Annotated in this window: 53 protein-coding genes and 2 tRNA genes (2 of these 55 cut by a window edge); 20 read left to right on the forward strand and 35 right to left on the reverse strand. The window is 59.7% G+C overall.

The features are described from left to right. Positions 1–3,502, forward strand: the 3' portion of a protein-coding gene (locus ET34_RS0112230; RefSeq protein ID WP_031522440.1) for an AIDA repeat-containing protein. Its footprint begins 3,302 nt before the window's first position; 3,502 of the gene's 6,804 nt are visible here — the last part of the coding sequence; its start codon lies beyond the left edge, outside the window; it ends in the stop codon at positions 3,500–3,502. 215 nt (positions 3,503–3,717) lie between these two features. On the opposite strand, the gene ET34_RS0112235 is transcribed toward ET34_RS0112230, so the two are convergent. The 3 genes from ET34_RS0112235 to mdtK all read right to left on the reverse strand — a co-directional run bounded on the left by ET34_RS0112235 (position 3,718) and on the right by mdtK (position 5,407). After that, positions 3,718–3,794, reverse strand: a tRNA-Val gene (locus tag ET34_RS0112235). Between the two features lie 13 nt (positions 3,795–3,807). Next, a tRNA-Val gene (locus ET34_RS0112240) sits at positions 3,808–3,884 on the reverse strand. Between the two features lie 149 nt (positions 3,885–4,033). Continuing rightward, the gene (gene mdtK / locus ET34_RS0112245; protein ID WP_031522442.1) at positions 4,034–5,407 is read right to left on the reverse strand and encodes an MdtK family multidrug efflux MATE transporter; all 1,374 of its coding nucleotides are present in this window, start codon (positions 5,405–5,407) and stop codon (positions 4,034–4,036) included. A gap of 225 nt (positions 5,408–5,632) precedes the next feature. Here mdtK and ET34_RS0112250 point away from each other — a divergent pair, with 225 nt between their 5' ends. Continuing rightward, positions 5,633–6,286 carry a riboflavin synthase gene (locus tag ET34_RS0112250; RefSeq protein WP_031522444.1) on the forward strand — a complete coding sequence of 218 codons (654 nt, stop codon included), beginning with the start codon at positions 5,633–5,635 and terminating at the stop codon, positions 6,284–6,286. Between the two features lies 1 nt (position 6,287). On the opposite strand, the gene ET34_RS0112255 is transcribed toward ET34_RS0112250, so the two are convergent. The 5 genes from ET34_RS0112255 to punC all read right to left on the reverse strand — a co-directional run bounded on the left by ET34_RS0112255 (position 6,288) and on the right by punC (position 12,788). After that, on the reverse strand, positions 6,288–7,211 hold the full coding sequence (locus ET34_RS0112255) for a LacI family DNA-binding transcriptional regulator (protein WP_031522447.1): 924 nt from the start codon (positions 7,209–7,211) through the stop codon (positions 6,288–6,290). Positions 7,212–7,255: 44 nt separating this feature from the next. Then, a complete protein-coding gene (locus ET34_RS0112260) occupies positions 7,256–8,641 on the reverse strand; it encodes a glycoside hydrolase family 1 protein (protein WP_031522449.1) in 1,386 nt (461 codons plus the stop codon). A gap of 25 nt (positions 8,642–8,666) precedes the next feature. Further along, positions 8,667–9,980 (reverse strand): PTS sugar transporter subunit IIC, encoded by a 1,314-nt coding sequence (locus ET34_RS0112265; RefSeq protein ID WP_031522451.1) that lies wholly within the window; start codon positions 9,978–9,980, stop codon positions 8,667–8,669. A 166-nt stretch (positions 9,981–10,146) separates the two neighbouring features. Further along, positions 10,147–11,295 (reverse strand): cyclopropane fatty acyl phospholipid synthase, encoded by a 1,149-nt coding sequence (cfa, locus tag ET34_RS0112270; RefSeq protein ID WP_031522453.1) that lies wholly within the window; start codon positions 11,293–11,295, stop codon positions 10,147–10,149. A gap of 305 nt (positions 11,296–11,600) precedes the next feature. Continuing rightward, positions 11,601–12,788 carry a purine nucleoside transporter PunC gene (punC, locus tag ET34_RS0112275; RefSeq protein WP_031522455.1) on the reverse strand — a complete coding sequence of 396 codons (1,188 nt, stop codon included), beginning with the start codon at positions 12,786–12,788 and terminating at the stop codon, positions 11,601–11,603. A gap of 117 nt (positions 12,789–12,905) precedes the next feature. Here punC and punR point away from each other — a divergent pair, with 117 nt between their 5' ends. Continuing rightward, a complete protein-coding gene (gene punR / locus ET34_RS0112280; protein ID WP_031522457.1) occupies positions 12,906–13,817 on the forward strand; it encodes a DNA-binding transcriptional activator PunR in 912 nt (303 codons plus the stop codon). 16 nt (positions 13,818–13,833) lie between these two features. Here punR and purR read toward each other — a convergent pair whose 3' ends face one another. Beyond that, positions 13,834–14,859 carry an HTH-type transcriptional repressor PurR gene (gene purR, locus ET34_RS0112285; protein ID WP_031522459.1) on the reverse strand — a complete coding sequence of 342 codons (1,026 nt, stop codon included), beginning with the start codon at positions 14,857–14,859 and terminating at the stop codon, positions 13,834–13,836. Positions 14,860–15,155: 296 nt separating this feature from the next. On the opposite strand from purR, the gene cydH reads away from it, so the two are divergent. Then, entirely contained in the window at positions 15,156–15,245 is a 90-nt protein-coding gene (cydH, locus tag ET34_RS22565; RefSeq protein ID WP_035891304.1) for a cytochrome bd-I oxidase subunit CydH, read from the forward strand. Between the two features lie 234 nt (positions 15,246–15,479). Further along, entirely contained in the window at positions 15,480–16,646 is a 1,167-nt protein-coding gene (locus ET34_RS0112295) for an MFS transporter (protein WP_031522460.1), read from the forward strand. A 73-nt stretch (positions 16,647–16,719) separates the two neighbouring features. Here the strand turns inward: ET34_RS0112295 and ET34_RS0112300 are convergent, their stop codons facing one another. Next, positions 16,720–17,523, reverse strand: coding sequence for a C40 family peptidase (locus tag ET34_RS0112300; protein WP_031522462.1), 804 nt, complete (start codon positions 17,521–17,523; stop codon positions 16,720–16,722). Between the two features lie 313 nt (positions 17,524–17,836). On the opposite strand from ET34_RS0112300, the gene ET34_RS0112305 reads away from it, so the two are divergent. Next, positions 17,837–18,184, forward strand: coding sequence for a Grx4 family monothiol glutaredoxin (locus tag ET34_RS0112305; RefSeq protein WP_031522464.1), 348 nt, complete (start codon positions 17,837–17,839; stop codon positions 18,182–18,184). A gap of 40 nt (positions 18,185–18,224) precedes the next feature. Here the strand turns inward: ET34_RS0112305 and rnt are convergent, their stop codons facing one another. The 4 genes from rnt to ET34_RS0112325 all read right to left on the reverse strand — a co-directional run bounded on the left by rnt (position 18,225) and on the right by ET34_RS0112325 (position 21,286). Further along, positions 18,225–18,878, reverse strand: coding sequence for a ribonuclease T (rnt, locus tag ET34_RS0112310; RefSeq protein ID WP_031522466.1), 654 nt, complete (start codon positions 18,876–18,878; stop codon positions 18,225–18,227). 95 nt (positions 18,879–18,973) lie between these two features. Further along, the gene (gene gloA, locus ET34_RS0112315; protein WP_031522468.1) at positions 18,974–19,381 is read right to left on the reverse strand and encodes a lactoylglutathione lyase; all 408 of its coding nucleotides are present in this window, start codon (positions 19,379–19,381) and stop codon (positions 18,974–18,976) included. 157 nt (positions 19,382–19,538) lie between these two features. Further along, positions 19,539–20,636 carry an alkene reductase gene (nemA, locus tag ET34_RS0112320; RefSeq protein ID WP_031522469.1) on the reverse strand — a complete coding sequence of 366 codons (1,098 nt, stop codon included), beginning with the start codon at positions 20,634–20,636 and terminating at the stop codon, positions 19,539–19,541. Between the two features lie 53 nt (positions 20,637–20,689). After that, positions 20,690–21,286 carry a TetR/AcrR family transcriptional regulator gene (locus ET34_RS0112325; RefSeq protein ID WP_031522471.1) on the reverse strand — a complete coding sequence of 199 codons (597 nt, stop codon included), beginning with the start codon at positions 21,284–21,286 and terminating at the stop codon, positions 20,690–20,692. A gap of 119 nt (positions 21,287–21,405) precedes the next feature. Between ET34_RS0112325 and ET34_RS0112330 the strand changes: the two genes are divergently transcribed. From ET34_RS0112330 to sodC, 3 genes are all read left to right on the forward strand, one after another. Continuing rightward, positions 21,406–21,645, forward strand: coding sequence for a DUF1289 domain-containing protein (locus ET34_RS0112330; RefSeq protein WP_031522473.1), 240 nt, complete (start codon positions 21,406–21,408; stop codon positions 21,643–21,645). A gap of 55 nt (positions 21,646–21,700) precedes the next feature. Beyond that, positions 21,701–22,597: an aldo/keto reductase gene (locus tag ET34_RS0112335; protein ID WP_031522474.1), complete on the forward strand. Its 897-nt coding sequence runs from the start codon at positions 21,701–21,703 to the stop codon at positions 22,595–22,597. Between the two features lie 80 nt (positions 22,598–22,677). Continuing rightward, on the forward strand, positions 22,678–23,199 hold the full coding sequence (gene sodC / locus ET34_RS0112340) for a superoxide dismutase [Cu-Zn] SodC (protein WP_031522476.1): 522 nt from the start codon (positions 22,678–22,680) through the stop codon (positions 23,197–23,199). On the opposite strand, the gene ET34_RS0112345 is transcribed toward sodC, so the two are convergent. Genes ET34_RS0112345 through ET34_RS0112355 form a run of 3 tightly spaced genes read right to left on the reverse strand, consistent with a single transcriptional unit; the run spans position 23,192 to position 26,315 of the window. Then, complete coding sequence (locus ET34_RS0112345; protein WP_031522478.1) at positions 23,192–25,222, reverse strand: FUSC family protein; 2,031 nt, start codon at positions 25,220–25,222, stop codon at positions 23,192–23,194. The two genes, sodC and ET34_RS0112345, sit on opposite strands and share 8 nt — an antisense overlap. Before the next feature lie 7 nt (positions 25,223–25,229). After that, entirely contained in the window at positions 25,230–26,081 is an 852-nt protein-coding gene (locus ET34_RS0112350; protein ID WP_031522479.1) for an efflux RND transporter periplasmic adaptor subunit, read from the reverse strand. Then, entirely contained in the window at positions 26,082–26,315 is a 234-nt protein-coding gene (locus tag ET34_RS0112355) for a DUF1656 domain-containing protein (RefSeq protein WP_031522481.1), read from the reverse strand. A gap of 173 nt (positions 26,316–26,488) precedes the next feature. Between ET34_RS0112355 and slyA the strand changes: the two genes are divergently transcribed. After that, positions 26,489–26,929 (forward strand): transcriptional regulator SlyA, encoded by a 441-nt coding sequence (slyA, locus tag ET34_RS0112360; RefSeq protein WP_031522482.1) that lies wholly within the window; start codon positions 26,489–26,491, stop codon positions 26,927–26,929. A gap of 45 nt (positions 26,930–26,974) precedes the next feature. Here the strand turns inward: slyA and slyB are convergent, their stop codons facing one another. Next, on the reverse strand, positions 26,975–27,442 hold the full coding sequence (slyB, locus tag ET34_RS0112365; RefSeq protein ID WP_031522484.1) for an outer membrane lipoprotein SlyB: 468 nt from the start codon (positions 27,440–27,442) through the stop codon (positions 26,975–26,977). 272 nt (positions 27,443–27,714) lie between these two features. On the opposite strand from slyB, the gene anmK reads away from it, so the two are divergent. From anmK to pdxY, 5 genes are all read left to right on the forward strand, one after another. Continuing rightward, positions 27,715–28,839: an anhydro-N-acetylmuramic acid kinase gene (anmK, locus tag ET34_RS0112370; protein ID WP_031522486.1), complete on the forward strand. Its 1,125-nt coding sequence runs from the start codon at positions 27,715–27,717 to the stop codon at positions 28,837–28,839. A gap of 85 nt (positions 28,840–28,924) precedes the next feature. Next, positions 28,925–29,254, forward strand: a complete 330-nt coding sequence (mliC, locus tag ET34_RS0112375; protein ID WP_035891306.1) for a C-type lysozyme inhibitor — start codon at positions 28,925–28,927, stop codon at positions 29,252–29,254. 57 nt (positions 29,255–29,311) lie between these two features. After that, positions 29,312–29,968, forward strand: a complete 657-nt coding sequence (pdxH, locus tag ET34_RS0112380; RefSeq protein WP_031522489.1) for a pyridoxamine 5'-phosphate oxidase — start codon at positions 29,312–29,314, stop codon at positions 29,966–29,968. A gap of 135 nt (positions 29,969–30,103) precedes the next feature. Further along, positions 30,104–31,378 (forward strand): tyrosine--tRNA ligase, encoded by a 1,275-nt coding sequence (gene tyrS, locus ET34_RS0112385; RefSeq protein ID WP_031522491.1) that lies wholly within the window; start codon positions 30,104–30,106, stop codon positions 31,376–31,378. 75 nt (positions 31,379–31,453) lie between these two features. Beyond that, complete coding sequence (gene pdxY / locus ET34_RS0112390; RefSeq protein ID WP_031522493.1) at positions 31,454–32,314, forward strand: pyridoxal kinase PdxY; 861 nt, start codon at positions 31,454–31,456, stop codon at positions 32,312–32,314. Positions 32,315–32,362: 48 nt separating this feature from the next. Here pdxY and gstA read toward each other — a convergent pair whose 3' ends face one another. From gstA to ET34_RS0112450, 12 genes are all read right to left on the reverse strand, one after another. Beyond that, positions 32,363–32,965 (reverse strand): glutathione transferase GstA, encoded by a 603-nt coding sequence (gene gstA, locus ET34_RS0112395; protein WP_031522494.1) that lies wholly within the window; start codon positions 32,963–32,965, stop codon positions 32,363–32,365. 108 nt (positions 32,966–33,073) lie between these two features. Next, positions 33,074–34,576 (reverse strand): dipeptide/tripeptide permease DtpA, encoded by a 1,503-nt coding sequence (gene dtpA, locus ET34_RS0112400; protein ID WP_031522496.1) that lies wholly within the window; start codon positions 34,574–34,576, stop codon positions 33,074–33,076. A 638-nt stretch (positions 34,577–35,214) separates the two neighbouring features. Further along, on the reverse strand, positions 35,215–35,853 hold the full coding sequence (gene nth / locus ET34_RS0112405) for an endonuclease III (RefSeq protein ID WP_031522498.1): 639 nt from the start codon (positions 35,851–35,853) through the stop codon (positions 35,215–35,217). Further along, positions 35,850–36,539 carry an electron transport complex subunit E gene (locus ET34_RS0112410; RefSeq protein ID WP_031522499.1) on the reverse strand — a complete coding sequence of 230 codons (690 nt, stop codon included), beginning with the start codon at positions 36,537–36,539 and terminating at the stop codon, positions 35,850–35,852. Before ET34_RS0112410 ends, nth begins: the two co-directional genes overlap by 4 nt. A gap of 2 nt (positions 36,540–36,541) precedes the next feature. Then, on the reverse strand, positions 36,542–37,162 hold the full coding sequence (gene rsxG / locus ET34_RS0112415) for an electron transport complex subunit RsxG (protein WP_031522501.1): 621 nt from the start codon (positions 37,160–37,162) through the stop codon (positions 36,542–36,544). Between the two features lie 7 nt (positions 37,163–37,169). Beyond that, positions 37,170–38,222 carry an electron transport complex subunit RsxD gene (rsxD, locus tag ET34_RS0112420; RefSeq protein WP_031522503.1) on the reverse strand — a complete coding sequence of 351 codons (1,053 nt, stop codon included), beginning with the start codon at positions 38,220–38,222 and terminating at the stop codon, positions 37,170–37,172. Continuing rightward, positions 38,223–40,760 (reverse strand): electron transport complex subunit RsxC, encoded by a 2,538-nt coding sequence (gene rsxC / locus ET34_RS0112425; protein ID WP_031522504.1) that lies wholly within the window; start codon positions 40,758–40,760, stop codon positions 38,223–38,225. Beyond that, the gene (rsxB, locus tag ET34_RS0112430; RefSeq protein WP_031522506.1) at positions 40,753–41,331 is read right to left on the reverse strand and encodes an electron transport complex subunit RsxB; all 579 of its coding nucleotides are present in this window, start codon (positions 41,329–41,331) and stop codon (positions 40,753–40,755) included. The genes rsxC and rsxB overlap by 8 nt, the downstream gene beginning before the upstream one ends. Then, complete coding sequence (gene rsxA / locus ET34_RS0112435) at positions 41,331–41,912, reverse strand: electron transport complex subunit RsxA (protein WP_031522508.1); 582 nt, start codon at positions 41,910–41,912, stop codon at positions 41,331–41,333. The genes rsxB and rsxA overlap by 1 nt, the downstream gene beginning before the upstream one ends. A gap of 78 nt (positions 41,913–41,990) precedes the next feature. Continuing rightward, positions 41,991–42,431 carry a DUF2569 domain-containing protein gene (locus ET34_RS0112440; protein ID WP_031522509.1) on the reverse strand — a complete coding sequence of 147 codons (441 nt, stop codon included), beginning with the start codon at positions 42,429–42,431 and terminating at the stop codon, positions 41,991–41,993. A gap of 92 nt (positions 42,432–42,523) precedes the next feature. Further along, positions 42,524–42,739, reverse strand: a complete 216-nt coding sequence (gene ydgT, locus ET34_RS0112445; RefSeq protein ID WP_031522511.1) for a transcription modulator YdgT — start codon at positions 42,737–42,739, stop codon at positions 42,524–42,526. Between the two features lie 167 nt (positions 42,740–42,906). Beyond that, on the reverse strand, positions 42,907–44,307 hold the full coding sequence (locus ET34_RS0112450) for a glycoside hydrolase family 1 protein (RefSeq protein ID WP_031522513.1): 1,401 nt from the start codon (positions 44,305–44,307) through the stop codon (positions 42,907–42,909). Positions 44,308–44,519: 212 nt separating this feature from the next. On the opposite strand from ET34_RS0112450, the gene ET34_RS0112455 reads away from it, so the two are divergent. Together ET34_RS0112455 and ET34_RS0112460 are read left to right on the forward strand one after the other, a co-directional pair. Beyond that, positions 44,520–45,560, forward strand: coding sequence for an oxidoreductase (locus ET34_RS0112455; protein ID WP_031522515.1), 1,041 nt, complete (start codon positions 44,520–44,522; stop codon positions 45,558–45,560). Positions 45,561–45,707: 147 nt separating this feature from the next. Further along, positions 45,708–46,703, forward strand: coding sequence for a bile acid:sodium symporter family protein (locus ET34_RS0112460; protein WP_031522517.1), 996 nt, complete (start codon positions 45,708–45,710; stop codon positions 46,701–46,703). Positions 46,704–46,714: 11 nt separating this feature from the next. Here the strand turns inward: ET34_RS0112460 and add are convergent, their stop codons facing one another. The 3 genes from add to malX all read right to left on the reverse strand — a co-directional run bounded on the left by add (position 46,715) and on the right by malX (position 50,595). Beyond that, complete coding sequence (add, locus tag ET34_RS0112465) at positions 46,715–47,713, reverse strand: adenosine deaminase (RefSeq protein ID WP_031522523.1); 999 nt, start codon at positions 47,711–47,713, stop codon at positions 46,715–46,717. A 101-nt stretch (positions 47,714–47,814) separates the two neighbouring features. After that, positions 47,815–48,984 carry a MalY/PatB family protein gene (locus tag ET34_RS0112470; RefSeq protein WP_031522525.1) on the reverse strand — a complete coding sequence of 390 codons (1,170 nt, stop codon included), beginning with the start codon at positions 48,982–48,984 and terminating at the stop codon, positions 47,815–47,817. A gap of 18 nt (positions 48,985–49,002) precedes the next feature. Continuing rightward, complete coding sequence (malX, locus tag ET34_RS0112475; RefSeq protein ID WP_031522527.1) at positions 49,003–50,595, reverse strand: maltose/glucose-specific PTS transporter subunit IIBC; 1,593 nt, start codon at positions 50,593–50,595, stop codon at positions 49,003–49,005. A gap of 175 nt (positions 50,596–50,770) precedes the next feature. Here malX and ET34_RS0112480 point away from each other — a divergent pair, with 175 nt between their 5' ends. Beyond that, entirely contained in the window at positions 50,771–51,799 is a 1,029-nt protein-coding gene (locus ET34_RS0112480) for a Mal regulon transcriptional regulator MalI (RefSeq protein ID WP_031522529.1), read from the forward strand. Between the two features lie 108 nt (positions 51,800–51,907). Here ET34_RS0112480 and ET34_RS0112485 read toward each other — a convergent pair whose 3' ends face one another. Together ET34_RS0112485 and manA are read right to left on the reverse strand one after the other, a co-directional pair. Continuing rightward, on the reverse strand, positions 51,908–53,458 hold the full coding sequence (locus ET34_RS0112485; RefSeq protein WP_031522531.1) for a YdgA family protein: 1,551 nt from the start codon (positions 53,456–53,458) through the stop codon (positions 51,908–51,910). A gap of 102 nt (positions 53,459–53,560) precedes the next feature. Beyond that, positions 53,561–54,739 (reverse strand): mannose-6-phosphate isomerase, encoded by a 1,179-nt coding sequence (gene manA, locus ET34_RS0112490; RefSeq protein ID WP_031522533.1) that lies wholly within the window; start codon positions 54,737–54,739, stop codon positions 53,561–53,563. Between the two features lie 201 nt (positions 54,740–54,940). On the opposite strand from manA, the gene fumA reads away from it, so the two are divergent. Further along, entirely contained in the window at positions 54,941–56,587 is a 1,647-nt protein-coding gene (gene fumA / locus ET34_RS0112495) for a class I fumarate hydratase FumA (protein WP_031522535.1), read from the forward strand. Between the two features lie 143 nt (positions 56,588–56,730). Then, positions 56,731–57,061, forward strand: the start of a protein-coding gene (gene fumC, locus ET34_RS0112500; protein WP_031522537.1) for a class II fumarate hydratase. 1,067 nt of this gene lie beyond the right edge of the window; 331 of the gene's 1,398 nt are visible here — the first part of the coding sequence; it begins with the start codon at positions 56,731–56,733; its stop codon lies off the right edge, out of view.

A 57,061-nucleotide genomic window follows, 5' to 3' on the forward strand; every position in this document is an offset into this window, starting at 1 on the left:
CAACAACGGCGGTCAACAGATCGTCAACGTCGGCGGTCTGGCAGCCGGCTCCATCGTGAAAAACGGTGGTATCCAGCATATCTCGGCGGGTGGCGCAGCCTCTGACGGCACGGTGTTTGGCGGCGGTACCCAGCTGGTGGAAGGCTCGGCCTCTGGCACCAGCATCAGCGATGGCGGGGTGCAGCTGGTCACCAAGAGCGGTCAGGCCAGCGGCACGCTGATCAACAGCGGTGGCGTCCAGCGCGTACACGGTCAGTCGTTTGAAGCCGTGGTGAATAACGGCGGGCAGCAGATCGTTGACCCGTACGGCTGGTCGCGCCAGAGCGTGATCAACGCTGGCGGGACGCAGATCCTCAGCAACTCCGCGGTAGCGATCTCCACTGTACTCAACGGCGGTGAGCAGCACGTCAATAACGGCGCGAAATCCTTCGCCGCACGCCTGCTGGGCGGTACCCAGAATATCGGCAGCGGCGGTCAGGCCTTCGAAGCCCGTATCGAGAAGGGCGGTGTGCAGAACGTTAATTCCGGCGGCTATACCTATGGCGGCACCATCTCTACCGGTGGCCGACAAAACGTAGCTGCCGGCGGCGTCACCGACTTCACCTTCGTGGATGGTGGCCTGCAGGTGGTTGATGGCACCTCGATTGTCAGCATCGTGAAAAACGGCGGGCGTCAGGTCATCAATAAAAACGCCAATGCCGAAGTCTCGGTGGTTATCGACGGCGGTATTCAGGAGGTGTCCGGCACCACTACCGGGTCAGAGGTTACCCGCGCTGAACAGCGTATCTTCAGCGGCGGTACCGCCACGTCGACTATCCTGAGTGACGGTGCCATCCAGGGTATTTACGACGGTGCAGTAGTGACTGACACCCGCAACCGCAACAGTATCCAGAATCTGTACAGTGGCGGACGGGCGGAAAACACTCTGATGGATGACTTTGCGGTGCAGAATATCGCCGCAGGCGCCACGGCGGTGAATACCTCCCTGGGCAACGGCAGCAAGCAGAACGTGTACGGCAACGCGACGGATACCGAACTCTCCTCAGACGGCGTACAGAACGTCTATAACGGCGGTACTGCCACCCGCACCACGATCTACGAGCGTGGCATCCAGACTATCCACAACGGCGGCTCGTCCATTCTGGCGGTCATTCGTGCAGGCGGCATCCAGAACGTACTGAACGGCGGTACCGCCACCAGCACCACCATCAACGACGGCGGCACCCAGAACGTCAACAGCGGCGGGACGGTAATCTCCACCATCATCCGCGATGGCGGGATCCAGAACGTCAATGACGGCGCGATTGTTATCGACAACACCGTGGTTGGCGATCAGGTGGTGAATCAGGGCGGCACCGTCGCCTCGTCTACCGTCAGCGAAAACGGCGCTCAGAGCGTCACCTTCGGTGGCACCGCCATCTCCACCAGCGTCAGCAAAGGCGGCGCCCAGTTCGTGCGCGCCGGCGGCGTGGCGGATCTGACGGCGATTGAACGCGGCGGCATGCTGGCACTGGAAGACGGTGCAACGGCCACCAATATCAATCTCAGCAGCGGTGCGGCACTGATGGCAGGCACCGACACCACGCTCAACGGTACCAACGCGAACGGCAGCTTCTCGATTGCCGATAAGGTTGCGGAAAGCCTGCTGCTGGAGGGCGGCGGTCTGCTGTCGGTTGCCGCTGACGGTAGCGCCAACAACACCGTGGTCGGCGAGGACGGTATGCTGAGCGTCACCGAGGGCGGTACCCTGACCGGAGTCACCAAAGTCAACGACGGCGGTACCCTGGCCGGTAACGTAACCAACAGCGGCGAACTGCGCATCACCACCGAGGCCAGCGCCAACACCATCAACGCGGCCATCAACGGCAACGGGACGCTGTATAAAGAAGGCAGCAACACCCTGACCCTGAGCGGCGTGCTCAATCAGGCGGGTGGCACGTATCTGCAGAGCGGTACCCTGGTGTTCAGCGGGCTTGAGGCCGTGACCGACATCATCGCCCAGCTCGGCACCTCGCTGCAGCTGACCAATGGCACCACGCTCACCGGGATGATCGACCCGACCGACCTGACCGTCGATGCCGGTTCGAGCTGGTTGATGACCGATGACTCCCTGCTCAATAACCTGACGCTGGGCGGCTCGATTGATTATCAGGCACCGACCGGGGCGTTCGTCCCGAAAACCCTGACCGTGACTAACCTGGTGGGCAACGGCGGTACCATCACCCTGAATACCCTGTTCGACGGTGATACCGCCGTGAGCGACAGCCTGGTACTGGACGGCGGTACAGCGACCGGTAACACGCGGATCGCCATTCGCAGCCAGGGTGGCCTGGGTGCGCGTACCACCGGTGATGGTATCCAGGTCGTGAACGCCATCAACGGCGCGACCACCACCGACGATGCCTTCAGCCTCAACGGCAGCCTGCAGGCGGGTGCGTACAACTATACCCTGCAACAGGGCAGCGCTGATGAAAGCTGGTATCTGACCACCGCGGATGCAGGCAGCAGCGAGAGTGGCCCGCAGAACTACCGTTCGGCGATGTACCTCTACAGCTCGATCTATGCTCAGGCGATGGACTACGACAGTGCACTGCTTGGCTCGCTGGATGCCCGTCGCTATGCGGCGCGTACCGCAGCCGAAGGCGGTAGCAACATGTGGGCCCGTTTCCAGGCCGGTCAGCTGAGCCACGATCACGGCAGCGACGACCTGCGCAGCGGCAGCACGCCAGAGAGTAAAGGCGGGTATACCTTCCTGCAGATCGGTAGCGACCTGTGGCAGGGTTCTGCCTCGACGATGGAGTGGAGCGTTGGGGTGTACGGTGCGGCGGGGCTGTCAGCCATCGACGTACAGCGTAACAACAAGTCGAAAGCCGGTACGGTGCGTGACGACGCTTACAGCGGCGGTCTCTACCTCAACGGCGTGCATGAGAGCGGCTGGTGGATGGACGTGGTGGCCCAGGGTACACGCCACAACTTCGACACTAACCCGCGCGACGGCGACGGCCTGAAAACCCACGGCTGGGGCTACGTTGGCTCCTTTGAAACCGGTCTGCCGTTTGAGATCGGCGGTGGCCTGGTGCTGGAACCGCAGGTGCAGTACCAGTATCGCGGCGTAAACCTGAAAGATGGCGATGATGACGTAGCAGACGTGCAGTTCGGGGACGGTCACAGCCAGCAGGTACGTGCCGGTCTGCGTCTGGGCAACAACGCCACCCTGAAAGAGACAGGCAAACCGGTTCCGGTGAGCTGGTGGGTGCGTCCGTCCTTCATCCAGACCTTCGACTCGAAGGGCGATCTGAACGTCAGCGCGCCAGGCGTTGCCGGCAGTGAGGTATCGTTCAATCCGGATCAGGATGGCACCGCCGCGGCGCTGGATGTCGGTATCGACGGCCAGATCCGCGATAACGTCACCCTCGGGGTGCGCGCAGGCTACACCCAGACCATCGACGACGCCGGCACCGGCGGCTACGGCGGTCAGGTGACCCTGAAAATCGGCTTCTGATAGCCAGGCAGTAACCTAATAAAAGCCGCACCCAAGGGTGCGGCTTTTTTGTATCTGTTATCCCTGCATTCGCACCCGCGATGGGTTAACTCACGTTCAGAAAGGAACGGATGTCATACCGCGCGATGCGTTTTACCGGCAAAACGGCAACGTCGAATTTTGCAGCCTGAAAAGAAGAGGGGGATTATACGGAAACGCTAAGAGGTACTACAGAATGGTGCGTCCGAGTGGACTCGAACCACCGACCCCCACCATGTCAAGGTGGTGCTCTAACCAACTGAGCTACGGACGCACTGAGAAGAGAATGGTGCGTTCAATTGGACTCGAACCAACGACCCCCACCATGTCAAGGTGGTGCTCTAACCAACTGAGCTATGAACGCACTGACTGTCGCTGACAGCGGGGACGAATATTAGCGATCCCCCTGCCGCCTGGCAAGCGCTAAATGGCAATTTTCTCTCTGATTTCACGCGATTGCTGCGCATGTGCGCAAAATGGAGAGAAAGTAGCCGCCCGCAGGCGGCTTATGCCTTAGCGCGCGGCGCGTTGCAGAATGACGGCGTCCGGCTGGCGCTGCAAAAAGCGCATCCGCGTCATCATTAATACTGCCGCGGAGGTCAGGCCGATAATAAAGCCCATCCAGAAACCGGCCGGCCCCATCGGCTCCACCACCCAGTCGGTCAGCGCCAGAATATAGCCCGACGGCAGACCCAGTACCCAGTATGCGGTGAAGGTAATGTAGAAGATCCAGCGGGTGTCTTTGTAGCCGCGCAGAATGCCGCTGCCAATCACCTGGATGGAGTCGGAGAGCTGGTAGATTGCCGCCAGCAGCATCAGCTGCGAGGCCAGTGCCACCACCGCCGGATTGTCGTTATACAGCAGGGCGATCTGCTCGCGCAGGGTGACGGTAAACAGCGCCGTTACGCATGACATGCCGACGCCGACCATCAGCCCGGTACGCGCGGCGGTTTTCGCCAGCTCCGGCGAACCCTGACCCAGACGATAGCCAACCCTAATGGTGACCGCCATCGCCAGCGACAGCGGCAGGACGAACATCAGCGAGCTGAAGTTAAGCGCAATCTGGTGCCCCGCCACGTCAACAATCCCGAGCGGGGAGACCAGCAGGGCAACCACGGCAAACAGCGTCACTTCGAAGAACAGCGCCAGTGCGATGGGCAGGCCAAGCTGGGTCAGGCGTTTCAGCACTGCCCAGTCAGGTTTTTCGAAGCGCGACTCGGCGGTGATGTCGCGCATGGAGCGCGCGCGGCGCACCCACAGCGACATGCAGAGGTACATCACCCAGTAGACCGCCGCGGTGGCCACGCCGCAGCCGATGCCGCCCAGCTCCGGCATCCCGAGATGACCGTAAATAAAGATGTAGTTCAGCGGAATGTTAACCAGCAGGCCGATAAAGCCCATCACCATTCCCGGCTTGGTTTTCGCCAGCCCCTCGCACTGGTTGCGCGCCACCTGGAAGAAGAGGTAGCCCGGCGCGCCCCACAGCAGCGCCCGCAGGTAGCCGACGGCGATATCGGCCATTTTCGGGTCAATATCATGCATGGCGTGAATAATATGACCCGCGTTCCAGAGCACCACCATCACCAGCACCGAGACCAATGCCGCCAGCCAGTAGCCCTGGCGCACCTGATGCGCGACGCGATCGCGGCGGCCTGCGCCGTTGAGCTGCGCGATAGTCGGGGTGAGGGCCAGCAGCAGGCCGTGGGCGAAGAGGATCGCCGGCAGCCAGATAGAGGTGCCGATGGCGACCGCCGCCATGTCGGTGGCGCTGTAACCGCCGGCCAGCACGGTATCAACAAAGCCCATTGAGGACTGGGCAACCTGCGCGAGGATCACCGGAATAGCCAGAGCCAGTAACTGACGCGCTTCACTGGAGTACTTCTGCACGTGAACACCTGTATTGTTGTTATTTGCGAGACTAAAAAAGCCGCCATACGTGGCAGCAGGAAGAGAATGCGGGGAATTTCAGTCCATTGTAGCGGGAGTAATTCATTAAGCCAGTGAAATAGTGCACTTAAGGCGCTGCAGGCTGGCAAGGGGATTTTCCACCTGTTATTGTGCTGGGCATGGCGTTGCGGCGCGGGCCGCATAACGAATTGAGGAGTCAACATTATGTTTACGGGGATTGTGCAGGGCACAGCAAAAGTGGTGAACATCACTGAAAAACCTAACTTCCGCACCCACGTGGTGGAACTGCCGGAGGCGCTGCTGCCCGGTCTGGAAACCGGTGCCTCGGTGGCGCATAACGGCTGCTGCCTGACGGTGACCGAGATCGACGGGAACCGGGTCAGCTTCGACCTGATGAAAGAGACCCTGCGTGTCACCAACCTCGGCGAGCTGAACGAAGGCGACGTGGTGAATATCGAGCGTGCGGCAAAGTTCAATGATGAGATTGGCGGGCACCTGATGTCCGGGCACATCATGACCACTGCCGAGGTGGCGAAGATCTTAACCTCAGAAAACAACCGTCAGATCTGGTTTAAGCTCCAGCAGCCGGAGCTGATGAAGTACATTCTGCAGAAGGGGTATGTCGGCGTGGACGGCATCAGCCTGACGGTGGGGGAAACCACGGCAACGCGTTTCTGCGTACACCTGATCCCGGAAACCCTGCAGCGCACCACCCTCGGCAGTAAAAAGCTCGGGCATCGCGTTAACATCGAAATCGACCCCCAGACTCAGGCGGTGGTGGATACCGTGGAGCGCGTAATGGCGAGCCGTGAAGCAGCGCTGGCGGCCGCCGCTGTACAGGCTCAGCAAGAGTCCTGATTCAGTCGCACAGCAGGGTGCCGCGTACCCTGTTGTGCTCATCGTCCTGCCCGAGCACCAGCGCGACCGCCTTGCGGGCAATGCCCTCCAGCGAATAGCCGATTGCCGGGATGGCGCTCTGCCCCGGCAGACGCGTACTGCCATCGAGGCTGAACACCACCACCTGCTCCGGGACGCTGATCTGGTAATCGCGCAGCAGGGCGATTGCCTCCTGCGCCTGACTGTCGTCGGTGACCAGCAGGGCAGTAAACTTCACCCGACTGTTGATCAGTTTTTGAAGCGCGATGCGCGGTTCGCTTTCGCCCTCAATTACCCGCTGACGGTTGAAGGGAATAAGCTGGTTTTCTGCCGCTTCGCGATAGCCCTGCAGGGTTTCCCGTGCCGCATCCCCGCCGGGAAAGTTGATCAGCGCGATGTCGCGGCGCTTGTGACGACTCAGATACTCCACCGCGGTCTGCGCGGCAAACTGACGGTCGCAGGCCACGCTCTGGGCGTCCGGGGCGCTCAGGCAGTCGATAAAGATCACGTCCTCATGCAGCGGCGGCAGGGCGAAGCGCGCCCCAACCACCAGCAGGGCATCGCACAGCCCGCTCGACAACTCCTCCACCGCCCGCAGTACCGCCGGCGCATCGCTGGCAAAGCGCAGCAGCAGATGCTTGCGGTGCTGGCTAAGCTGTTTCTCCAGCGCCTGTAAATAGCCGGTGGACTGCTGAACGTGTTCGGTGGCGCAGATCACGCCGATGCAGTGCGTGGTCTGACTGGTCAGCGAGCGGGCGATGGCGTTGGGCTTGTAGTTCAGCGTCTCGGCGGCGCGTAACACCGCCTGACGGCTCGCTTCCTTCACGCCGCGACTGCCGCTCAGCACGCGCGAGACCGTGGCCTTGGAGACCTGCGCCAGACGCGCGACATCGTTAATGGTGGACATAATCATTTCCTGAAAACAGGCGGGCGCGCAAGCCCGCCGGGCACTCACTCAGTAAAGCCATTGCGTTCCGCGGTCTGGCTGAACCACTCCCCGCTGCGCTTGATGGTGCGCTGCTGGGTTTTAATATCAAGCGACACAAAGCCGTAGCGGTTTTTATACGCGTTGCACCATGACCAGTTATCGATAAAGGTCCACATATGGTAGCCGAGGCAGTTGCTGCCCTCGCTGATGCCCTTGTGCAGCCACTTCAGGTGCTCGCGTACAAAATCGATGCGGTACTGGTCCTCGATTTTGCCGTCTTTTTCAAAGCGCTGCTCGTTCTCCACACCCATACCGTTCTCGGAAATATAGCAGCGCGGATTGCCATAGTTTTCGCGCAGGTTGGTGAGGATGTCGTAGATGCCGCGCTCGTAGATCTCCCAGCCGCGATACGGGTTCATCTTGCGGCCCGGCATCTCATAGGCGCTGAAGAACCACTCCGGCATAAACGGGCTGGCCGGATTGACCACGCTGTCGCGGCACTTGATGCGGCGCGGCTGATAATAGTTCACGCCGAGCAGATCCACCACGCCATCGCGGATCAGCGCCGCGTCTTCCGGCTCGCTGACCGGCAGCATACCGTACTCGTTGAGCAGCGACACCAGATCTTCCGGGTAGCTGCCGCGCAGCACCGGGTCGAGGAAGCTGCGGTTGAAGAAAAGATCCGCAATGTGGGCGGCCTTGACGTCCGCCGGGTGCTGCGAGCGCGGGTAGGAGGGGGTAAGGTTGAGAATGATGCCGATTTCGCCCTCGGCCCCACATTCGCGCCAGGCTTTCACTGCCCGGGCATGCGCCAGAATGGTGTGGTACGCCACGGTAGCCGCACGTTTGAAGTCCACCACGTTGGGGTAGTGGAAGTCATACAGATAGCCGCCTTCCACCGGTACCACCGGTTCGTTGAAGGTGAACCAGGTTTTCACCCGATCGCCAAACAGCCCAAAGCAGGTGCGGGCGTAATGCTCATACGCCTCTACGACTTCGCGACTCTCCCAGCCGCCTTTATCCTGCATCGCCATCGGCATATCGAAGTGGAACAGGTTAATGAATGGCGTAATCCCCTGGGCCAGCAGTTCGTCAATCACCTGGTTATAGAATTCCACCGCCTTCGGGTTAACCTCGCCGCTGCCGTCGGGGATCAGCCGCGCCCAGGAGATCGAGGTGCGAAAGCTGTTGTGGTTAAGCTGCTTCAGCAGCGCGATATCCGCTTTCCAGTTCTGATAAAAGGTGGACGTCTGCGCCGGGCCGACGCCGTGGTGAAAGCGCTCGGGCTGGGCGTCGAACCAGTGATCCCACACCGTCGGGGTTTTACCATACGCGAGGCTCTCGCCCTCGGTCTGCGGCGCGGAGCTGGCGCTGCCCCACCAGAAATTTTTCGGAAATACGTAGTCCATTGCGTCCTCTCAGGGGTGACGGAGATTAATTTACGGTGACAGTGTCACTTTGCGCGTGATTGTTTTCTTCCTGTTTGAGCAGGGTGCGCTCGTAAGCTTTCAGGAACGGGTAATACATCAGGGCGGCCATCACCATACAAACCAGGCACATGATCACCGGGCTGATGGCCCAGTTGGCGGCCCAGGAGGCACCAATCGGCGCCGGCGTGGTCCACGGGGTGAGCGATACCACCTGCGCGACCCAGCCCATTTTGGTGGCGGTCCAGGCGAGGGTGGCGTTCACCATCGGGATCAGAATGAAGGGCAGGAACAGCACCGGGTTCATGATCACCGGGGCGCCGAACAGGATCGGCTCGTTGATGTTAAAGAAGCTCGGCACCACGCCCATTTTGCCGATGGTGCGCAGGTGGATCGCGCGGCTGCGCAGTAGCAGCAGGGCCAGCGGCAGGGTCGAGCCAACGCCGCCGATCAGCAGATAGTGGTCCCAGAAGCCCTGCAGGTAGACGTGAGGCAGTGCGCTTCCGGCGGCCAGCGCCGCCTGGTTGGCAGACAGGTTAGCCATCCAGAACGGGTTCATGATGCCGGTGACGATAAGCGCACCGTGAATGCCGGCGAACCACAGGATCTGGCAGATAAGGACCGAAATCAGCACCGCGGGCAGCGAGTCGGATGCCGCGACCAGCGGCGACAGCAGATGCATAATCGCTTCGGGAATAATCATCCCGGTGGTGGATTCGATCAGCAGATTCAGCGGGTGCAGGGTGGCAATAATCACCACTACCGGAATAAGGATCTCAAACGAGCGCGCCACCCCGGTCGGCACCTCTTTCGGCAGGCGAATAGTGATGTTGCGACGCTTCAGGAAGGCATACATCTCACTGGCGTAAATAGCCGCGATCAGCGCGGTAAAGATGCCCTGGCCGGAGAAGTACTGGGTGGAAATCTGGCCATCTTTGTAAGGTGCGGCAACCAGCAGGAACGCCATAAACGCCAGCAGGCCAGTCATGGTCGGGTCGAGCTTGTAATGCTTACCGAGGCTGGCACCGATCCCAACCGAGATAAAGAAGGTCATTACCCCCATGCTGAGGTTAAACGGCAGCATCAGCTGTTCACGATACTTCAGCGACAGATCGAGCCAGCCGCGGCAGAAGGCGTTCTGGGTATCGGGCGAGAAGGGCGGAAAGATAAAGACCAGTAAAAACGAACCGATGATCATAAACGGCAGGGCGGCGAGAAAACCATCCCTGATAGCTACCACGTGGCGCTGAGAACCCATGGCACCGGCCAGCGGGGTGATCTTATTTTCAATTACATGGACCATGCTCTGGTACAGGCTCATGACGGTTTTTCCTTGTAGGGGTCGTAGGCACGTCATGATTGTGAAACAAGATGGAAACCGGTTTCCAATTTATAATGAGTTAATTGTTAAGCAGATCACTCCCTGAAGAACGAAGAGCGGGAAACCGTGAGAGAGTTCACAAAACCCCCGGCAACGCCGGGGAAGGTTAGCGGGGGACGCGCAGGCCGTGCTCTACGCCGCGGCTGAAGACCACCTGCCACAGCTGGATATCACGGGCACGGAAGGCACCGGCACAGGCGTTGAGGTAATAGGTAAACATGCGGCGGAAGCGCTCGGAGTAGTTATCCGCAATCTCCGGCCAGGCGGCCTGAAAACGCGCATACCACGCCATCAGCGTTTTGTCATAGTCCGGCCCAAAGTTGTGCCAGTCTTCCATCACAAAGTGCTTTTCCGCCGCGTTGGCGATATGGCGCACCGAAGGCAGACAGCCGTTGGGGAAGATGTACTTATTGATCCACGGGTCAACGCTGTTGCTGGTAGTGCGGGAGCCGATGGTGTGCAGCAGGAACAGGCCGTCCGGCTTCAGGTTCCGGTCCACCACCTCAAAGTAGGTGGCGTAGTTTTTTGGCCCGACGTGCTCGAACATGCCTACCGAGACGATGCGGTCAAACTGTTCATCAAGATCGCGATAGTCCTGCAGGCGGATGTTGACGTCCAGGCCCTGACAGCGTTCCTGCGCCATTTTCTGCTGCTCGGCGGAGATGGTCACGCCGTGCACGCTGACGCCGTAGTGCCGCGCGGCATACTCCGCCAGCCCGCCCCAGCCGCAACCGATGTCCAGCAACGTCATGCCCGGCTCCAGCGCCAGCTTGTCGCAAATGAGCTTCAGTTTCGCCTGTTGTGCATCGACCAGGTTATCGGCAGTTTTCCAGTAGCCGCAGGAGTACTGCATCGCCGGGTCGAGCATGCGGCTGAAGAGATCGTTCCCGAGATCGTAGTGCTCTTTGCCCACCATCCACGCGCGCTTGCGGCTCTGGAGGTTAAAAACCCTGGCGCCGAGGATGCGCAGCGTATCTTTGAAATGATGCGGCAGCTGCTGCTCCAGCCCGGCGCGCAGTACGCGGGTAAAAAAGAGATCGAGGCGGTCGCAGTCCCACCAGCCGTCCATATAGCTTTCGCCGAGGCCGAGTGAGCCTTCCTGCAGCACGCGTTTAAAAAACTGGGGATTGTTTACCCTGATGTCGCCGGGCTGGCTGCCGTTGATTTCAATGCCGGCGCGGCCCAACAGTTCACTGACGATGCGGAACCATTCACTGTCCCGGACGCTGACTTCTTCTATACATGATGAACTCATAGCTTCTCCATCACCCACGTGTGATCAGAACCTTCAAAAAGCGTAGACGCATTTTAAGGATTGAGAGAATTATCACGGTTTGCACCGTGAGCCTGATTTCTGACGATGAACAGAGGAAGGGATGAAAACCCTTGCCAGAAGTGCCTTCCGTGGTGGGAGGGGAGCATCCTGATCCCCGTTTCTGCCTGTTTATTATGGTGTTACGGCTGGCAGCAACGAAAATCAGTATAGGCTCCGCCTGGGGTGGGTTCAAGTGAAAAAGGTAGCAGGCTAATCAGGCGATAACGAAATTATCGCCTGGGAAATTACCTGTCGAACGACGAGGCGGCGGTGCGTGCAGGATTGATGCTCGCCTGCATCGCCCAGCCCAGCACCACCAGCACAATCGTAGCCAGCATCACGCTGGTGGTGGCCAGCAGCGGCCAGGCGATCAGCGCCGACACTACCAGGCTTGCGAAGAAGCACAGGCCCAGCTGCAAAGTATTCTGCAGCGCGGCGGCGCGTCCGGTGGCCTGCGGGAAGGGCAGCAGAGCGGCGGCAACCACAATGGGGTAGATAGCGCCGTTCGCCATCGCCATCAGGCAGAACGGGATCAGCAGCAGCGTCAGCGACGAGCCATCCAGCACGCCAACGGCGAAGGTTGCCACCACGCTCAGGGCAAAAATCGCCAGCAGCCACGGCAGCATGCGCGCCCCGGACCACTTCTGCAGTGCGCTGCGGCAGCCGTACCCGCCAATCAGAAACGCGATGGTCTGCGGAACATAGCTCAGGCCGATGATGCCCGGACCATAACCCATTTCGCTGAGGATAAACGGTGAGCCGGTCAGCCAGGCGAAGAAGCTCGCCGAGCAGGCGGCATAGATCAGCACGTTACCGGTATAGACGCGGGAGCGCAGTAGGGAGATAAAGCGCAGCGGAGCGGCCTTTTCGCTGGTCGGATGGCGCGGCAGCGGTTTCAGGCGCAGGGCCGGGATCATCAGCGCGAGGGTGATGCCAAACAGCACCACGAAGATCGCCTGCCAGACGCTGTGGTTGAGGATAAAGCTCCCCAGCAGCGGGGCGAGTGCCGGTGACAGGCCGACCAGCGGCATGATGGTGGCAAAGATGCGCCGCGCGTTGGTCGGGTAATAATCGGTGACCAGCGCCTGCCAGATCACCGCCGCTGAGCAGACTCCGACCGCCTGAATGAAGCGCAGCACCAGCAGGCCGGTGGCGCTTTCGACCCAGACCATGCCGAGGCTGGCGAGAGCGAAAATTGCCAGACCCACCAGCAGCACCGGGCGACGGCCATAGCTGTCAGAGAGCGGCCCCCACAGCAGCTGCGCCAGGGCGAAACCGGCGAGGAACAGGCTCAGGCTGGCGCTGACGGCGGCAGGCGCAACCCCGAGATCCTGCTGAATGGCGGCAAACGCCGGCAGGTACATATCGGTTGCCAGAAAGCCGAGCACGCTCAGCCCGGCAAGCCAGATCAGAAATCCTTTTGATGGACGCATGAACTTTCTCTTTTATCAATCAGTGCAGGTAGACGGGGCGTGAGTGTAAGAAGTGCGTTCCGGCTTGTGAACCGTTAATATTTGTAGATTGCGTTCAAAAATTTTGCAGGCAAAAACATGTGGTCTGAATATTCGCTGGAAGTGGTGGATGCGGTGGCGCGCAACGGCAGCTTTAGCGCGGCAGCCAAAGAGCTGCATCGCGTGCCTTCTGCCGTCAGTTATACCGTGCGTCAGCTGGAGGAGTGGCTGGCGGTGCCGCTGTTTGCGCGCCGCCATCGTGATGTGGAGCTGACCCCCGCCGGGGCGTGGTTTTTGAAGGAGGGGCGCTCTGTTATCAAAAAAATGATGGTCACCCGCCAGCAGTGTCAGCAGATCGCCAACGGCTGGCGCGGCCAGCTGTCGATTGCGGTGGACAATATTGTCCGCCCGGAGCGCACCCGGCAGCTGGTGCTCGACTTCTATCGCCACTTCCCGGACGTGGAGCTGCTGGTCTCTCAGGAGGTGTTCAACGGCGTGTGGGATGCGCTGGCCGACGAGCGCGTCGAGCTGGCGATTGGCGCGACCCAGGCGATCCCGGTCGGCGGGCGCTACGCCTTTCGCGATATGGGGATGCTGAGCTGGCAGTGCGTGGTGGCTGCCAGTCATCCGCTTGCGCAACAGCAGGAGCCAGTGAGCGACGATCGGTTGCGCAACTGGCCATCGCTGGTGCTGGAGGATACCTCGCGCTCGCTGCCGAAGCGTATTACCTGGCTGCTCGATAACCAGCGCCGGCTGGTGGCACCGGACTGGGCCTCGGCAGAAGTCTGTCTCAGCGCCGGATTGTGCATTGGCATGGTGCCGTCGCATTTTGCCAGGCCCTGGCTGGACCGCGGCGAGTGGAAAGCGCTGACGCTGGAGAACCCGTTTCCGGATGCGGCCTGCTGCCTGACGTGGCGGCAGAACGATGCTTCACCGGCGCTGCAGTGGCTGCTGGATTATTTAGGGGACAGTGAAACGCTGAACCGGGAGTGGCTGCGGGAGCCTGAGTGACAGGCTCCCGGCAGGATTAGCGGCGGTAGTCGCGGAACGGACCGTCAGCGACGGAACGGCGTTCGATCAGGCGCGGATGCACCTCGATGGTCTGGGCCTCTTCGCGCTTGCTGGTGATCCTGTCCAGCAGCATGTTGAAGGCCGTCTCGCCCAGCGAATCCTTCGGCTGGTGGATAGTGGTCAGCGCCGGGCTGAAGAAACGCGCGTTTCGCACGTTGTCATAGCCAATCACGGAAATATCCTGCGGTACGCGCAGACCCATCTCATCCGCGGCGCAGATAGCGCCCATCGCCATGATGTCGCCGCCGCAGAACACCGCGGTGGGGCGGTGCGCCTGAGACAGGATCTGCTGCATTGCGCGATACCCGGATTCCGGCTCAAAATCGCCCTGCACGATCCAGGCCTCCGGCACCGCAATCTGCGCCTCTTTCATTGACTGCATAAAGCCTGCCAGACGGCCTGCGCCGGTGTTGCGCTCCAGCGGGCCGGGAATTACGCCGATGTCGCGGTGTCCGCGCTCAATCAGATAGCGCCCGGCCATGTATCCGCCCTTGAAGGCGTTATCGATAACCGAATCAGTAAAGTCGGCGCGCGCTTCGCCCCAGTCCATCACCACCATCGGGATGTGGCGATACTCTTCCAGCATGCCGATCAGCGAATCCGGATACTCAGAGCACATCACCAGCAGGCCATCGACGCGCTTCTGCGCCATCATCGACAGGTAAGCGCGCTGCTTCTCCTGGTTGTTGTAGGCGTTGCCGAGCAGCAGGGTATAGCCCTTGGCGAAGCAGTTTTTTTCCACCGCTTCGATGATTTCGGCGAAATACGCGGCTTCGCTGCTGGTCGCCAGCAGGCCAATCGATTTCGTATGGTTCACTTTCAGGCTGCGGGCGACCGCGCTGGGTGAATAGTGCAGCTCTTTAATCGCTGCCCACACCGCGTTGCGCGTCTCTTCCGCAACAAAACGCGTCTTGTTAATGACGTGTGAAACAGTTGTAGTAGAAACGTTTGCTTTTTTCGCGACGTCTTTAATTGTTGCCATGAAATATCACTCCAGACCACCCTCTAAACTCCTGAAATTTATCAAGGTAAACGTTTGCCTGTGTTAAGCCTCGGTTGCAACCATGTTGTGTTGCAAATGACCGGGAGAGTTACACCAAACGTCAGGAGGGAGTAGTGGCCGGTAAACAAAATAATTTAGCGACGAATTTTGGCCGATCCGCAGCAAAAGTGGAAGCGTTAATACGCATATCAAACTAAATCGCAGGGGATTTTTCGCACGAACTATGCAAAAATGATCAAGACCTGCTTTTTACAGGGATATTCTGGAGCCAAAAAATGAACAAAGATCTGAAATTTTCACTGCTGACGACCGTTATCACGCTGGGTTTGATCGTTTTCGGCGCGCTGACCGCCATTCTGCACTAAAAAATCGCCCCTGAAACGGGAGGGAAGCCGCTTCTCTCCCGTTTGCGCAACAACAGTGTGACCCTCCTCCCGTTTTACCCTCCGATAATTAACAATTCAGCAATAGTCTTTAGCATGTTTTGTCACTTCTGTTTTTGTTTACAAACTGTCATTCTTTCGCTCCCTGAATGATCACCGCTCCGGCGGTAACGGCCAGACCGGATTACACGGCGTCTGGCCCGGAGTAAAAATGCTATGAAAATCAACTTTCCGCTGCTTGCCCTGGCTATCGGCGCTTTTGGGATTGGTACCACAGAATTCTCACCGATGGGGCTGCTGCCGGTTATCGCCGACGGGGTTAACGTCTCCATTCCCGCCGCCGGGATGCTGATTAGCGCCTATGCGGTTGGGGTGATGATTGGCGCACCGCTGATGACGCTGCTGCTGTCGCATCGCGCACGCCGCAATGCCCTGATCTTCCTGATGGCTATCTTCACTCTCGGCAATGTGCTGTCTGCCATCGCCCCGGACTACACGACGCTGATGCTGTCGCGCATTCTCACCAGCCTCAACCACGGCGCGTTCTTCGGGCTGGGTTCCGTGGTGGCGGCAAGCGTGGTGCCGAAGCACAAACAGGCCAGCGCGGTAGCAACCATGTTTATGGGGCTGACCATCGCCAATATCGGTGGCGTTCCGGCCGCGACCTGGCTGGGTGCCACCATCGGCTGGCGCATGTCGTTCCTCGCCACCGCCGGGCTGGGCGTTATCGCCATGCTGAGCCTCTGGCTGTCGCTGCCGAAGGGCAGTGCCGGCGAGCGGCCTGACGTGCGTAAAGAGCTGTCGGTACTGCTGCGTCCGCAGGTGCTGAGTGCGCTGCTGACCACGGTACTGGGTGCCGGCGCCATGTTCACGCTCTACACCTATATTGCCCCGGTGCTGCATGACGTTACCGCCGCCACTCCGGCATTTATTACCGGCATGCTGGTGCTGATTGGCGTGGGCTTCTCCATCGGTAACTTCCTCGGCGGCAAGCTGGCTGACCGTTCGGTCAACGGCACGCTGAAAGGGTTTCTGCTGTTGCTGATCGTGATTATGGCGGCTATTCCGTGGCTGGCGCGCACCGAGCCTGGCGCAGCCATCAGCATGGTGGTGTGGGGCGCGGCTACTTTTGCGGTGGTGCCGCCGCTGCAGATGCGCGTAATGCGCGTCGCCAGCGAAGCACCGGGGCTGTCATCCTCGGTGAATATCGGGGCGTTCAACCTTGGTAATGCGCTGGGCGCGGCAGCGGGCGGGGCGGTGATCTCCGCAGGCCTGAGCTACAGCGTGGTGCCTGTGATGGGTGCCGCGATCGCCGCAGCGGGTCTGCTGCTGGTGCTTATCGCCTCGCGTAAACCCCAGGCGCAGGCCTGTCCGGCTGAATAACGCGTTGCGCATCACGCGCAGGCAATAAAAAAGGAGAAGGGGTAACCTTCTCCTTTTTTTATATCCGCTCGCTTCAGCGAATGGTTTTAGGGGTCATCACCCGGCGCGCGCCCACGTAGTGGCGCTTCCAGTAGTCTTCACTCAGGCTGGTGATCTGAATACCCTGGCCGCTGCTCGGGGACTGAATAAATTTGCCGTTGCCCATGTAAACGCCGACGTGATCGGCGGTGCCGCGACCCTGGGTGCGGAAGAACACCAGATCGCCGGTTTCAAGCGCGCCACGATCCACCGCGGCGGCATCGCGCAGGTGGTACATTTCGTTGGCGGTGCGCGGAATGCGGAACTTCACCAGATCTTTATAGGCATACCACACCAGGCCGCTGCAGTCGAAACCGGTACGCGGCGAGGTGCCGCCCCAGCGATAAGGTTTGCCAATCTGCTGCATCAGCTTCGACATCGCGGTTTTCTGCGCTTTCTGCACCCGCAGCTTGTGCGCATCGGCGATGGTGAGCCCTTTAGCGCTGCGTGATTTCAGACAGGCGCTGGCGTTACGGCTTTTGCGGCAGGCGGCGGAGGTGGTGCTGGCGACACGAGAAACGGTGCGGGTGGTGCGAGAAGCGGTTTTTGGCGAGGTGCTACGTTTCTTGAGTGCGGTGCGGGGTTTCTTATCGGCGGTGGGGCTTTTTTTACTTTTTTCGATGCGCTTTTTCGCCGGGGTGGATTTCTTTTTCGCTTTCGCGTTGGTCGCGGTACTGGTTTTTTGTACCTTCGCCGGACGCGCGTGCTCGGACGCCACCGCCAGCGGCGTTGCGACAAAGGAAAATGTTGTCAGTAATACAGCACAGAGCGTGACTGAGATGGTCTTAATACGCGCCACTGGCTAGTCCCTCTTTAGATGCAGGCAACAATGCGAGCCTATACTAGTGCAAAACCAGACGATTCTAATCGAAAAAAAGCGGGAAAGTTAATAGCCATTTCGTCTGATACGCGGTGTGTCGCACAATATGTTGCCTGCGCAGGCGCAACGAGATTTCGTGGGGCATCGGTAAGAAAAATGTTATTCTTCAGATATGTTTAACGACGGCGTATCCGTTCCGTGAATCACGGCCTGCAAAATGCTGTTTTCCGGGGGGACGGGTAGCCGCTACAATAACAGGCTATTGCCGTATCAAGCTTGAGGAAGTGAGACAATGAGCGACACCATCGAAAAAATTCAGCGCCAGATTACTGAGAACCCGATCCTGCTGTACATGAAAGGTTCCCCGAAACTGCCGAGCTGCGGCTTCTCTGCCCAGGCCGTACAGGCGCTTTCCGCCTGCGGCGAGCGCTTCGCCTACGTGGACATTCTGCAGAACCCGGACATCCGCGCCGAGCTGCCGAAATACGCGAACTGGCCGACCTTCCCGCAGCTGTGGGTTGACGGCGAGCTGGTTGGCGGCTGCGATATCATCATCGAAATGTATCAGCGTGGCGAACTGCAGCCGCTGATCAAAGAGACCGCGGCGAAGTACCAGTCCGCAGAGCCAGATGCAGAATAAGCGTCAGGTAAAAAAGAGGCGACCCGCGGGTCGCCTTTTTTTATGCTTCCGGTTCCGCCAGCGGCGCCAGCGGCCAGCCGCCGAGACGCTTCCAGCGGTTGACGATCTCGCAGAACAGCAGGGCAGTCTGCTCGGTATCGTACAGCGCCGAATGCGCCTGAGCGCTGTCGAACGAAATACCCGCCGCGATGCAGGCTTTCGCCAGCACCGTCTGACCCAGCGCCAGACCGCTCAGGGCGGCGGTGTCGAAGGTGACGAACGGATGGAACGGGTTGCGTTTGAGCGAGGCGCGCTCGGCGGCGGCCATCATAAAGCTGTGATCGAACGTGGCATTGTGCGCCACCATGATCGCCCGGTTACAGCCGCTGTCCTTCATGCCTTTGCGTACCGCTTTGAAGATAGCGTGCAGGGCATCATATTCGCTGACTGCACCGCGCAGCGGGTTGTGCGGATCGATGCCGTTGAACGCCAGCGCTTCCGGTTGCAGGACCGCGCCCTCGAACGGCTCGACGTGAAAATGGTGTTTCTCGTCAATGCTCAGCCAGCCTTGCTCGTCCATTTTCAGCGTGACGGCAGCAATTTCCAGCAGCGCGTCCGTTCTGGCATTGAATCCGGCGGTTTCCACGTCAATCACAACGGGATAAAAGCCACGGAAACGGTCACAGAGACCGGTAAGTTGAGCAGTGTCTGACATTAAGCGTCTCTTGGAGTCAAAAAAAAAGCAGCGCGCATTATGGCAAATTTCAGGAAGGGATGCAGTAATACGGGCGCGATTGCGCCCGTCGGAGATTAATTGCCGAGACCTTTACCGGCGTCTTTCGCCTCGATCAGCTCGATTTTGTAACCATCTGGATCTTCCACGAACGCGATGACGGTGGTACCGCCTTTCACCGGACCCGCTTCACGGGTGACGTTGCCGCCGTTCTGACGGATGCGCTCGCAGGCTTCCACGGCGTTATCGACTTCCAGCGCGATGTGACCGTAAGCGTTGCCCAGCTCATAGCTGTCCACGCCCCAGTTATAGGTCAGCTCAATTACCGCTTCTTCGCTTTCCGGGCCGTAACCCACGAAGGCCAGAGAGTATTTGTACTCTGTGTTTTCACTGGTACGCAGCAGTTTCATGCCCAGCACGTTGGTGTAAAACTCGATAGAACGCTGCAGGTCGCCGACACGTAACATGGTGTGAAGTAAGCGCATAATTTCCTCTTGGTGTAATCCCGCCCGCTGCCGTGACCAGTGCCGCGACAGCTAACGTCGTGTTATGCGGGCAGGGGATAGTGAGTTATTTTTTCAGGTGTTTTTAAGAAACACTGTTTTAGTATAGCGGCGGATCGCCGCCGCTATCAATGCAGGATCACAGGGTCGGGTAGTCGATGTAGCCTTCTGCGCCGCCGCCGTAGAAGGATTCCGGACGCTGCGGGTTGAGTTCCGCTTTTTTATGCAGGCGCTCTACCAGATCCGGGTTGGCGATGTAGTCGCGACCAAACGCCACGGCATCGATCAGCCCTTTTTCAATCAGCGCTTCGGCTTTCTCCGGGGTATAAGCTCCCGCACCGATGATCACACCGTCGAAACGCGCGCGCACTTTCTCGCGGAACGCCTCGGTGTAGGATTCACCGCCCGCCCAGTCCGGCTCGGACATGTGCAGATAGGCGATGCCACGCTTGTTCAGCTCTTCAATCAGGTACAGCGCATCGGCTTCTTCATTCGGGCCGTTATCGACGTTCTGGAAAGTACCGATCGGCGACACGCGGATACCGATGCGATCGGCGCTCCACTCTGCACACACGGCGTCGATCACTTCCAGCACCAGGCGAGCGCGGTTTTCAACGCTGCCGCCGTACTGGTCGGTACGCTGGTTGGAAGTCGGGGAGAGGAACTGGTGCAGCAAGTAGCCGTGCGCGCCGTGCAGCTCAACCATGTCGAAGCCGGCATCGCGGGCGTTGCCCACCGCCTGACGGAAATCATTCACGATCCCCGGAATTTCGCTGGTTTCCAGCGCGCGCGGGGTAGTGGTGTCGACGCGAATGGCGTTGCCGTTCTCATCGCGCAGCGAGGTGCGGGTTCCGGCGTTAATGGCCGACGGCGCGACCGGTGCCTGCTGGCCCGGCTGGATGCTGCTGTGGGAAATACGGCCCGTGTGCCAGAGCTGAACGGCGATGCGACCGCCTTCCTGATGCACGGCAGCGGTGATGTTTTTCCAGGCGGCAATCTGCTCGGCAGTGTGCAGGCCTGGCGCACCGGCGTAACCTTTCGCCTGGAAAGAGATCTGGGTGGCTTCGCTGATAATCAGACCAGAGCTGGCGCGCTGGCGGTAGTATTCGGTCATCAGCGGAGTAGGGATATCACCCGGCTCGATGCTGCGCAGACGCGTCAGCGGGGCCATAAATACGCGGTTCGGGGCTTCAATCGCACCCACTTTTAGCGGGGTAAACAGTTTTTCCTGGGACATCATGACTCCTGAGTAGACCGGTCGTCTAGTGAGTGAGTAAAAATAAGTGCCTGTCAGGCAGGCACCGCTAATAAAGACTGCATGTAGCGTAGCGTACTCTCCAGCGGCGTGGCGCTGCGCGAGATCTTCGCCTGCAGATTACCGCCCAGCCACAAGGCATACAGCGCCTGCGCCAGCGCGCGAGGGTCGTCCACGGCAGTAAGACTCTTCTCTGCTACGCCCTGCTCAATGGATTCTGCCAGCAGGGCGATGATTTGCGCGGCACCCTGGTCAAGGGCGATGCGCATATCTTCGGAAAGATCGCACACTTCGGCAGAGAGTTTTACCGTCAGGCAGCCACTGATCATGCCACACTGGCGGAACTGCTGCAGATTCTGCTCATACCAGCTCAGCAGGCGATCACGCTGCGTACCGGGGCTTTGCGTAAAGTGCTGGCGCAGCGTTGCCAGGTAGCAGGTGTAGTGTCGCTCCAGCATGCAGGCACCGAAGGCCTCTTTCGAGCGAAAATAGTGGTAGAACGATCCCTTCGGCACTTCGGCGGTTTTCAGCAGTTCGCTGAGCCCCATGCCGGTAAAGCCGCGATGCAGGCAGAGCCGCTCGCCGGTGGCAAGGAGGTGTTCGCGGGTATCGTGTTCAGTATCTCTGTTCATGCCGCACAGACTACTAGACCGAACGGTCTAGTGCAAGCCTCTCATGCTTATCAGGGCAGGCTTGCATCCTGCCGCCGGAGAGGCTTCAATTGTAGCAGGGGTGTTAACCAGGAGACGGCGTGGCTGAACAACTTGAGTTTTTCCCAATTCAGAGTCCCTGCCGGGGCATCTGTCAGGTCGATGAGCGCGGCTTCTGCAAAGGCTGCATGCGCAGCCGCGATGAGCGCTTTAACTGGCAGAGTCTGAGCGATACCCAGAAGCAGGAGGTGCTGCGCCTGTGCCGCCAGCGTCTGCTGCGCAAGCTGCGTGCCGGAAAAAACCAGCCGCCCGACGAAGAGCAGCAGCCCTCACTGTTTTAGCCGCGCATTCCTTTTATACTCACTGCCATTTTTCTACTTTACTAAGGATCTGTTTATGGTTGAGCGCATAACCCTGGCCCCGCAGGGACCGGAATTTTCGCGTCTGGTGATGGGCTACTGGCGGCTGATGGACTGGAAGATGTCCGCCCGGGAGCTGGCGACGTTTATTGAGCAGCATCTCGATCTCGGTATCACCACGGTCGATCACGCAGATATCTACGGTGGCTATCAGTGCGAGGCGGCGTTTGGCGAGGCGCTGCGCCTGGCCCCTCACCTGCGCAGCCGCATGGAGATCGTCACCAAATGCGGTATCGCCACCACCGCAAATCCCGCGCATCAGCTCGGGCACTACATCACCACCCGCGACCATATTCTTTCCAGCGCTGACGCCTCGCTGAAACATCTCGCCACCGACTATCTCGATCTGCTGCTGATCCACCGCCCGGACCCGCTGATGGATGCCGATGAGGTGGCTGAGGCGTTCACGACGCTGCACCAGAGCGGGAAAGTGCGCCACTTCGGCGTATCCAACTTCACGCCAGCGCAGTTTGCGCTGCTGCAGTCGCGCCTGCCGTTCACCCTGGCGACTAACCAAGTGGAGATCTCCCCGGTGCACCAGCCGCTGCTGCTCGACGGCACGCTGGATCAGCTTCAGCAGTTGCGCATTCGTCCGATGGCATGGTCGTGCCTCGGCGGCGGGCGTCTGTTCAATGATGAGTCTTTCCGGGCGCTGCGCGACGAGCTGCAGGCGGTGGCGCAGGAGATCGGGGCGCAGAGCATTGAGCAGGTGGTGTACGCCTGGATTATGATGCTGCCGTCGCGTCCGCTGCCGATTATCGGCTCCGGGAAAATCGAGCGCGTGCAGAGCGCGGTAGCGGCGCTGTCGCTGACCCTCACGCGCCAGCAGTGGTTCCGCATTCGCAAGGCGGCGCAGGGTTACGACGTTCCATAAGGCTGAAAATGGCCTCCTTCCCGGTGACAATCGCGCGTCTGGTATAGACTTAAAGCGAATTCGAACCCGAAGGAGGCAACATGAAGCGTTTGAGTCTGGCTATGTTGACACTGTGTGCCTGCGCCACTGCGCATGCCGCCAGTCAGGATGTGGAGTTGAATCTTGTCACCGACCAGGGCATTGGCCCATCGGTCGGCACGGTAAAAATCACCGAAACCGATAAAGGGCTGGAGTTTGCGCCCGACCTAAAAGCCCTGCCGCCCGGCGAGCACGGGTTCCATATTCACACCAATGGCACCTGCCAGCCGGCGATAAAAGCGGGCAAAGCCACGGCGGCGGAAGCGGCCGGGGGCCATTTCGATCCTCACAACACCGGTAAACATCTGGGGCCGGAAGGCGACGGCCATCTCGGCGATCTGCCGGTGCTGACGGTGAACAATGACGGCATCGCCACCGATCCGGTGGTCGCCCCGCGCATCAAGAAGATTGATGAAGTGAAAAACCGGGCGCTGATGGTTCACGTCGGCGGGGATAACATGGCCGATCATCCGAAACCCCTTGGCGGCGGCGGTGAGCGCTACGCCTGCGGCGTCATTAAGTAACGCCCGTAGTGGCAAGCAGGCTGCCCGGCGGGGGAGCCTGCTCCAGCTGCGACAGCGAACAGTAGAGCCGCCAGATTAACGCCGCCAGATCCTGAGCTGCAGGCTGATGATGTTGCGCCAGCACCTCACTGATGCGGTGCAGTTCGGCAAGCGTCGCGCTCAGCGTGCGCTGGCGCACCCCACGCTCGCTCATCACCTCACTCAATAGCGAAACGGCGACATCCCGCACCTGTGCAAGCGGATCGGAGCGCGTTTCCCAGTCGCGCAGCTGCCACACCACGTGAGAACAGTTCAGTAGCACCACGCCCCAGCGCAGCAGCCAGCGCCGCGCGGCGTCCTCTTTACTCCCGCTCAGCTGACTGATGTGGTGATACACCCGTGATTCAAACTCTCCTTCACTGTGCTGCGGCCTGCGGCTGAGCTGATCGATAAACCCGCGTCGGATGGCCCGGATATGACGTCGGCCTTTGCGGGTATCCGACCCCGGACGCAGCACCGCAAACGCCAGCCATGAGACGCCCACCCCGACAATTTTCGCCAGATCGTCATTGAGGAAATCAGCAAAATCGAAGGTTGGTGGATTGGTCACCGCAATAAACGAACCCATAAACACGATTAGCTGGCCCCACAGCCCGGCCAGCTTCGGCTGCTGCAGCTTCATCAGCTGCATGGTGATGAGCAGCGGCAGGAGGAACATCAGGAACTGCCACAGCGCGCTAATCTGCACCATCAGGCCGAACTTTATCCCGAAGCTGAACAGCGTCAGCAGCAGTAGCGTGCGCATCAGCAGGGTAAAGGAGCGGAACGGTGCGGGCGAGGAGGAGTAAAGCACGCAGCTGATCGCCGCCAGCGACAGGGCACTGCTGCCAGCATCCCACTGGGTGGTGATACACCAGGCACCGGTAAAGGTTATCACGCAAAAGGTGCGCAACCCGCTCCACAGCGCTTCGATGTTATCGGTGTGACGCGCCAGCGCCGCGGTTTTCGGCGGCGTAAAGCGCGACACCGGCGTGGCGCTTTCTACGTCGCGCAGCCAGCGGCGGTTATTGAGATAGATCCAACAGAAGGCGCGCAGCCGCTCGAAGAAGGCACGCTGGCGGTAATCTGCCGCGCTGTCGGGGGCAATCGGCATCAGCAGACGCGCCACGCTGAGCTTGTCGGCGCGCGGATCGGCAAGCAGAGTGAGAAGCTGCTGCAGCACCGGCCACAGGCGGGCGGGGGGATGGGGCCAGTTAACCAGCATGCGGCGCTGGCTGGAGATCATGCTGGTGAGCCGCAGCTGCTGGTGGAGCAGGTAGTTCAGCAGGTTGTTTTGCCGGCGGAAACGGTAATGACTCCAGAACGCCTGAATACGCAGCAGGTTAAGGGTGAGGATCTGGCCAATCACCGTTTCGTGTGCGCTGCGGATGGCCTCGCTACTCTCCGGCTGCCACAGCAGGCTGGCGTGCTCCAGCAGGCGGCCATGCATGTTTTTCAGCGCGGTGATAAACGCATTGCCGTCTGCGCTGCCGGGCAGCACCATCATCATAAACCCGCCGCAGAGGATACCGATGATTACCTCGCAGACCCGTGCCTGCGCCAGATCCCACAGCTCGACGATCTCCACGGTATTGATCAGGCTGAAGGCGATAATGGCAGCGGTATACCCCGCAAGCTGGAAGGCATAGGCGGCGTTATTCTGAAAATGACTCGCCGCCCAGGTGCACAGCCCGAGCCAGGCCGCCATTGCCAGGGTGAACAGCCACGGGTCGTTGAGGGTATGGCCAGCGATGATCAGCGACGCGCTGGCCCCAAGCAGGCTGCCGGCGATGCGCCCGAGACTCTTACTCACCACGCCGCCGACGGTGGGAAAGCTTACCACCGCGGCCGAGGTCATTGCCCAGTAAGGTTCATCCAGCGTAAGGGCGTAGGCGAGGGTAAGCGCCAGACACATGGCGATGGCGTTGCGCAGGGCGTAACGCCACTGGGCGGCGGTGGCTTTGCCCCAGGGCGAGTGTTGCCACTCCAGCCATTTCATCGTCATGGCGGGATCAGCGCGACAGCGAGAGGGTACAGGTGGTGCCCGAGACCAGCGTCACGCCGTCCGGCACGCGGTCCAGCGCGATACGCACCGGCACACGCTGGGCCAGCCGCACCCAGGGCACGTTGGGTTTGATATCCGGCACCAGCCCGCTGTCGCTCTCCACGCTCTGATCGTAGATGGCGCGTCCGATACTGGACACGCGGCCGCTCAGCGGGATATCGCCGCTGTACAACTCCACCCTGGCGCGATCGCCGATGCGGATATGGCGTAGCTTGGTCTCTTCGAAATAGCCCACCACGTAAAACGACCGGCTGTCGATCAGGGCAAACACCGGCTGGCCCTGGGTTGCGTAGTTGCCGGGGCGCGTTGTGAGGTTCGTCACCCAGCCGTCCACCGGCGCGGTCACCGTGGTTTGCGCGAGCTGCCACTGAGCCTGTTTCAGCGTCGCCCGGGCAACGTCGCGCTCGGCCAGCTTCTGTTTGACGGTCATGTTGGCGGACTCAAGATCCTCAGCGGAAATGTAGTTGTGCGGCAGATGCTGACGCCGGGCCGCTTCACTGCGTGCCTCTGCCAGATCCGCTTCGCTGCGCGCCAGCTGGGCGTCGGCGTTCAGTACCGCAGTCTCATACGGGGTTTTATCCAGCGTGAACAGCACCTCGCCGGCCCTGACGTGCTGGTTGTCGACGACGTTGAGCGTGCGGACAGTGCCGGACACCTGCGGCGTAATGCTCACCTGTTCCGCCCGCACCTTGCCATCGCGTGTCCAGGGCGACTGCATGTAATAGTTCCACACCAGCCAGCCCGCCGTCAGCGCGAGGGCTACCACCAGCAGCGTGGAGAAATATTTCAGGGTTTTCATTTATATCACCAGCACCAGCACGCCGAGGCAGACAGAAAGGGAAAACAGCGACAGGTCCATCAGCGTGGGATGCCAGACGTCGCCGGAGTAGAGCCAGCCGCGCAGGGCGCGATGAACCACCAGCCAGATAAAAAAACCGATGAACACGGCTTTAAACAGCGGTGGGAAATAGACCGACGCGCCAAAAACCAGGTCCTGAAGCGGAAATCCTGGTAAGCAAAACGTAAATTTCACCTAAGATCATCCTTTAATAGGGGAGAGAGACTGCCGTTTCCCGGGACCTGTTGTATTATGAAATTATAGCTTTTTGCATAACGCCAGCAAAAGTAAGACAAATGTTTGCTGATTTACGCACTGCAGCGTAGTCTAAAATCAGCACAATAACTTAGCAAGCTAATTATAAGGAGATGAAATTGGAATCGCCACTGGGATCCGATTTAGCCCGCTTGGTGCGCATCTGGCGTGCTCTGATTGACCATCGCCTCAAGCCTCTGGAGCTGACCCAGACGCACTGGGTGACGCTGCACAATATCCATCAGCTGCCGCCTGACCAGTCGCAAATTCAGCTGGCAAAAGCGATTGGCATTGAACAGCCCTCGCTGGTGCGCACGCTCGATCAGCTGGAAGAGAAGGGGCTGATTTCCCGTCACACCTGCGCCAATGACCGCCGGGCGAAGCGCATCAAGCTGACTGAAAAAGCGGAGCCGATCATCGAGGAGATGGAGGATGTGATCCGCAAAACCCGGGGGGAGATCCTGTCGGGCATCAGTGCGGAGGAGCTGGACGCGCTGGTAAATCTGGTGTCGCGCCTGGAGCAGAACATCATCTCGCTGCAGGGCCGCAGCTAAAAAAAAGCCTCACCATCGGGTGAGGCTTTTTTATCTCCTGCGCCGTTAGCGAGGAGACACGGTAACCTGGCTGCCGTTGTTCGCCATCACGACGCGCTGACCGGCTGCAAACTGGGTTTTACCCTGTTTCTGCACCACCATAATGGTGTTGCCGTCATCTTTACGGATCTCAAGCTCTACGCCCTGGGATTTATTCATAGACCCCTGCACGCCCTGACCCGCCACGCCGCCGGCAATGGCGCCCGCTGCGGTAGCCAGTGAACGCCCGGTGCCACCGCCGACGGTGTTACCGAGGAAACCACCCAGCACCGCGCCGCCGAGTGCGCCAATCACGTTTTCGTCACTGCCGCCCTGAATCTGAACCGGACGCACATGCACCACCGTACCGTAGGTGACGTTCTGAACCTGCTTGGCTTCAGAGGCGGTATATACATCGCCGGACAGGCTGTTGTCATTCACGCAGCCCGCCAGCGTAAAGCTCACCAGCGAAATAGCCAGTACACGTTTAATCATTCTGAATCTCCTGTTCACATTCAGCCGCTCTCATGAGCATCCGTCATAGGTAGATTATAAGGCAAATTTCTGCCGCGTTTCATCGCGTTCTCGATGCAGCCTGCAAAAATAGTACTATCGCCTGGTTTAACCGTAGCTCAACGGCGTTATCGCAGCAGGGAGCGGGGTTATCATATTGCTGGCAATGATGGAAATTAATCAATAAATCATAGTATTGATACCCGCTTTATGGTGGACTGAGGGCCACATTTATTCGCAGAGAGGGAAGGCGTATGAAGTCGGGCCGTTATATCGGTGTGATGTCGGGAACCAGTCTGGACGGTGTGGATGTCGTGCTGGCCGCCATTGATAAGCATCTGGTTGCGCAGCAGGCGAGCCTGAACTGGCCGATGCCGCTTTCGCTCAAAGAGGATATCCTCGCTATCTGTCAGGGACAGCAGCTGACGCTGGCGCAGTTAGGGCGGCTGGATACCCGGCTCGGCCGACTGTTTGCCGATGCGGTAGAGGCGCTGATGAAGCAGGAAGGGCTGCGCCCGGAAGAGGTGATGGCGGTTGGCTGTCACGGCCAGACGGTGTGGCACGAGCCGCACGGCGATGCGCCGCACTCCCTGCAAATCGGCGATCATAACCAGATTGCCGCCCGCACAGGCGTAACCGTGGTCGGCGATTTTCGCCGTCGCGATATGGCCCTCGGCGGCCAGGGCGCGCCGCTGGTGCCGGCCTTTCATCAGGCGCTGCTGGCGCACCCCAGCGAGCGCCGCATGGTGCTCAACATCGGCGGCATCGCCAATCTCTCACTGTTGATTCCCGGTAAGCCGGTGCGCGGTTTCGACACCGGGCCAGGCAATATGCTGATGGACACCTGGATCTGGCGTCAGCAGGGCAAACCCTACGATAAAGACGCCGGCTGGGCAACCCAGGGCAAAGTGATCCTGCCGCTGCTTCAGCAGTTCCTCAGCGATCCTTACTTCGCGGCACCGGCACCGAAAAGCACCGGGCGTGAGTACTTCAACTACGGCTGGCTGGAGCGTCAGCTGGCTGGCTTCCCGGGTCTTGCTGGGGAAAACGTACAGGCCACGCTTACCGAGCTGACCGCGGTTTCCATCAGCGAGCAGGTGCTGCTTAACGGCGGCTGTGAACGCTTGCTGGTGTGCGGCGGCGGCAGCCGAAACCCGCTGCTGATGGCGCGGCTGGCGGCGCTGCTGCCGGGAACCGAAGTAGGGCCCACCGACGAGGCGGGCATCAGCGGCGACGATATGGAAGCGCTGGCCTTTGCCTGGCTCGCCTACCGTACGCTCTCCGGTCTGCCGGGCAACCTGCCGTCGGTGACCGGTGCCAGCGGACCGAGCGTGCTCGGGGCCATCTATCCCGCCAACCCGCTCAACAATCAGAGTTAGCCGAGATTCACGTTCCGCCTGAGCCGCTAGACTGTCCCGCAGCAAGGAGGGGGTAACCCCCTCCCTCATAAGAAAAGATCAGGACATGTCGATGAAAAAACTGCTAATTCTCTTACTTCCCGCGCTACTGGGCGGCTGTAGCTACTACAACGCGTTGGTTGAACGCATGAACACCGATACGCTGGAGTACCAGTGCGATGAAAAACCGCTGACCGTGAAGCTCAGTAACCCGCGCCAGGAAGCCAGCATGATCCTCGACAACGAGCCGCGCGTGCTGAAGCAGGGGCTGTCGGCTTCCGGTGCTCGCTACACCGACGGCGTCTACGTGTTCTGGTCGAAGGGCGATAGCGCCACAGTCTATAAACGCGATCGTATCATCCTGAATAACTGCCAGTTACCCGCGGTCGAGCGTTGAGATTTTGACAGGTGGAGCGCACAATAGCTCCACCCATCCCTTGCTCAACGTCACGCCATGTCTGATAACGACGCACTTCATCACATCGCGCACCTGCGCCGCGAGTACACCAAAGGCGGTCTACGCCGCACCGATCTCTCCCCCGAGCCGCTTCCGCTGTTTGAGCGCTGGCTGGCCCAGGCCTGTGAGGCCCGGCTTGCCGATCCCACGGCAATGGTGGTCGCGACGGTGGATGCCGAAGGGCAGCCCTACCAGCGCATCGTATTGCTCAAGCACTATGACGAAAAAGGCATGGTGTTTTATACCAACCTTGGCAGCCGCAAGGCGCAGCACCTCGAACACAATCCGCGCATCAGCCTGCTGTTCCCCTGGCATATGCTGGAGCGTCAGGTGATGGTCACCGGCAAGGTGGAACGGCTCTCAACGCTGGAAGTGGTGAAATATTTTCACAGCCGCCCGCGCGACAGCCAGATCGGTGCCTGGGTGTCGCAGCAGTCGAGCCGTATTTCGGCGCGCGGCATTCTGGAGAGCAAGTTCCTTGAGCTGAAGCAGAAGTTCCAGCAGGGCGACGTGCCGCTGCCGAGTTTCTGGGGCGGATTCCGCGTCAGCATCGAGCAGATGGAGTTCTGGCAGGGCGGGGAACACCGTCTCCATGACCGCTTTTTATACCAGCGCGACGGAGCGGCATGGAAAATTGACCGTCTCGCGCCCTGAACCCTGATTTTCTTGTGTGAAGCGCTGGTACTCCGGGTGTCAGCGCTTTATTCTATGGCTCGCTAAATTTTCTTTCGCACTCGCGAAAAAGTCGTGTACCGGCAAAGGTGCAATCGTAGATACATGGAGATTTTGATGGCGAGCAGTAACTTGATTAAACAACTGCAAGAGCGGGGCCTTGTGGCTCAGGTAACGGACGAGGAAGCGTTAGCAGAGCGACTGGCGCAAGGCCCGATCGCGCTCTATTGCGGCTTCGATCCTACCGCCGACAGCTTGCATTTGGGGCATCTGGTTCCATTGTTATGCCTGAAACGCTTCCAGGAAGCCGGGCACAAGCCGGTGGCGCTGGTCGGCGGCGCAACCGGTCTGATTGGCGACCCGAGCTTTAAAGCCGTTGAGCGTAAGCTGAATACCCAGGACACGGTCCACGAGTGGGTGGAGAAGATTCGTCGTCAGGTTGCACCTTTCCTTGATTTTGACTGCGGCGATAACGCAGCGGTTGCGGCGAACAACTACGACTGGTTCGGCAGCATGAACGTGCTGACCTTCCTGCGCGATATCGGTAAGCACTTCTCGGTCAACCAGATGATCAACAAAGAAGCGGTGAAGCAGCGTCTGAACCGTGACGATGTCGGCATCTCCTTTACCGAATTCTCCTACAACCTGCTGCAGGGTTACGACTTCGCCTGCCTGAACGAAAAATACGGCGTGGCGCTGCAGATCGGCGGTTCCGACCAGTGGGGCAACATCACCTCCGGTATCGACCTGACCCGCCGTCTGCATCAGAACCAGGTGTTCGGCCTGACGGTTCCGCTGATCACCAAAGCGGACGGCACTAAATTCGGTAAAACCGAAGGCGGCGCGGTATGGCTCGATCCGAAGAAGACCTCGCCGTACAAGTTCTACCAGTTCTGGATCAACACCGCTGATGCAGACGTTTACCGTTTCCTGAAATTCTTCACCTTTATGGACATCGCCGAGATCAACGCGCTGGAAGAAGAAGACAAGAACAGCGGTAAAGCGCCGCGGGCCCAGTATGTGCTGGCCGAGCTGGTGACCCGTCTGGTGCATGGCGAAGAGGGGCTGACCGCGGCGAAGCGCATCACGGCAAGCCTGTTTAACGGCACCCTGAGCGACCTGAGCGAAGCTGATTTCGAACAGCTGGCGCAGGATGGCGTGCCGATGGTCGAGATGGAAAAAGGCGCGGACCTCCAGCAGGCGCTGGTGGACGCTGAGCTGCAGCCGTCCCGTGGCCAGGCGCGTAAAACCATCGCCTCTAACGCGGTCACCATCAACGGTGAGAAGCAGTCTGACCCGGAATACACCTTTACCGACGCTGACCGCCTGTTCGGTCGCTATACGCTGCTGCGTCGCGGCAAGAAAAACTACTGCCTGGTTTGCTGGAAGTAATCGCAACCGGCAAGGGGCGTGGGAGACCACGCCCCTTATTTTTGGCAATGAAATGAGTCCGGGTAACACAACACAATGAAGAATATTCTCGCCATCCAGTCCCACGTGGTGTTCGGTCATGCCGGCAACAGTGCGGCTGAATTCCCCATGCGTCGCCTCGGGGCGAACGTCTGGCCGCTCAATACCGTGCAGTTCTCCAACCACACCCAGTACGGCCAGTGGACCGGCACCGTAATGCCGCCGTCGCACCTGAGCGAGATCGTGCAGGGCATCGCCAACATCGGGCAACTGGCGCGCTGTGATGCGGTCCTGAGCGGGTATCTGGGGTCGGCGGAGCAGGGCGAGCATATTCTGGGCATTGTGCGTCAGGTGAAAGCTGCCAATCCGCAGGCGCGTTATTTTTGCGATCCGGTGATGGGTCACCCTGAAAAGGGCTGTATCGTCGCGCCGGGCGTGGCGGAGTTTCACACCCGCTATGCCATGCCGGCGAGCGATATCATCGCCCCGAACCTGCTGGAGCTGGAGATCCTGACCGGCCACGGCGTCAATAACGTGAATGAAGCGGTAAGCGCCGCCCGGGAGCTGATCGCTCAGGGGCCGGAGATTGTGCTGGTGAAGCATCTGGCGCGGGCTGGCTACCAGACCGATCGCTTTGAGATGCTGCTGGTCACCGCTGAGGAAGCCTGGCACATCAGCCGTCCGCTGGTGGATTTCGGTGCCCGTCAGCCGGTGGGCGTCGGCGATGTCACCAGCGGTCTGCTGCTGGTGAAGCTGCTGCAGGGTGCAGCCCTGCGCGACGCGCTGGAGCACGTGACGGCGGCGGTGTACGACATCATGGTAGTGACCAAACGCATGGAAGAATATGAACTGCAGGTGGTGGCGGCCCAGGACGGAATAGCCAAACCGGAACACTACTTCAGCGCGGTAAAACTCTGACGCGTGACGAATGACGTGAAACGGGCAGCCAGCGGCTGCCCTTTTTTATTATCCGCGTTCGGCAGCGAGGGCAGCGGCAACCGCCGGGCGGGCCTCAACACGGGCCATGTATGCGGTAATATTGCTGTAGCCGTCGAGATTCAGGCCAACGTGCGGCGCCCAGCGCAGCACGGTAAACAGGTAGGCATCGGCCACGCTGAAGCGCGTTCCGACAAGCCACTGCTTCCCTTCCAGGCTCTCATTGATATACGCCAGTTTTTTCTCCAGCAGGGCGCGGGCCACCGGCTTGTAATCCTCCGGCGTATCCGGGCGGAACAGCGGCGTAAAGCCTTTGTGGAACTCGGTAGCGATGTAAGTGAGCCACTCCAGCGCCTGATAACGGGTGATGCTGCCCGTGGGCGCCAGCAGCTGGCGATCGGGAACGGTATCCGCCAGGTACTGCACAATCGCCAGCCCCTCGGTGAGCAGCGTGCCGTCATCGAGCTGCAGCGCCGGTACCTGGCCCTTCGGGTTGATGGCAAAGTAGTCCTCGCCGTTCTCCAGGCGTTTGGTCATCAGATCCACTTTAACCAGCGTGAAGTCCACGCCGGCCTCGCGCAACACGATATGCGGCGAGAACGAACAGGCGCCGGGTTTATAGAACAGTTTCATCAGTCACTCTCCTTGGGTTAGCTGTCGTCGTATGGTAGGGCTATCACGGATAAAAAAAAACCACTAACCCGAAGGTTAGTGGTTTAACCCAGACGTTTCCCGTTAACGTCAGGCTTTCGCCGCTTCGCTGCGGGTATCCGCCTCGTCGTCCTGGGTCATACGGTTCAGCTTCGGTGCGGTGAGCATCATCAGCACGGCAATCACCGCGGTGGCGATACCAATCTGCATGAAGACGCGGCCGTACACTTCCAGCGACATCAGCGGGTCGGTGACGTTTTCCGGCACCGCCATCAGGTTAGCAACGCGACCGGCAATGATCGCTGCGCCAGCGGTGGTCAGGAACCAGCTACCCATGATGAAGCCCATCAGACGCTGCGGCACCAGCTGTGCCACCATCGCCAGGCCCAGACCGGAGATCATCAGCTCACCGATACTCTGCAGGGCGTAGCTCAGGATCAGCCAGTTAACGGAGACGATACCGGCGTCGTTAGCAAACTTCGCACCCAGCGGCAGCACCAGGAAGGCACCGGAACACAGCAGCATACCGAAGGCAAACTTGTGCGGCATCGGCAGACGGTCGCCCATCTTGTTATAGATAGCGGCCAGAATCGGGCTACCCACCATGATCCAGAACGGGTTCAGCGCCTGGAACTGCTCCGGCTGGAACGTCAGGCCGAGGATCTCGTGCTCAACGTTGCGGATAGCGAAGAAGTTCAGGGAGGTCGGCATCTGCTGATACAGCACGAAGAAGACAATTGCCTGCAGCATCAGGATAAACGCGACGATCATTTTACGACGCGCTGCACCCTGCATCGCGAACGCTTCTTTAGCGAAGATAATGATGATACCCAGCGCTACCACGCCCAGCACCATACGGGCGATACCCTGGTTATGCAGCAGCCAGGTGGCGATGGCGATCAGCACCACGATACCGGCGATAGTGGCGATGAGCTTGCCAAAGTTGATCGGCTCAAAGTCCGGTTTAGAACCGTAATTTTTCACCCACTTCTTGCAGAACATGAAGTTCACCAGGGTGATCAGCATGCCGACAAAGCTCAGCGAGAACGCCACGCTCCAGCCGAATTTATCCGCCAGCCACGGGGTCGCCAGCATTGAGAAGAAGGAACCGATGTTGATCGCCATGTAGTACATGGTGAACGCCCCATCCAGACGCGGGTCATCTTTCTCGTAGCAGGTAGAGAGCAGGGAGGAGGGGTTGGCTTTAAACAGGCCGTTACCCACCGCGATGGTGGCCATACCGAAGTACACGATGGCAGCATCGTGACCGGAGTAGGCGACCAGCGCGTAGCCGATTGCCAGCACGATGGTGCCGAGCACAATCACGCGTTTGGTGCCGAGGACTTTATCACCCAGCCACCCGCCAATGGCCACCAGACCATAGACCAGCGCGCTGAAGGAGGAGAAGAGCGTAATGGAATCCGCTTCGGACATACCCAGCATTTTGACCAGGTAGACGGCCATGATGCCTTGCAGGCCGTAAAAGCCGAAACGCTCCCACAGTTCGATGGAGAAAATCAGATAGAACGATTTTGGTTGTTTGAAAGCGTTAAGACTCACGCTTTGTGCTGGTTTCTTGTTTGCAGTCGACACATATACCTCTTTTTTTACATCCCGTAGTAACGGGGGTGCTGACAGCGTGATGCCGTTTCGGCAGCCGCTGTTTTTGTTATATAGGGAGGGAAACGGCGGGTAATGTTCACTATCCAGGGCCATCAGGCAAGGCTTTTGTAATAATCTGTTACATATAACCCACGCGGAATAATGCTCGGAATCTGAATTTGTTATCGAGGGTTAAATTTTATGGTAAGGGAAACGGCAGTTTTTTCCTCTGTCTGAAGGGATTTTCTGGTAGCTCGCGGTGAGATGTGCTGGATGCGTGCGCAGGATTTGGTGATATTGATTGGCTGGCTAACTAAATCTGGTCATATATATGGTTTACTGGCGAAATTACTCCGGGATTCAGGCACGTAAACTGCATAATTACTCACCGCTCTTAACACCATGTTATCAAAGTGATCGCCGTCACAAATTTATAGAAAATTCCAGTCGAAAAAAAATGATTAACCTGCAGGGGTGGTATTGACCAGTCGATAACAAGGGGTTTTGCGTTGCCGTCGGGATTATCAGCCAGTAACCAACCGGAATAGCGTAACCATGTATTTCCTGTGGGCATGAATGCTTACGCAACAATTTAGACGGTGAATACCGATGCCCATCGGGCATCGGTATTACTCAGCGTAGACCTTCTCTTTATATTCGCACAGGTCTTCAATCAGGCAGGAGCCGCAGCGCGGTTTGCGGGCAATACAGGTGTAGCGGCCGTGCAGGATCAGCCAGTGGTGGCAGTCCACTTTGAATTCGGCCGGCACCACCTTCAGCAGTTTCTCTTCCACCTGCTCGACGTTCTTACCCGGCGCAAAGTTGGTACGGTTGCAGACGCGGAAGATATGGGTATCCACCGCGATAGTGGGCCAGCCGAAGGCGGTATTGAGCACCACATTAGCGGTTTTACGGCCAACGCCGGGCAGCGCCTCAAGCGCGGCGCGATCTTCCGGCACCTCGCCGCCGTGCTGTTCCAGCAGAATGCGGCAGGTTTTAATCACGTTCTCCGCCTTGCTGTTAAACAGGCCGATGGTTTTGATATACGTCTTTACGCCATCAACGCCCAGCGCCAGCATCGCCGCCGGGGTATTCGCCACCGGATAGAGCAGGGCGGTGGCCTTGTTGACGCTGACGTCGGTGGCCTGGGCCGAAAGCAGTACGGCAATCAGCAGCTCAAAAGGTGAGCTGAAGTTAAGCTCGGTGGTGGGGTGAGGATTGTTGTCACGCAGGCGCGTCAGGATCTCGCGCCGTTTAATATTGTTCATGAGGCTTTCTCAGGGCTTCCCTGTACTACAGGCTGCACCGCCGCCCGTTTCGCTTTTTTCTTCTCGTCGATCAGGTACTTGATCGCCAGCAGCATCCCGAGGCCGATAAATGCCCCCGGCGGCAGCATCGCCAGCAGGAACGGGGTATCGGTGTGGAACACTTCAATACGCAGAGACTTCGCCCAGCCGCCCAGCAAACCCTCTGCACCATCAAACAGCGTGCCGTTGCCGAGAATTTCACGCAGGGAACCCAGCACGAACATGGTGCAGGTTGCCCCCATGCCGATGGCGAAGCCGTCCAGCGCGGAGAGGAACGGCCCGTTGCGGGCGGCGAAGGCTTCCGCACGTCCCACCACGATACAGTTGGTGACGATCAGCGGAATGAAGATGCCGAGGGACTGGTACAGGCCGAATGCGTAAGCATTAATAAGCATCTGCACAATACTCACCACCGCAGCGATGATCATTACGTAGATAGGAATACGAATGCTTTCCGGCATCCACTGGCGGAACAGGGAAATGGAGAAGTTAGTCAGGGTCAGCACCAGCGTGGTCGCCAGCCCCAGACCGAGGGCATTGGTGGCGGTGGAGGTCACCGCCAGCAGCGGACACATCCCCAGCAGCTGCACCAGCGCCGAGTTGTTCTTCCATAGCCCCTGAACAAAGATCTCTTTAATCTGATTCATGATTACTCCTCGCAGGCCGGCAGACGATCGAGCTGGTCCGGCAGAGTTTGCGCATAGAGACCGGCCCGTTTCACCGCATTAACTACCGCGCGTGGCGTGATGGTCGCTCCGGTAAACTGGTCAAACTGACCGCCGTCTTTTTTAACCGCAAAGCTGGCGTCATCGCTGCCCTGAATACGTTTCCCGTTGAACGAGAGGATCCAGTCGCTCAGGCGCAGCTCAATTTTATCGCCGAGGCCCGGGGTTTCGTGGTGTTCGGTGACGCGCGTGCCCTGCACGGTGCCGCTAAAATCCGCGCCAACCAGCAGCTGAATGGCACCGGAGTAGCCGTCGGGCGCGGTCGCTTCCATCACCACGCCGGTCGGCTTATCGCCCTGACGCGCGACATAAATACGATGGCTGCCGCTACCGAGCTGCATGTCGTTAACCACAAAGCAGCTGCCCTGTAGGTCATTGTCGTACAGGTCGGCGGGCATCACCTGGTCAAACAGCGCTTTTTGCTGCTCTGCGGCCTGGCCAGCGATGGTGGTGCGGGTCAGCTCGTTTACCAGCGCGGTGAGTCCGGTGGTAACGGCGGCAAATACCGCCAGGGTCACGCCATGTTTCTGTATCGCTTTCAGCATGTCCATATTAACGGTGTCCGTAAACGCGCGGACGCGTGTAGTAGTCGATCAGCGGCACGGTGATGTTCGCCAGCAGTACGGCAAACGCCACGCCATCCGGGTAGCCGCCGAAGCTGCGGATCAGCCACACCAGCAGACCCGCCAGCGCGCCAAACAGCAGACGCCCTTTGTTGGTGGTCGAGGCGGTAACCGGATCGGTAAGGATAAAGAACGCGCCCAGCATCGTCGCCCCGGAGAACAGATGCACCAGCGGCGAGGCCAGCGATTCCGGCGCAAACACCCAGCCGAGGGTGGCGCAGAGGCCCAGCGACAGCAGGAAGCTCACCGGAATATGCCAGCGGATAGTGTTTTTCCAGATCATAAACAGGCCGCCGAGCAGGAAGGCGGCGTTAACCCACTGCCAGCCAACCCCTGCCAGCACGCCGCGATAGATCGGCATCTCCATCACCGCATCGGCGCTGTGGCCAGCCCGCAGCCCGGTTTTGAAGGTGTCGAGCGGGGTAGCCTGGCTGATGCCATCGACACCAAGACGCAGGGTATCGGCATTCAGCCCGCCGGCGGTATGGCCGGTAAAGATCACGTTCAGGGTATCGATAAAGCCCGGTGCCGCCGCGGCAATCTCCTGCGGCGGCAGCCAGCTGGTCATCTGCACCGGGAAGGAGATCAGCAGCACGACGTAGCCGATCATCGCCGGGTTAAACGGGTTATGGCCGAGACCGCCGTAAAGCTGCTTGGCGATAATCACCGCGAACACCGTGCCGAGGACGATCATCCACCAGGGCGCAAGCGGCGGCAGACTGATGCCGAGCAGCAACCCGGTGAGCATAGCCGAGTTATCCCGCAACTGGGCGGTTACGTTCTGCTTGCGCAGACGCACCACCAGCGCTTCGGCCAGCACGGCGGCGATGATAGCGAGGCCGGTCTGAACCAGCGTACCCCAGCCAAAATAGAACCACTGCACCGCGATGCCCGGCAGGGCGGCGAGGCTGACCAGCAGCATAATACGCGCGGTCTGGCGCTGATTATGGGTATAGGGCGAACTTGCGATTCTGAAAACCATTTATTCCTCGTTAACGACCTTCTGTGCAGCTTTACGCGCCTGAACCCTGGCAATAGCGGCAGCGACCGCCGCCTTACGAGGATCGTCTGAATCTTCTTCTGCCGCTTCGTTGGCCGCTTGTGCTGCCTTACGCGCTTTAGCACGGGCGATGGCGGCTTCTACTGCGGCTTTGCGCGGATCTTCGGCTTCCACCTGGGAGATCACCGAGGCCTCGGGTTCCTGCGGGGCCGCATCGCTTGCCGTCCGGGCCGCCTCGGCCGCTTTTCGGGCTTTGGCGCGGGCAATGGCGGCTTCCACCGCGGCTTTACGCGGATCGACCGCCTCAACATTCGGCGCTTCCGGCTCAGCGGCGGCGGTTTCTGCCGCGGCTTCAGCGGCCTGAGCGGCTTTACGCGCTTTGGCGCGGGCGATGGCGGCTTCAACCGCCGCTTTGCGCGGGTCAACGTCCTGAGACGGTTCAGCTTCAGCCGCTTCCGCCGCCTGGGCTGCTTTACGCGCTTTGGCACGGGCGATGGCGGCTTCCACCGCGGCTTTACGCGGATCGGCCGCCTCAGTGGCGTCAGGGGTTACCGCATCGGCAACGCTCTCTTCCGCCTGGGCTGCTTTACGCGCTTTGGCACGGGCGATGGCGGCTTCCACCGCGGCTTTACGCGGATCGACAGTCTCAGTGGCGTCAGGGGTTAGCGCATCGGCAACGCTCTCTTCCGCCTGGGCTGCTTTACGGGCTTTGGCACGGGCGATAGCGGCTTCCACCGCGGCTTTACGCGGATCGGCCGCCTCAGTGGCGTCAGGGGTTACCGCATCGGCAACGCTCTCTTCCGCCTGGGCTGCTTTACGCGCTTTGGCACGGGCGATAGCGGCTTCCACTGCCGCTTTACGCGGATCGGCCGCCTCAGCGGTCTCCGGCTGTGTTTTTTCTGCCTGACGGGCGCGGGCCTGCGCTTTGCGCGCCTCACGCGCGGCGATAACCGCGCTGTTATCCGGCGTTTCACCGGCAACAACGTTCACCGGTTCGGCAGCGGCGGCCTGTTTTTCACGCACCCGGGCCAGCGCGGCGTTGATCGCCTCTTTATCTTCGCTGCCAGGCTGCACCGCCGCTTTTTTATGGCGTTCGGCGCGAGCCAGCTTGTCGCGCTCCAGACGCGCCTGACGGGCTTCAAAGCGCGCTTTCGCTTCCGCGGCGCGACGCTCTTCCTCCGCGATGGCGCGAATTTCTGCTTTTTCCTGACGGAAATACTGCACCAGCGGAATGTTGCTTGGGCAGACCCAGGCGCAGGCACCGCACTCAATGCAGTCCGCCAGGTTATGGGCCGTGGCCTTGTCGTGCTGCTGGCCTTTGCTGAACCAGTAAAGCTGCTGCGGCAGCAGGTCCGCCGGACAGGCATCGGCGCAGGCGCTGCAGCGGATACAGCCTTTCTCTTCAGGCGTGTCGCCCATCTCGCTGGCGGAAGGGGCCAGCAGGCAGTTGGTGATTTTCACCACCGGCACGTCGAGCCACGGCAGGGTGAAGCCCATCAGCGGGCCGCCCATGATCACCAGCTGTTCACTGGTGGGAATAAAGCCGGCGTTTTCCAGCAGGTGACGCACCGGGGTGCCGAGGCGCGCCCAGACGTTGCCCGGACGGCCCACGGCCTCGCCGGTCAGCGTCACCACGCGTTCGGTCAGCGGTTCACCGTCGATCACCGCGCGCTTTACCGCATAGGCGGTGCCGACGTTCTGCATCAGCACGCCGATATCCGATGAACGGCCGCCGTGCGGCACCTGTTTACCGGTCAGGATCTGCGTCAGCTGCTTCGCGCCGCCGGACGGATATTTGGTCGGGATCACGCGTAGCTTGATGCGGTATTCATCCGCCAGAACCGCGCGCAGCATCGAGATGGCCTGCGGCTTGTTATCTTCAATACCGATCAGCACTTCACGCGGCTGCAGGATGTGGGCGAGGATGCGAATGCCTTCCACTACCTGTGCGGCGCAGTCCTGCATCAGACGGTCATCAGCGGTGATATAGGGTTCGCATTCCGCGGCGTTGATGATCAGGGTGTCAATCTTATCGCCGCCGCCCGCCAGTTTATTGCCGGTGGGGAAGCCGGCACCGCCCAGCCCGGCCACGCCGAACTGGTGAATACGGGCGATCAGCTCCTCGCGGCTGCGGCACTGATAGTCCTGCCAGCCGTCGCGCTCGATCCAGCGGTCTTCGCCATCGGCATCAATAATGACTGACAGCTCGGCCAGCGCCGACGGGTGCGCGGTGGAGTGGGGCGCAATCGCCGTAACGATACCGGACGTCGGCGCATGCACCGGAAGCATCCGTCCACGGCCGCGGGTCAGCGGCTGGCCGCGCAGGACGCGATCGCCCGCGGCGACCGCCAGCTCGCCTTCGGCACCGATATGCTGCTTCAGCGGGATAACAAAACGCCCCGGCAGAGGAACCTGACGCAGCGGCGTACCGTTAGACTGGGTTTTCATCTCCGGAGGATGGATGCCGCCGTGAAAATCCCAGACTTTGTCTTTGCGGAAAGCGGAAAATAACTTAAGCATGTTGTTCCACTGGAATATTGCGGACAGGAATGGTGTGCAGATCCCACTTCCAGTTATCCGTAGTGGCTGCAGCCGGACGCAGCTCGATACAGGCGGTTGGGCAGGGATCGACACACAGGTTGCAGCCGGTGCAGAGATCGCTGACCACGGTATGCATCGCGCGCGTCGCGCCGACGATGGCATCCACCGGACAGGCCTGAATACATTTGGTGCAGCCGATGCAGTTGGGTTCGTCGATCACCGCCAGCATGCGCACCGGCTCTGCGGCCTGGGCATCTTCGCCAATCGGCTGCGGGTCAACGTTTAACAGCGTGGCGATTTTCAGCATCACCGCTTCGCCGCCGGGGGCGCAGCGGTTAATATTTTCACCCTGGTTGCCGACGGCTTCGGCGTAAGGGCGACAGCCGGGGTAGCCGCACTGCCCGCACTGACTTTGCGGCAGGATGTCATCGATACGGTCAACGATCGGATCTTCATCGGCAGCAAAGCGGCGCGAGGCGAAGCCGAGGATCATGCCGAACAGCAGTCCCAGCACGCTGACGGCGGCAATCGCAATCCAGACAGCACTCATTACGCTTTCACCAGCCCGCTAAAGCCCATGAAGGCCAGCGACATCAGCCCGGCGGTGATAAGCGCAATGGCGTTACCGCGAAACGGTGCCGGCACGTCGGCCACGGCCAGACGCTCGCGGATGGCGGCAAACAGCACCATCACCAGCGAGAAGCCAACGGCAGCGGCAAAACCGTACAGCGCCGACTGCAGGAAGTTGTGGCCAAGGTTGATGTTGAGCAGCGCCACGCCAAGCACCGCGCAATTGGTGGTGATAAGCGGCAGGAAGATGCCCAGCAGGCGATAGAGCGCCGGACTGGTTTTACGCACCACCATCTCGGTGAACTGCACCACCACGGCGATGACCAGAATAAAGGAGAGGGTGCGCAGGTAAATGAGATCCAGCGGGATGAGGATCCAGGTGTCAATAAGCCAGGCGCTGATCGACGCCAGCGTCATCACAAAGGTGGTGGCCAGTCCCATTCCGATGGCGCTTTCGAGCTTTTTCGATACGCCCATAAACGGACACAGGCCAAGAAACTTCACCAATACGAAGTTATTGACCAGCACCGTACCAACAAAAAGAAGCAGATAATCAGCCATTTTTCGACCTGAAACAAAAGCAGCCGCATATTATCGGTCATCCGACCGAATGCGACAACGTAGTATCCGTAGGGTTATTTACGGGTTAACGAAGGTGTTTTTTACGCGCTGGGCGTAGCGGAAATAGGGCGCCATCAGCGCCGCAGCCAGCAGAGGTAAAATAAGCTGACTCACCGCAATCTCATCGTTAACCGGCGAAAAGGCAAAAGATTTGAGCGCCAGCAGCACGCAAACCAGCAGCCAGATAATGTAGTGCTTGCGCACCAGCGCGCGGCGCTTAAAGAACGCCACGCTCAGCCACAGGGTGTAGATCCACACGGCCACTGCGGTGGCCATCGACAGATACCACAGCACGACATTTTGTGTGCTCAGTTCGCTTAACATCTGATGCGCGCGCGGCGAAATAATCGCCATAAACCAGACGACCAGGCCGAGCGAGGTGCTGAGGAGCGTTAATAAGAGCCAGGCGAGAGGGGCCAGCAGCCAGCCTCCGATACGCGTTGTCGGCGTGGTAGACATACAGCCTCCTCAGGAATTTCACGGCGCGCAAACGAATTAAGAGCGCAGGAATTATAAAGAAATTCTCAGTAATTGCTACTGTTGCACAGGGCTCACTGCACGTATCGCCAAACGGATTTGGGTACCTCGCCGATGTTGAACAGTTTGCCGCCGGAAACCAGTTCGGCACGGCGGTGATCGGCGGCGCGATACATATTAATAATCTCCTGATTATCGGTCAGGGAATAATTAAGATGATCAAAAAGCTTTTCCAGGCTGTCGAGCGTGCTAATTTTGCGAAACTTTAATAAATAGTCCTGCACCGTCATCGGTAAATATTCCTTAATGAGAAGCCAGCCAGCGTAGCTGAATTAACGTTAATGAATAATAAACTGAAAGCGGAAAAGGCTGGATAAATAACCACGGGGGAATAAGACTTTAAGAGTAATCCTGCGTTCAGAGGGCCAGGCACCGCACGATACCTGACCCGATGCGATTAACGTTGCTCGCCGTTGCTGCTGATAACCTTCTGATACCACCAGAAACTTTTCTTCCGTTTCCGGTTGAGATTGTCGTTATGATCGACATACACAAAGCCGTACTGTTTTTGATAACCGTTCAGCCAGCTTAATAAATCAATGAAGGACCAGGGATAATAGCCGCGTACGTCCGCACCCTGAGCAATGGCGCTTTCCATGGCGTCAATATGCATGCGCAAATAATCGATGCGCGCATCGTCCACCACCTCGCCATCAATAATCGGGTCTTTTGCCCCCAGGCCGTTTTCGGTGATGTAGATCGGAATATCACCGTAGCGGGCTTTCACCTGCATAATGCCGTCGGTCAGTCCCTGCGGCCAGATCTCCCAGTCCCAGTCGGTATAGACCCCCTGTGGATTACGCACAAACTTATACAGCCCCTTGAAGCCGAACTGGTGTCCGCTGTTGCGCTCCCCGCTGTGGTTGGCTTTCAGGCTGGTTGCATCCGGGTTGGCTGCCACGGTTTCCCGCTTGTAGTAGTTCAGGCCGATAAAGTCACAGATATTCTCTTTCAGCAGCGCTTCATCTCCCGGGGCATAGCGTGGCACGCCCCACAGTGCCTGGGTCTGCGTCACGAGTTGCGCCGGGTATTCGCCCTTAAGCACCGGATCGTAAAGCCAGTGGGTGTAGATGGCATCGGCCAGGTCTTTCGCTGCCACATCTTCCGGCTTGTCGGTCAGCGCCGTATGGGGTTGCAGCACGTTGACGAAACCGATCTGCCCCTTAATGCCGCTTTTACGAAACGCGTTGACCGCCAGGGCATGGGCGACAAACACGTGATGGCAGGCCTGTATTGCGCGGGCAGGATCTTGTACCGCCGGGGGATGGCTGCCGGTGATATAGCCGTGGCCAATGAATACCACGGTTTCGTTAAACGTCGCCCAGAGCTTCACCCTGGAGCCAAAGCGGTCATAGCAGAGCTGCGCATATTCCAGGAACGCCTCGGCGGTGGAGCGCGCTTCCCAGCCGCCTTCATCCTGTAGCGCCTGGGGCAGATCCCAGTGATACAGCGTAATCATCGGCTCAATGTTGTGCTCCAGCAGGGCATCAATCAGATCGCTGTAAAACTGCACGCCGGCTTCGTTAACCGCGCCGCGCCCGGTAGGCAGGAGGCGCGGCCAGGCAATGGAGAAGCGGTAGCTCTGCATCCCCATCTCCGCCATCAGCGCCACGTCCTCGCGGAAGCGATGGTAGTGATCGACGGCGATATCGCCGTTAGTGCCTTGCCATGTGGTACCCGGCAGGTGGGAAAACACATCCCAGATCGACGGGCCTTTGCCGTCGGCATCATGTCCGCCTTCAACCTGATACGCTGCGCTGGCCGCACCCCAGAGAAAATCCTGTGGAAATCCTGACATCGGTAACTCCTTGCGTAGTGGTGATGTCATCGAGTGTAGGCAACGGCTTTTTCACGCTGCAACCGGTTTCGGTAACCGGTTGCAGCGTTGCGATCGCGATCACTTTTCCGCTTTCATGTGAAACCCGGCGCGGTAACGATACGGTAATAATCTGTTGAGACATCAGTGGGATTGGTGTGAAATGACAGCGTCAACTGACCAGAGGAATCTCTATGAGTGATAAAATCCGCGTTGGACTCATCGGCTATGGCTATGCCAGTAAAACCTTCCATGCGGCGCTGATCGCCGGCACGCCGGGCATGGAGCTGGCCGCCATCTCCAGCAGCGATGCGGCAAAGGTTCATGCCGACTGGCCGACCGTGCCGGTGGTATCCGAGCCGAAGCAACTGTTTAACGATCCCAATATCGACCTCATCGTGGTTCCCACCCCCAACGATACCCACTTCCCGCTGGCTAAAGCCGCGCTGGAAGCGGGCAAGCACGTTGTGGTGGATAAACCCTTCACCGTGACGTTGTCACAGGCACGCGAGCTGGACGCGCTGGCTAAAAGCTGCAATCTGGTGCTGTCGGTGTTTCACAACCGCCGCTGGGACAGCGACTTCCTGACGCTGAAAGCGCTGGTGGCAGAGGGCACGCTGGGCGAAGTGAGCTACTTCGAATCCCACTTTGACCGCTTCCGTCCGCAGGTGCGTAACCGCTGGCGCGAGCAGGCTGGGCCGGGCAGCGGCATCTGGTACGATCTGGCTCCGCACCTGCTCGACCAGGCGATTAATCTGTTTGGCCTGCCGGTCAGCCTGTCGGTGGATCTCGCCCAGCTGCGCCCCGGCGCACAGGCGACCGACTACTTCCACGCCGTGCTGAGCTACCCGCAGCGCCGCGTCGTGCTGCACGGCACCATGCTGGCGGCGGCGGAATCGGCGCGCTATATCGTGCACGGCACCCGCGGCAGCTATGTGAAGTTTGGTCTCGACCCGCAGGAGGATCGCCTGAAGGCCGGGGAGCGCCTGCCGCAGAGCGACTGGGGCTACGACATGCGCGATGGCACCCTGACGCTGGCGCAGGGCGAGGAGATGGTGGAGAAAACGCTGCTGACGGTGCCGGGCAACTATCCGGCCTACTATGCGGCAATCCGCGACGCCCTGACCGGCAACGGCGAAAATCCGGTGCCGGCAAGCCAGGCGATTACCATCATGGAGCTGATTGAGCTGGGTATCGAATCGGCGAAGCATCGCGCGACGCTGTCGCTGGCCTGAGTAGCCGCAGTCCTGCCGGGGGCGTGAAAACGCCCCTTTTTTTCGCTCAACCGCCGCTCAACAAACAGAATGTTAATAGCAGGTTATATTTATCATTGCCCCCGACCAGGGCAGAGTAGGCTTTTTTGATATCAACAGGGATACCCTATGCGTTGGCTGCAGCGTCTGAAGATAGACACCTTCTTAGTGATTATGATTGGCGTAGTGATCGTCGCCTCGTTTTTCCCGTGCGAAGGTAGGGTGAAAACGGCCTTTGAATACCTGACGACTTTTGCAATCGGACTGCTGTTCTTTATGCACGGTGCAAAGCTCTCCCGCGAGGCGATTTTTGCCGGGATGGGCCACTGGCGGCTGCATCTGGTGGTGTTTATCAGCACCTTTGCCCTGTTCCCGGCGCTCGGGCTGCTCATGCAGTTTATTCCGCACTCGGTGCTGCCACCGTCGCTCTGGCTCGGCTTTCTGTATCTCTGCGCGCTGCCGGCCACGGTGCAGTCGGCTATCGCGTTCACCTCGGTAGCGAAGGGCAACGTGGCCGCTGCCATCTGCAGTGCCTCGGCATCGAGCATTCTGGGGATTTTCCTCTCGCCGGTGCTGGTCGGGGCGCTGATGCAGGCCCAGCAGGGGGATACCAACACCCTCGATGCCATCGGCAAGATCGTGCTGCAGCTGATGGTGCCGTTTGTGGTGGGGCACCTGTCGCGCCCGCTGATTGGCCGCTGGGTCGATCGTCATAAAAAGCTGATCAACATGACCGACCGCTCGTCGATTCTGCTGGTGGTGTACGTGGCATTCAGTGAAGCGGTAGTGGGCGGGATCTGGCATCAGATCGACGGCGCTGCGCTGATGGTGGTGGTAGGCCTGTCTACGGTCTTGCTGGCGGTGGTGCTGGTGGTGAACACCCTGGCGGCGCGGATGCTGGGCTTTAACACGGCTGATGAGGTGACGATCGTGTTCTGCGGTTCGAAAAAGAGCCTGGCGAACGGCGTGCCGATGGCGAATGTGCTGTTCCCGGCCAGTGCGGTGGGGGTGATGGTGCTACCGCTGATGATTTTCCATCAGATCCAGCTGATGGTCTGTGCGGTACTGGCGCAGCGTTACGCCCGCCGTACCGCAGCGGAAGAGACGGCCCAGGCAAAACCCTGAGCCGTAACGCATCAGGCGCGAACGGACTCGCGCAGCGCCTGTTTCTCCTGCTCGCTTAAAAACGCAATTGTCAGGCCGTTCTGCTGGGCCTGGCGGATTTGCGCCTGGCTCAGTCCGGCCTGCGCGGCAGCCACCTGATACTCGTGAGTGATGTCCACACCCTGAACCGCCGGGTCATCGGTATTGATGGTTGCCAGCACGCCATGCTCAAGGAAGGTTTTCAGCGGATGCTTCTCCAGCGCCGCCACGGTGCTGGTCTGAATATTCGACGTCAGGCAGGACTCAATCCCGATGCGCTGTTCGGCGAGGAAATCCATCAGCGCCGGATCCTCAATCGCCTTCACGCCGTGACCGATACGCTCGGCACCCAGCTCGCGAATCGCCTGCCAGATGCTCTCCGGACCTGCCGCTTCACCGGCATGCACCGTGATACGCCAGCCGGCGTCGCGGGCGCGGTTGAAGTGGGGCAGGAACAGGCTGCCGGGGAAGCCCAGCTCGTCGCCCGCCAGATCGAGCGCGGTGATATGGTCGCGGTGCGCCAGCAGGGCGTCCAGCTCCACCTCGCAGGCGGTTTCCCCGAAGGTACGGCTCATAATGCCGATAAGACGCGCCTGCACGCCAAAATCACGGCAGCCTTCGCGCACCCCGGCAATCACCGCTTCCACCACGCCGTCCACCGGCAGCTGGTGGGTCATCGCCATATAACCCGGCGAGAAGCGCAGTTCGACATAGTGCAGGCCGTGCTGTGCGGCATCTTCGATGTTTTCATACGCCACGCGGCGGCAGGCATCCAGCGACGCCAGCACCTTCACGCCCCAGTCGAGTTTGGCAAGGAAGCTCACCAGATCCGGTTCGTTGGCGGTGACCTGCACGTGCGGGCGCAGGGTTTCAAGGGTGGTAGCGGGCAGGCTCAGATTGAACTGGCGGCCAAGATCGAGAATGGTTTGGGCGCGAATGTTGCCATCGAGGTGGCGGTGCAGGTCGGTTAACGGCAGGGTGGTATCAATCATGGTCGCACTCTTTTTTTAGCTAAAGTGCAGAGCATTATAAAAATAAAGCGGGGGAAAAAGCTACGTTGCGCAACAAAAAGGGGTGTTTCCACCCCGAAGCGTTAGTTAAGTGAGCGAATGGCGGCGATTAAGCGCGCAACCCCGGCTTCCAGCTTCACCCGCGGGCAGCCCACGTTGAGGCGGATAAAGCCGTTGCCTTCTGCGCCGTAGGTGTAACCCGGCATAATGGCGACCTTCTGCTGCTCGATCAGCGCCTGTTGCAGCGCCTTATCGTCAAGACCCAATGGACGCAGATCGATCCACGCCAGATAGGTGGCGGCGGGCGGCTGCCAGTTGAGTTGCGCAAACGCCGCATTCAGGGTCTGCGCAACGTAATCGAGGTTAGCCCGCAGGTAGTCGCGCAGCGCGTCGAGCCAGGGCGATCCGTCACGATAAGCAGCAATATGCGCCACCAGCGCCAGCACCGCCGGTGAAGAAAGGCCATCCTGCCCTTTGAGCGCCGTCAGGTACGCCTCCCGCGCCTGCGGATCGCTGATGAACCCGTAAGCGCCGGTCAGGGCCGGAATGTTAAAGCTCTTGGACGCCGAGGTGACCAGCGCCCAGACGCCGCGCCCGACCGCGCTCCAGGGCGTATGGCTGCCACGCCACACCATGTCCATATGGATTTCATCGCTGATAACCCGCACGCCGTGTCGCTCGCACAGCGCCGCCAGGGTGTCCAGCTCCGGCCGCGTCCAGACTTTACCGGTCGGATTGTGCGGGCTGCACAGCAGCATGATTTTGCACTCCGGCTTCGCCAGCGCCTGCGCCAGCCGGGCCATGTCGCATACCCACTCGCCGTCCTGCTGCTCCAGCGGCAGGCTAATCACGCGGCGCTGATTACCTTCGATGGTTTTGTAGAATGCGTCGTAGGCCGGAGTATGGATCAGCACCCCGTCGCCGGGCTGCGACCACTGGCGGATCAGCTGCGACACGGTGTAGATCACCGACGGGCCATACACCAGCGTTGCCGGGTCGATGGCGGTGGCGAAACGCTGCTGATACCAGTGGGCAATCGCCCCGCTGAAATCGCTGTTATTCCAGCGGCTGTAGCCCAGCACGCCGTGGGTGAGGCGCTGCTGCAGGGCATCCAGCACGCACGGCGCGGTGGGGAAATCCATATCCGAAATGGTGAACGGCAGCAGGTCCGGTGCGCCGAAGCGGTCCGCGACATAATCCCACTGGGTACACCAGGTGCCGTGCCGGTCTACCGGCGTAGAAAAATCAAACATCGTATCGTCCTTAGCGCCTCACGCCTGCACCATGTTCATCAGTGCCGCCATTTCATCTTTTACCGACTGCACCTGCGGTCCAATCACCACCTGCAGGTTATGCTGGTTGAGCTGTACCACGCCGATGGCACGATTGGCTTTCAGCGCCTCGACATCCACGTTCGCCATCTCTTTTACCGACAGACGCAGGCGGGTGATGCAGTTATCGAGAGTAACGATATTCTCCGCGCCGCCGAGTGCCGCGAGAATAGCCGGAACGTTGTACCCGGACTTGCCGACGCTGCCCGCCATTGCGGTTTCAACCTGACGCGCCACTTCCACGTCGCGACCGGGGGTTTTGATATTAAAGCGCAGGATGGCGAAGCGGAAAATGGCGTAGTAGGCCGCAAACCAGACCGCTGCCACCACCGGCACCAGATACCACTTGGTGGCGAGGCCGTGCAGTATACCGAACACCACAAAGTCAATGACGTTGCCGTCGGTGTTGCCGATGGTGACGCCGAGCACGGCCATGATGGTGAAGCCCAGCCCGGTCAGCAGGGCGTGGATCAGATACAGCACCGGGGCGACAAACAGGAACAGGAATTCCAGCGGCTCGGTGGTGCCGCCCACCACGCAAGCAATTACGCCAGAGATGAGCAGCCCTTTAATCTTATGCCGGTTTTCCGGGCGAGCGCAGTGGTACATTGCCAGCGCCGCGCCGGGCAGGCCGCCGAGGAACGCCGGCATTTTGCCCTGCGAGAGGAAGCGCGTCGCGCTCTCGGAGAAGCCGTGTACCGACGGACAGTTAAGCTGCGCCTGGAAAATGGTCAGTGCGCCATTCACGGTTTTACCGCACACTTCCATGGTGCCGCCCGCTTCGGTAAAGCGGATCAGCGCCACCAGAATATGCTGCAGACCGAACGGCAGCAGCAGACGCTCGCCGGTGCCGAAAATCATCGGTCCGAACGCCCCGGCGCTGTTGATCATGCTTCCCAGCGCGGTGATGCCCATAGCAAACACCGGCCAGATTAATGGGATCACCAGCCCCACCAGGCCCATCACCACGCTGGTGATAATGGGAACGAAGCGGGTGCCGCCGAAGAACGCCAGCGCATCCGGCAGACGCACGTTGTGAAAACGCTCGTGCAGCAGCCAGATGATCACCCCGGCGATCACCGCCCCGAGGATGCCGGTATCCACCGACTGAATGCCCAGCACGTTCTGCACGTTATTGGCCTTCAGCACCGCCGCATCGGTGGTGGGCAGAATGCCTTTCATGGTGAGCCAGAAGTTGGTCGCCAGGTTCATCACCGTAAAGCCGACGAAACCGGCAAAGGCCGCGACGCCTTTGTTCTCGCGCGCCAGCCCGAGGGGGATAGCGATGCAGAACATCACCGGCAGGTAGCTGAAGGCGAAGGAGCCGACTTTGCTCATCCACAGGAAAATGGCCTGCAGCACCGGATGACCGAGCGCCGGAAACAGGGTGATGACATCATGGCTGCTCAGCGAACTGCCGATGCCGAGCATGATGCCGCAGAAGGAGAGGAGCGCTACCGGCAGCATGAAGGTTTTGCCCAGCTGCTGGAAGAACTCCCACACGGTGATTCGGGATGCTGCATTAGCCGCCATAAACGACTCCTTGTCCTGAAAGTGAGGTCGGGGATATATCACGCAGCGAGAAGATAAAACGTTTTATCAAACTTTAGTGCGAAACGAATCACATAATCAGGCGATAATAGCGGCTATAAAGATCCCCTATGGGTAAAACGTTTTATCTGAGCGATAAGGGAAGGGAATCGCAGCGATGTCTGTAGCGAAGAAAATCACCATCAACGACGTGGCGCTGGCGGCGGGCGTCTCGGTCAGTACCGTCTCGCTGGTGCTGAGCGGCAAGGGACGCATCTCCCACGCCACCGGTGAGCGGGTAAATGAGGCGATCGAGAAACTGGGCTTTGTGCGCAACCGCCAGGCGGTGTCGCTGCGCGGTGGGCAGAGTGGGGTAATTGGCCTGATGGTGCGCGATCTCAGCTCGCCCTTTTACGCCGAGCTGACCGCCGGCCTCAGCGAAGCGCTGGAAGCCCAGGGGCGGATGCTGTTCCTCACCCAGTGCGGACGCGACGCCGACCAGAGCGAACGCTGCTTCGCCACGCTGCTCTCCCAGGGCGTGGACGGCGTGATTATCGCCGGCGCTGCCGGAGAAGGTGCTTCGCTGCGCGATATGGCGGCGGCGCGTCAGCTTCCGCTGCTGTTTGCCTCGCGGGCCAGCCATCTTGATGAAGCCGATATTATCCGCCCGGACAACATGCAGGCCGCGCAACTGGTGACCGAACATCTTATCCGGCGCGGCCATCAGCGCATCGCCTGGCTGGGGGGACGCAGCTCCTCGCTGACCCGCGCTGAACGGCTGGGTGGCTACTGCGCCACGCTGCTGCAGTACGGCCTGCCGTTTCACAGCGACTGGGTGCTGGAGTGCGAACCGAGCCAGAAACAGGCGGCGGAGGCCATCAGCGATCTGCTGCGGCGCAATCCCACCATCAGCGCGGTGCTGTGCCACAACAGTACCGTGGCGATGGGGGCGTGGTTCGGCCTGATGCGCGGCGGACGCCAGGGCGGGGAAGGCGGGATGGAGAGCTACTACGATCGCCAGGTGGCGCTGGCGGCCTTTGCCGAGGTGCCTGAAGCCGCACTCGACGATCTGCCGGTGACCTGGGTCACCACCCCGGCCCGCGAGATAGGCCACACCCTGGCCGGACGCATGCTGCAGCGGATCAACCAGGAAGAGGATGCGTTGCGCCACCAGATTATTCCCGCCCGGCTGGTGCCCCAGCGCTGAATGCTGCCCCGGCACGTAGGGTGGGTAAGCGTAGCGCACCCACCGTTGAATACTGAATTCCGCCCATAAAAAAGGCCTCCGCAGGGAGGCCTGGTTGTTAGCGCAACATTACTGCGGAGCGATCATCGGCCCGCGCGTTGCCGGTGCCATCGGGGTTTCCAGCTCCGGAGCCGGCGCCTCGCCGCCCATGCCCGGCAGCGTAAATTTCCCGAACAGCGCCTCGACCGGCATCTTGTCGCCGTTGAGGTTCACCTGGCCGTTTGCATATTGCAGGCTGGTGCTGATGACGTTGTCTTTGGTTGACACCAGACGGAACATCTGGCCCGCAGCAGCAGCGCCTTCTACCTGTTTACGCGCCAGCTTTTCAGCCTGATCCTTCTGGTAGCCTTCAAGCTGCGCAACCTGAGTCATAAACTCGGTCGCCATGTCCATCGGGATTGACAGTTTGCCGTCCAGCGATTTCACGTTACGCAGCAGCTCTTCGCCCAGGGATTTCACCGGCTGCTTCAGCTCTTCTTTGTTTTTGAAGAACAGTGACAGGTTCAGCGAGCTTTCGCCTTTGGCATTTTTCCAGCTGAACGGCGCAACGGTGATCACCGGGCCGCTGTCGAGCAGCAGCGGCAGGTTGTTAAGCAGGATCTGGCGGAAGTTCTCCTGATAGGCCTGCGGGTTCTGCATCACTTCCGGCTGCGACAGCAGGGCGTTTGCCTGGGCGTTGTACTGCTGGCTGAACTGATGCCAGGCTTTGCCGTCAACCTGACCGACCTTCAGCGTCAGCTTACCGCTGCCCATGTTCTGGTTCTGCACCTTCAGGCTGTCGAGGGTGTAATCCACCACGCTGTTGAGATGCTTCTTGTCTTCGGCCACTTCGGTTTTCGCCGTCAGCGCCGTGCCTTCGAATACCGCCAGCTCGTTGCCTTCCACCGAAATAGCCAGCTTCTCAAGGTTGAGCTGCTGCTGACCGATGCGCTCGTCAAACGAGGTCAGTTCGGAAGAACCATCGGTTTTCAGGTTGTTGATGCTCATCTGCACGCGCTGACCATATTCGTTGACGCTGTCGATGAGCGCACTGTCGATATTCCCTTTCAACGACATCTCGTTGCTGTCACCGTCCACCGCAACCGTGAACTCCCCGCCGCTGAAGGCGATTTTGTCCTGCTCCTGCTGATAGTTCACCGGCACCAGCGTGATATCAGTAGCGGTAGCCCCCGAGTAGCCGACGCGCGTATCGGCGGTAAACAGCGACTGACCTTTGGTGTGGTCAAACAACGCTTTGGTGGTGGCGTTGTTGGCAAGCGTGGTATTCACCGAGGCCAGCGACGGGATCAGATTAAACTTTTTCAGCTGCGCGAAGGGGAACGGGCCGTGATCGACATCCTCGTTCAGCACCACGGTCTGACCCGGTTTCAGCCACGAACTTTGCGCGCCCTGAACCGGCTTCACGACCAGCTCCAGCTGGCTGCTGAACACGCCGCGATGGTAGTTCTGGTACGCCAGCTCCAGGCCTGACTCCGGCGAGGTGCGCTTCAGTTCGGCGTTGCCCTGCGCGATCATCTCCGCTACGCGGTTCTCGAATTGTTTACCGGTAAACCAGGCCGCGCCCGTCCAGACCACACCCAGGGCGACGATCACGCCCGCTGCAACCAGAGTCTTTTTCATAGTCCTTATCCCTAAAACAGTCGTCCCGGCGGGTAACCCGCCGGGTGAGTTCATCAACGTCTGACAGTGAGCTTAGCAATCCGTGCCAAAAAAATCAGTAGCTTAGTCGATTTTATTAAACACGCGCGCGATGCGTCCGATGCCGCTGACGCTGACCGGCGACTCATGGGCGGCGATAAACGCCGATTCGCCCGGCTTCAGTACCAGCGTAGCATCGCCTTTACGCAGCAGCGCTTCACCTTCGACGCAGAACACAATCGCCGCGCTGGACTGGGCCAGTTCAACAGCCTGGGTGTTCAGGTCGTGCAGGGAGAACGCGAAGTCGTCCACCGGGATCGGGAAATCCAGCTCGCTGCCGCGCTTCACTGCCTGGGTCAGCAGGCTGTCTGCCGCCTTCGGCTCGAACTTCACGTTCGCCACCAGCTCAGGAATATCGATGTACTTCGGCGTCAGGCCGGCGCGCAGCACGTTATCCGAGTTAGCCATCACTTCCAGCGCCACGCCCTGCAGGTAGGCGTGTGGGGTTTCGGCAAACAGGAACATCGCTTCGCCCGGATTGAGTTTCACCACGTTGAGCAGCAGTGGGGAGAACAGGCCGCTGTCGTCCGGGTAAAATTCACTGATGGCGCGAATGGTATCCCAGGGCTCGCCGGTTTTATCGGCCAGCGCCGCTTTCAACACCGCCAGCGCGCGGGATTTCTCATCGCCCTGCATATTCAGCAGGCTGGCGAACAGCTCGCTCAGACGCTGGGCGTTGGGTGCTTCGAGGAAGTGGGCAATGGCGGTATGCGCTCCCGCCACCGGCTGCAGCAGCGAAACGATGTCGTTGAATTCGCGGAAGGCGTTCATCGCCAGGAATGGCGTAAGCGCAAAGACCAGCTCCGGCTTGTGGTTCGGATCTTTATAGTTGCGCTCGGCGGCATCCAGCGGGATACCGGCGGCGTTCTCTTTCGCAAAGCCCGCTTCCGAGGCCTGTTTGTTCGGATGCACCTGAATCGAGAGCGGCTGATCCGCGCACAGCACCTTAAACAGGAACGGCAGCTCGCCGAAGCGCTCGGCGACGCCGCGCCCCAGCAGGGTCTCTTTATCGGCGTCAATCACGTCGCGCAGCAGATGCGTGGCGCCGCTGGCGTCCTGCACTTTTGAGCTGCTCTTCGGGTGCGCGCCCATCCACAGCTCCGCCATCGGCAGCTGTTGCGGGTTGGCGATACCGTAGAGTTCCGTTAACGCAGTTTTACTTCCCCAGCCGTAGTTCTGCACTGAGTTAATGAGTTTTTGCATTATCAAGCCCTGTAGTCATGAGGATGAAATCTGGCGTTATTAAACCAACAAACCCGTTTGAAGTAACCAGCGGCAGTAAAAAGTCGTATTAGTCTCAGTTTTTGTTAAAAAATTGTGTACGATGTGGCGACTCGCTTTTGAAGACGGCACATGGACCATGCGCCAATAACATTCCATATCGAAGCAGTAAGTGAGAGCACAATGTCGAATAAACCCTTTTACTATCAGGAACCCTTTCCGCTCGCGAAGGATGACACCGAATATTACCTGCTGACCCGCGACTACGTTTCCGTCTCCGAATTTGAAGGGCAGGCGGTGCTGAAAGTGGAGCCCCAGGCGTTAACCCTGCTGGCCCAGCACGCCTTCCACGATGCCTCTTTCATGCTGCGCCCGGCGCATCAGCAGCAGGTCGCTGACATTCTTAACGACCCCGAGGCCAGCGAAAACGACAAGTACGTCGCCCTGCAGTTCCTGCGCAACTCCGAGATCGCCGCCCGCGGTATTCTGCCCACCTGCCAGGACACCGGCACCGCCATTATTATGGGTAAGAAGGGGCAGCGCGTCTGGACCGGCGGCGGGGATGAAGCCGCGCTGGCGCACGGCGTGTATAACACCTATATCGAAGACAACCTGCGTTACTCCCAGAACGCCGCGCTGGATATGTATAACGAGGTGAATACCGGCACCAACCTGCCGGCGCAGATCGATCTCTACAGCGTGGACGGCGAGGAGTACAAATTCCTCTGTATCGCCAAAGGTGGCGGCTCGGCCAACAAAACTTATCTCTACCAGGAAACCAAAGCGCTGCTCTCACCGGGCAAGCTGAAAAACTATCTGGTGGAGAAGATGCGCAGCCTCGGTACTGCGGCCTGTCCGCCTTATCATATCGCGTTCGTCATCGGCGGCACCTCGGCGGAAGCCACCCTGAAAACCGTGAAGCTCGCGTCCACGAAATACTATGACGGGCTGCCGACCGAAGGTAACGCCCACGGCCAGGCGTTCCGCGACGTGCAGCTGGAGCAGGAGCTGCTGCAGGAGGCGCGCAATCTCGGCCTCGGTGCGCAGTTTGGCGGTAAATACTTCGCCCACGACGTGCGGGTTATACGCCTGCCGCGCCACGGCGCATCCTGCCCGGTGGGCATGGGCGTCTCCTGCTCGGCAGACCGTAACATCAAGGCCAAAATCAACCGCGACGGCGTCTGGATCGAAAAGCTTGAGAACAACCCCGGCAAATACATCCCGGAAGCGCTGCGTCGTGAAGGTGAGGGCGAAGCGGTACGCATCGACCTGAATCGCCCGATGGCCGAAATTCTGCAGCAGCTGTCGCAGTACCCGGTGTCCACACGCCTGTCGCTCTCCGGCACCATTATCGTGGCGCGCGACATCGCCCACGCGAAGCTGAAAGAGCGCATCGACAGCGGGCAGGGGCTGCCGCAGTACGTTAAGGATCACCCGATCTACTACGCCGGCCCGGCCAAAACCCCGGACGGCTATGCATCTGGCTCCCTCGGCCCGACCACCGCCGGACGTATGGACTCCTACGTTGACCTGCTGCAGTCCCACGGCGGCAGCATGATCATGCTGGCGAAGGGCAACCGCAGTAAGCAGGTCACCGACGCCTGCCACCAGCACGGCGGCTTCTACCTCGGCAGCATCGGCGGCCCGGCAGCGGTGCTGGCGCAGAGCAGCATCAAGAGCCTCGAATGCGTCGAATACCCGGAGCTGGGTATGGAGGCGATCTGGAAAATTGAAGTAGAAGACTTCCCGGCGTTCATCCTCGTGGATGACAAAGGCAACGACTTCTTCCAGCAGATCCAGTCCTCGGCCTGCGCCACCTGCGTTAAATAAGCCAGCCGCCCTCCGGGGCAGTTTTTTTTAAGTGGCGCGTAAACGCACAAAGCCGCAATCAGTTCGCTTTTCATCATCCATACTGATAACCGCAATTGAGCAGCGTCGGACCCGATAACCTTTTGTTACAACAGGAGAACGTCATGGCAACGCATCGCAGTGAAAAAGATTCTATGGGCGCCATCGAGGTGCCGGCCGATAAGCTCTGGGGCGCGCAGACCCAGCGTTCGCTGGAGCATTTTCGTATCTCGACCGAGAAAATGCCGGTCGCGCTGATCCAGGCGCTGGCGCTCACCAAGCGTGCGGCGGCGCAGGTTAATCAGGATTTAGGTTTGCTGGCCCCGGAAAAAGCGCAGGCGATTGTCCAGGCAGCGGATGAAGTGCTGGAGGGCAAACACCCGGACGAGTTTCCGCTCGCCATCTGGCAGACCGGGTCCGGCACCCAGTCCAACATGAACATGAACGAAGTGCTGG

The sequence above is a fragment of the Siccibacter colletis genome (assembly GCF_000696575.1).
Lineage (GTDB): Bacteria > Pseudomonadota > Gammaproteobacteria > Enterobacterales > Enterobacteriaceae > Siccibacter > Siccibacter colletis.

Excerpts from the sequence above, each read along its gene's own strand:
- add (WP_031522523.1), bottom strand. The coding sequence starts at position 47,713 with ATGATTGATACCACCCTGCCGTTAACCGACCTGCACCGCCACCTCGAT.
- ydgT (WP_031522511.1), bottom strand. The coding sequence starts at position 42,739 with ATGACGGTGCAGGACTATTTATTAAAGTTTCGCAAAATTAGCACGCTC.
- cfa (WP_031522453.1), bottom strand. The coding sequence starts at position 11,295 with ATGAGTTCATCATGTATAGAAGAAGTCAGCGTCCGGGACAGTGAATGG.
- ET34_RS0112455 (WP_031522515.1), top strand. The coding sequence starts at position 44,520 with ATGAGTGATAAAATCCGCGTTGGACTCATCGGCTATGGCTATGCCAGT.
- pdxH (WP_031522489.1), top strand. The coding sequence starts at position 29,312 with ATGTCTGATAACGACGCACTTCATCACATCGCGCACCTGCGCCGCGAG.
- cydH (WP_035891304.1), top strand. The coding sequence starts at position 15,156 with ATGAACAAAGATCTGAAATTTTCACTGCTGACGACCGTTATCACGCTG.
- ET34_RS0112470 (WP_031522525.1), bottom strand. The coding sequence starts at position 48,984 with ATGTTTGATTTTTCTACGCCGGTAGACCGGCACGGCACCTGGTGTACC.
- pdxY (WP_031522493.1), top strand. The coding sequence starts at position 31,454 with ATGAAGAATATTCTCGCCATCCAGTCCCACGTGGTGTTCGGTCATGCC.
- mliC (WP_035891306.1), top strand. The coding sequence starts at position 28,925 with ATGTCGATGAAAAAACTGCTAATTCTCTTACTTCCCGCGCTACTGGGC.
- fumA (WP_031522535.1), top strand. The coding sequence starts at position 54,941 with ATGTCGAATAAACCCTTTTACTATCAGGAACCCTTTCCGCTCGCGAAG.
- ET34_RS0112450 (WP_031522513.1), bottom strand. The coding sequence starts at position 44,307 with ATGTCAGGATTTCCACAGGATTTTCTCTGGGGTGCGGCCAGCGCAGCG.
- purR (WP_031522459.1), bottom strand. The coding sequence starts at position 14,859 with ATGGCAACAATTAAAGACGTCGCGAAAAAAGCAAACGTTTCTACTACA.
- punR (WP_031522457.1), top strand. The coding sequence starts at position 12,906 with ATGTGGTCTGAATATTCGCTGGAAGTGGTGGATGCGGTGGCGCGCAAC.
- rsxC (WP_031522504.1), bottom strand. The coding sequence starts at position 40,760 with ATGCTTAAGTTATTTTCCGCTTTCCGCAAAGACAAAGTCTGGGATTTT.
- nemA (WP_031522469.1), bottom strand. The coding sequence starts at position 20,636 with ATGTCCCAGGAAAAACTGTTTACCCCGCTAAAAGTGGGTGCGATTGAA.
- ET34_RS0112460 (WP_031522517.1), top strand. The coding sequence starts at position 45,708 with ATGCGTTGGCTGCAGCGTCTGAAGATAGACACCTTCTTAGTGATTATG.
- gstA (WP_031522494.1), bottom strand. The coding sequence starts at position 32,965 with ATGAAACTGTTCTATAAACCCGGCGCCTGTTCGTTCTCGCCGCATATC.
- slyA (WP_031522482.1), top strand. The coding sequence starts at position 26,489 with ATGAAATTGGAATCGCCACTGGGATCCGATTTAGCCCGCTTGGTGCGC.
- rsxD (WP_031522503.1), bottom strand. The coding sequence starts at position 38,222 with ATGGTTTTCAGAATCGCAAGTTCGCCCTATACCCATAATCAGCGCCAG.
- rsxG (WP_031522501.1), bottom strand. The coding sequence starts at position 37,162 with ATGCTGAAAGCGATACAGAAACATGGCGTGACCCTGGCGGTATTTGCC.
- ET34_RS0112480 (WP_031522529.1), top strand. The coding sequence starts at position 50,771 with ATGTCTGTAGCGAAGAAAATCACCATCAACGACGTGGCGCTGGCGGCG.
- ET34_RS0112345 (WP_031522478.1), bottom strand. The coding sequence starts at position 25,222 with ATGACGATGAAATGGCTGGAGTGGCAACACTCGCCCTGGGGCAAAGCC.
- rsxB (WP_031522506.1), bottom strand. The coding sequence starts at position 41,331 with ATGAGTGCTGTCTGGATTGCGATTGCCGCCGTCAGCGTGCTGGGACTG.
- ET34_RS0112260 (WP_031522449.1), bottom strand. The coding sequence starts at position 8,641 with ATGGACTACGTATTTCCGAAAAATTTCTGGTGGGGCAGCGCCAGCTCC.
- ET34_RS0112410 (WP_031522499.1), bottom strand. The coding sequence starts at position 36,539 with ATGAATCAGATTAAAGAGATCTTTGTTCAGGGGCTATGGAAGAACAAC.
- rsxA (WP_031522508.1), bottom strand. The coding sequence starts at position 41,912 with ATGGCTGATTATCTGCTTCTTTTTGTTGGTACGGTGCTGGTCAATAAC.
- anmK (WP_031522486.1), top strand. The coding sequence starts at position 27,715 with ATGAAGTCGGGCCGTTATATCGGTGTGATGTCGGGAACCAGTCTGGAC.
- gloA (WP_031522468.1), bottom strand. The coding sequence starts at position 19,381 with ATGCGCTTACTTCACACCATGTTACGTGTCGGCGACCTGCAGCGTTCT.
- ET34_RS0112265 (WP_031522451.1), bottom strand. The coding sequence starts at position 9,980 with ATGAGCCTGTACCAGAGCATGGTCCATGTAATTGAAAATAAGATCACC.
- ET34_RS0112295 (WP_031522460.1), top strand. The coding sequence starts at position 15,480 with ATGAAAATCAACTTTCCGCTGCTTGCCCTGGCTATCGGCGCTTTTGGG.
- slyB (WP_031522484.1), bottom strand. The coding sequence starts at position 27,442 with ATGATTAAACGTGTACTGGCTATTTCGCTGGTGAGCTTTACGCTGGCG.
- ET34_RS0112305 (WP_031522464.1), top strand. The coding sequence starts at position 17,837 with ATGAGCGACACCATCGAAAAAATTCAGCGCCAGATTACTGAGAACCCG.
- ET34_RS0112335 (WP_031522474.1), top strand. The coding sequence starts at position 21,701 with ATGGTTGAGCGCATAACCCTGGCCCCGCAGGGACCGGAATTTTCGCGT.
- ET34_RS0112440 (WP_031522509.1), bottom strand. The coding sequence starts at position 42,431 with ATGTCTACCACGCCGACAACGCGTATCGGAGGCTGGCTGCTGGCCCCT.
- ET34_RS0112255 (WP_031522447.1), bottom strand. The coding sequence starts at position 7,211 with ATGTCCACCATTAACGATGTCGCGCGTCTGGCGCAGGTCTCCAAGGCC.
- ET34_RS0112485 (WP_031522531.1), bottom strand. The coding sequence starts at position 53,458 with ATGAAAAAGACTCTGGTTGCAGCGGGCGTGATCGTCGCCCTGGGTGTG.
- ET34_RS0112250 (WP_031522444.1), top strand. The coding sequence starts at position 5,633 with ATGTTTACGGGGATTGTGCAGGGCACAGCAAAAGTGGTGAACATCACT.
- malX (WP_031522527.1), bottom strand. The coding sequence starts at position 50,595 with ATGGCGGCTAATGCAGCATCCCGAATCACCGTGTGGGAGTTCTTCCAG.
- tyrS (WP_031522491.1), top strand. The coding sequence starts at position 30,104 with ATGGCGAGCAGTAACTTGATTAAACAACTGCAAGAGCGGGGCCTTGTG.
- manA (WP_031522533.1), bottom strand. The coding sequence starts at position 54,739 with ATGCAAAAACTCATTAACTCAGTGCAGAACTACGGCTGGGGAAGTAAA.
- ET34_RS0112350 (WP_031522479.1), bottom strand. The coding sequence starts at position 26,081 with ATGAAAACCCTGAAATATTTCTCCACGCTGCTGGTGGTAGCCCTCGCG.
- nth (WP_031522498.1), bottom strand. The coding sequence starts at position 35,853 with ATGAACAATATTAAACGGCGCGAGATCCTGACGCGCCTGCGTGACAAC.
- ET34_RS0112325 (WP_031522471.1), bottom strand. The coding sequence starts at position 21,286 with ATGAACAGAGATACTGAACACGATACCCGCGAACACCTCCTTGCCACC.
- punC (WP_031522455.1), bottom strand. The coding sequence starts at position 12,788 with ATGCGTCCATCAAAAGGATTTCTGATCTGGCTTGCCGGGCTGAGCGTG.
- rnt (WP_031522466.1), bottom strand. The coding sequence starts at position 18,878 with ATGTCAGACACTGCTCAACTTACCGGTCTCTGTGACCGTTTCCGTGGC.
- sodC (WP_031522476.1), top strand. The coding sequence starts at position 22,678 with ATGAAGCGTTTGAGTCTGGCTATGTTGACACTGTGTGCCTGCGCCACT.